This is a genomic window from Pseudahrensia aquimaris (genome assembly GCF_042676045.1).
Lineage (GTDB): Bacteria > Pseudomonadota > Alphaproteobacteria > Rhizobiales > Rhizobiaceae > Pseudahrensia > Pseudahrensia aquimaris.
This window is the reverse complement of record NZ_JBHTJV010000002.1, coordinates 115,344-173,014: the sequence shown is the minus strand read 5'-3', so window position 1 is coordinate 173,014 and position 57,671 is coordinate 115,344. Positions and strand designations below refer to the sequence as shown.

General features: G+C 56.3%; 39 protein-coding genes (1 of these 39 only partly in view). 25 read left to right on the top strand and 14 right to left on the bottom strand.

All coding sequences use genetic code 11. From position 1 onward, the window contains the following. Window positions 1-50 precede the first annotated feature (50 nt). The 3 genes from lptM to ACFQ14_RS00695 all read left to right on the top strand — a co-directional run bounded on the left by lptM (window position 51) and on the right by ACFQ14_RS00695 (window position 4,320). Window positions 51-236, top strand: a complete 186-nt coding sequence (lptM, locus tag ACFQ14_RS00705) for an LPS translocon maturation chaperone LptM (RefSeq protein ID WP_377210775.1) — start codon at window positions 51-53, stop codon at window positions 234-236. Between the two features lie 34 nt (window positions 237-270). Continuing rightward, complete coding sequence (lysA, locus tag ACFQ14_RS00700; protein ID WP_377210774.1) at window positions 271-1,545, top strand: diaminopimelate decarboxylase; 1,275 nt, start codon at window positions 271-273, stop codon at window positions 1,543-1,545. 141 nt (window positions 1,546-1,686) lie between these two features. Next, complete coding sequence (locus ACFQ14_RS00695) at window positions 1,687-4,320, top strand: TIGR02302 family protein (protein ID WP_377210773.1); 2,634 nt, start codon at window positions 1,687-1,689, stop codon at window positions 4,318-4,320. Window positions 4,321-4,391: 71 nt separating this feature from the next. Here ACFQ14_RS00695 and ACFQ14_RS00690 read toward each other — a convergent pair whose 3' ends face one another. The 5 genes from ACFQ14_RS00690 to mtgA all read right to left on the bottom strand — a co-directional run bounded on the left by ACFQ14_RS00690 (window position 4,392) and on the right by mtgA (window position 8,454). Then, window positions 4,392-5,123 (bottom strand): class I SAM-dependent methyltransferase, encoded by a 732-nt coding sequence (locus ACFQ14_RS00690; protein WP_377210772.1) that lies wholly within the window; start codon window positions 5,121-5,123, stop codon window positions 4,392-4,394. Beyond that, the gene (locus tag ACFQ14_RS00685) at window positions 5,120-6,766 is read right to left on the bottom strand and encodes an AMP-binding protein (protein WP_377210771.1); all 1,647 of its coding nucleotides are present in this window, start codon (window positions 6,764-6,766) and stop codon (window positions 5,120-5,122) included. Before ACFQ14_RS00685 ends, ACFQ14_RS00690 begins: the two co-directional genes overlap by 4 nt. Before the next feature lie 68 nt (window positions 6,767-6,834). Next, complete coding sequence (locus ACFQ14_RS00680) at window positions 6,835-7,251, bottom strand: hypothetical protein (RefSeq protein WP_377210770.1); 417 nt, start codon at window positions 7,249-7,251, stop codon at window positions 6,835-6,837. Window positions 7,252-7,376: 125 nt separating this feature from the next. Further along, window positions 7,377-7,562 (bottom strand): 50S ribosomal protein L32, encoded by a 186-nt coding sequence (gene rpmF, locus ACFQ14_RS00675; protein WP_377210769.1) that lies wholly within the window; start codon window positions 7,560-7,562, stop codon window positions 7,377-7,379. Window positions 7,563-7,749: 187 nt separating this feature from the next. Beyond that, window positions 7,750-8,454, bottom strand: coding sequence for a monofunctional biosynthetic peptidoglycan transglycosylase (gene mtgA, locus ACFQ14_RS00670; RefSeq protein ID WP_377211324.1), 705 nt, complete (start codon window positions 8,452-8,454; stop codon window positions 7,750-7,752). Between the two features lie 289 nt (window positions 8,455-8,743). On the opposite strand from mtgA, the gene ACFQ14_RS00665 reads away from it, so the two are divergent. The 3 genes from ACFQ14_RS00665 to ACFQ14_RS00655 all read left to right on the top strand — a co-directional run bounded on the left by ACFQ14_RS00665 (window position 8,744) and on the right by ACFQ14_RS00655 (window position 11,865). Beyond that, entirely contained in the window at window positions 8,744-9,649 is a 906-nt protein-coding gene (locus ACFQ14_RS00665; protein WP_377210768.1) for a polyprenyl synthetase family protein, read from the top strand. A 142-nt stretch (window positions 9,650-9,791) separates the two neighbouring features. Then, on the top strand, window positions 9,792-11,024 hold the full coding sequence (ispG, locus tag ACFQ14_RS00660) for a flavodoxin-dependent (E)-4-hydroxy-3-methylbut-2-enyl-diphosphate synthase (protein ID WP_377211323.1): 1,233 nt from the start codon (window positions 9,792-9,794) through the stop codon (window positions 11,022-11,024). Continuing rightward, window positions 11,011-11,865, top strand: a complete 855-nt coding sequence (locus tag ACFQ14_RS00655; protein WP_377210767.1) for a lytic transglycosylase domain-containing protein — start codon at window positions 11,011-11,013, stop codon at window positions 11,863-11,865. The genes ispG and ACFQ14_RS00655 overlap by 14 nt, the downstream gene beginning before the upstream one ends. On the opposite strand, the gene ACFQ14_RS00650 is transcribed toward ACFQ14_RS00655, so the two are convergent. The 7 genes from ACFQ14_RS00650 to ACFQ14_RS00620 form a co-directional block, all read right to left on the bottom strand. Next, a complete protein-coding gene (locus ACFQ14_RS00650; protein ID WP_377210766.1) occupies window positions 11,862-27,602 on the bottom strand; it encodes a tandem-95 repeat protein in 15,741 nt (5,246 codons plus the stop codon). The two genes, ACFQ14_RS00655 and ACFQ14_RS00650, sit on opposite strands and share 4 nt — an antisense overlap. Beyond that, window positions 27,602-29,314 carry a TolC family protein gene (locus ACFQ14_RS00645; RefSeq protein WP_377210765.1) on the bottom strand — a complete coding sequence of 571 codons (1,713 nt, stop codon included), beginning with the start codon at window positions 29,312-29,314 and terminating at the stop codon, window positions 27,602-27,604. The genes ACFQ14_RS00650 and ACFQ14_RS00645 overlap by 1 nt, the downstream gene beginning before the upstream one ends. Window positions 29,315-29,471: 157 nt before the next feature. Next, window positions 29,472-30,974: an HlyD family type I secretion periplasmic adaptor subunit gene (locus ACFQ14_RS00640; protein WP_377210764.1), complete on the bottom strand. Its 1,503-nt coding sequence runs from the start codon at window positions 30,972-30,974 to the stop codon at window positions 29,472-29,474. Beyond that, window positions 30,975-32,741 (bottom strand): type I secretion system permease/ATPase, encoded by a 1,767-nt coding sequence (locus ACFQ14_RS00635; protein WP_377210763.1) that lies wholly within the window; start codon window positions 32,739-32,741, stop codon window positions 30,975-30,977. A 138-nt stretch (window positions 32,742-32,879) separates the two neighbouring features. Beyond that, window positions 32,880-33,713, bottom strand: a complete 834-nt coding sequence (locus ACFQ14_RS00630; RefSeq protein WP_377210762.1) for an alkaline phosphatase family protein — start codon at window positions 33,711-33,713, stop codon at window positions 32,880-32,882. A 13-nt stretch (window positions 33,714-33,726) separates the two neighbouring features. Continuing rightward, the gene (gene aroQ, locus ACFQ14_RS00625; protein WP_377210761.1) at window positions 33,727-34,167 is read right to left on the bottom strand and encodes a type II 3-dehydroquinate dehydratase; all 441 of its coding nucleotides are present in this window, start codon (window positions 34,165-34,167) and stop codon (window positions 33,727-33,729) included. Window positions 34,168-34,229: 62 nt separating this feature from the next. Continuing rightward, window positions 34,230-34,670 carry a hypothetical protein gene (locus ACFQ14_RS00620; RefSeq protein WP_377210760.1) on the bottom strand — a complete coding sequence of 147 codons (441 nt, stop codon included), beginning with the start codon at window positions 34,668-34,670 and terminating at the stop codon, window positions 34,230-34,232. A 106-nt stretch (window positions 34,671-34,776) separates the two neighbouring features. Between ACFQ14_RS00620 and ACFQ14_RS00615 the strand changes: the two genes are divergently transcribed. From ACFQ14_RS00615 to ACFQ14_RS00540, 16 genes are all read left to right on the top strand, one after another. Further along, window positions 34,777-35,682 carry a transglutaminase-like domain-containing protein gene (locus tag ACFQ14_RS00615; RefSeq protein ID WP_377210759.1) on the top strand — a complete coding sequence of 302 codons (906 nt, stop codon included), beginning with the start codon at window positions 34,777-34,779 and terminating at the stop codon, window positions 35,680-35,682. 75 nt (window positions 35,683-35,757) lie between these two features. Further along, window positions 35,758-37,155 carry a circularly permuted type 2 ATP-grasp protein gene (locus ACFQ14_RS00610; RefSeq protein WP_377211322.1) on the top strand — a complete coding sequence of 466 codons (1,398 nt, stop codon included), beginning with the start codon at window positions 35,758-35,760 and terminating at the stop codon, window positions 37,153-37,155. 21 nt (window positions 37,156-37,176) lie between these two features. After that, window positions 37,177-38,118 (top strand): alpha-E domain-containing protein, encoded by a 942-nt coding sequence (locus ACFQ14_RS00605; RefSeq protein WP_377210758.1) that lies wholly within the window; start codon window positions 37,177-37,179, stop codon window positions 38,116-38,118. A 4-nt stretch (window positions 38,119-38,122) separates the two neighbouring features. Beyond that, window positions 38,123-38,920, top strand: coding sequence for a transglutaminase family protein (locus ACFQ14_RS00600; protein ID WP_377210757.1), 798 nt, complete (start codon window positions 38,123-38,125; stop codon window positions 38,918-38,920). Between the two features lie 52 nt (window positions 38,921-38,972). Beyond that, window positions 38,973-39,704 (top strand): peptidase, encoded by a 732-nt coding sequence (locus tag ACFQ14_RS00595; protein WP_377210756.1) that lies wholly within the window; start codon window positions 38,973-38,975, stop codon window positions 39,702-39,704. Window positions 39,705-39,800: 96 nt separating this feature from the next. Next, window positions 39,801-40,709: a dihydrodipicolinate synthase family protein gene (locus ACFQ14_RS00590; protein WP_377210755.1), complete on the top strand. Its 909-nt coding sequence runs from the start codon at window positions 39,801-39,803 to the stop codon at window positions 40,707-40,709. Next, complete coding sequence (locus ACFQ14_RS00585) at window positions 40,706-42,178, top strand: aldehyde dehydrogenase (RefSeq protein WP_377210754.1); 1,473 nt, start codon at window positions 40,706-40,708, stop codon at window positions 42,176-42,178. Before ACFQ14_RS00590 ends, ACFQ14_RS00585 begins: the two co-directional genes overlap by 4 nt. Continuing rightward, window positions 42,175-43,734, top strand: coding sequence for a trimethylamine methyltransferase family protein (locus ACFQ14_RS00580; RefSeq protein ID WP_377210753.1), 1,560 nt, complete (start codon window positions 42,175-42,177; stop codon window positions 43,732-43,734). Before ACFQ14_RS00585 ends, ACFQ14_RS00580 begins: the two co-directional genes overlap by 4 nt. Before the next feature lie 9 nt (window positions 43,735-43,743). Then, window positions 43,744-45,078 carry an NAD(P)/FAD-dependent oxidoreductase gene (locus tag ACFQ14_RS00575; RefSeq protein ID WP_377210752.1) on the top strand — a complete coding sequence of 445 codons (1,335 nt, stop codon included), beginning with the start codon at window positions 43,744-43,746 and terminating at the stop codon, window positions 45,076-45,078. A 117-nt stretch (window positions 45,079-45,195) separates the two neighbouring features. Continuing rightward, the gene (locus ACFQ14_RS00570) at window positions 45,196-46,776 is read left to right on the top strand and encodes an ABC transporter substrate-binding protein (RefSeq protein ID WP_377210751.1); all 1,581 of its coding nucleotides are present in this window, start codon (window positions 45,196-45,198) and stop codon (window positions 46,774-46,776) included. Window positions 46,777-46,852: 76 nt separating this feature from the next. Next, window positions 46,853-48,418, top strand: coding sequence for an ABC transporter substrate-binding protein (locus ACFQ14_RS00565; protein ID WP_377210750.1), 1,566 nt, complete (start codon window positions 46,853-46,855; stop codon window positions 48,416-48,418). A gap of 24 nt (window positions 48,419-48,442) precedes the next feature. Further along, the gene (locus ACFQ14_RS00560; RefSeq protein ID WP_377210749.1) at window positions 48,443-49,423 is read left to right on the top strand and encodes an ABC transporter permease; all 981 of its coding nucleotides are present in this window, start codon (window positions 48,443-48,445) and stop codon (window positions 49,421-49,423) included. Between the two features lies 1 nt (window position 49,424). Beyond that, on the top strand, window positions 49,425-50,342 hold the full coding sequence (locus tag ACFQ14_RS00555) for an ABC transporter permease (protein ID WP_377210748.1): 918 nt from the start codon (window positions 49,425-49,427) through the stop codon (window positions 50,340-50,342). Beyond that, window positions 50,342-51,328 carry an ABC transporter ATP-binding protein gene (locus tag ACFQ14_RS00550; protein WP_377210747.1) on the top strand — a complete coding sequence of 329 codons (987 nt, stop codon included), beginning with the start codon at window positions 50,342-50,344 and terminating at the stop codon, window positions 51,326-51,328. Before ACFQ14_RS00555 ends, ACFQ14_RS00550 begins: the two co-directional genes overlap by 1 nt. After that, the gene (locus ACFQ14_RS00545; RefSeq protein WP_377210746.1) at window positions 51,328-52,293 is read left to right on the top strand and encodes an ABC transporter ATP-binding protein; all 966 of its coding nucleotides are present in this window, start codon (window positions 51,328-51,330) and stop codon (window positions 52,291-52,293) included. Before ACFQ14_RS00550 ends, ACFQ14_RS00545 begins: the two co-directional genes overlap by 1 nt. 76 nt (window positions 52,294-52,369) lie before the next feature. Next, window positions 52,370-53,167, top strand: coding sequence for a DUF2189 domain-containing protein (locus ACFQ14_RS00540; protein ID WP_377210745.1), 798 nt, complete (start codon window positions 52,370-52,372; stop codon window positions 53,165-53,167). Here ACFQ14_RS00540 and ACFQ14_RS00535 read toward each other — a convergent pair. Together ACFQ14_RS00535 and ACFQ14_RS00530 are read right to left on the bottom strand one after the other, a co-directional pair. Further along, the gene (locus ACFQ14_RS00535) at window positions 53,164-53,910 is read right to left on the bottom strand and encodes a CoA-transferase subunit beta (protein ID WP_377211321.1); all 747 of its coding nucleotides are present in this window, start codon (window positions 53,908-53,910) and stop codon (window positions 53,164-53,166) included. The genes ACFQ14_RS00540 and ACFQ14_RS00535 overlap by 4 nt on opposite strands. Window positions 53,911-53,930: 20 nt before the next feature. Beyond that, window positions 53,931-54,788, bottom strand: coding sequence for a CoA transferase subunit A (locus ACFQ14_RS00530; protein WP_377210744.1), 858 nt, complete (start codon window positions 54,786-54,788; stop codon window positions 53,931-53,933). 201 nt (window positions 54,789-54,989) lie between these two features. Here ACFQ14_RS00530 and ACFQ14_RS00525 point away from each other — a divergent pair, with 201 nt between their 5' ends. The 3 genes in view from ACFQ14_RS00525 to ACFQ14_RS00515 are tightly spaced (at most 15 nt apart) and all read left to right on the top strand, a layout consistent with a single transcriptional unit that may run on beyond the window. Further along, complete coding sequence (locus tag ACFQ14_RS00525; protein WP_377210743.1) at window positions 54,990-56,066, top strand: C4-dicarboxylate TRAP transporter substrate-binding protein; 1,077 nt, start codon at window positions 54,990-54,992, stop codon at window positions 56,064-56,066. A 15-nt stretch (window positions 56,067-56,081) separates the two neighbouring features. Beyond that, the gene (locus ACFQ14_RS00520; RefSeq protein ID WP_377210742.1) at window positions 56,082-56,651 is read left to right on the top strand and encodes a TRAP transporter small permease subunit; all 570 of its coding nucleotides are present in this window, start codon (window positions 56,082-56,084) and stop codon (window positions 56,649-56,651) included. Then, window positions 56,648-57,671 carry the 5' portion of a TRAP transporter large permease gene (locus ACFQ14_RS00515; RefSeq protein WP_377210741.1) on the top strand. It continues 281 nt past the right edge of the window, so only the first 1,024 of its 1,305 coding nucleotides appear in the window; its start codon is at window positions 56,648-56,650; the stop codon falls past the right edge of the window. The genes ACFQ14_RS00520 and ACFQ14_RS00515 overlap by 4 nt, the downstream gene beginning before the upstream one ends.

Sequence of the window (57,671 nt, the reverse complement as noted above, 5' to 3'; positions counted from 1 at the left end):
ACATGATACATAGGCTGCATTCTGATTGTGAACGGCACCGAGCTTAACCCATGACAAGCCGAACCGCCCTTGTTGCAACTCTTGTGGCAGCGCTAATGCTGACCGCATGTGGGCGCCGTGGTGACCCGTTGACGCCGCATGAGTCTGCCGTCAAGCAGGCTAAAGAAAACGAGCAACCAGCACCCGAAAAACCAGAAAATAACCGTCCATTCATCCTCGACGGCCTGCTGCAATAGCCCGAACCACCGCGCTCAACCTCAAGAAAATCCGATGAATCATTTCGACTACCGCGACGGCATTTTGCATGCCGAAAACGTGAGCTTGCCTGACATAGCAGCAGCCGTTGGCACGCCCTTCTACTGCTATTCCACGGCCACGCTAGAGCGCCACTATCAGGTTTTTGCCAAAGCCTTTGACGATGTGCCCTCGCTTGTGTGTTACGCGATGAAAGCAAATTCAAATCAAGCCGTTCTGAAAACTCTAGCCCGCCTCGGCTCAGGCGCTGACGTGGTTTCAGAGGGCGAATTGCGCCGTGCCATTGCTGCCGGAATTCCGCCGAAAAAGATCGTCTTCTCCGGCGTTGGCAAAACCGCCCGTGAAATCGACTACGCACTAGAAGCGGACATTCTGTGCTTCAACGTGGAATCTGAGCCTGAACTGGAAATGCTGTCCGCCCGCGCTATGGCAATGGGCAAGACTGCCCACGTTTCATTTCGCATCAATCCAGACGTTGATGCAAAAACCCACGCAAAAATCTCGACCGGCAAAAAGGAAGACAAATTCGGCATTCCGTGGAAAGACGCCACCCGCGTCTACGCCCGAGCTGCTGAACTCGGGGGTGTTAAGGTAACCGGAATCGACATGCATATCGGTTCGCAGATCATCGAATTGGCACCCTTTGACGACGCCTTTTCTCGCCTCACAGATCTCGTTGCCGCCCTGCGCAGCGAAGGCCACACAATCGACCATGTGGATGTGGGCGGCGGCTTGGGCATTCCCTATCACGAAGACAACAATCCACCACCAAACCCGGACGACTATGCAGCCGTTGTGAAAAAACACGTTCGCGATCTTGACGCGATGGTGATGTTCGAACCGGGGCGCCTGATTGCGGGTAATGCCGGAATTTTCGTCACGGAAGTAATTTATGTGAAAGAAGGCCAGGATCGCTTTTTCGTTATCATCGATGGCGCGATGAACGACCTGATCCGCCCGACGCTCTACGACGCGCATCACGAAGTACGCATGGTATCAGCAACAAAAGGCTCCAACGCGCCTCGCATAACTGCTGATATCGTAGGGCCGGTTTGCGAATCTGGTGATTATCTGGCCAAGGCACGCGAAATCCCCATGCCTCAGGCGGGCGATTTGTTAGCTTTTGGCTCCGCAGGTGCATACGGCGCGGTGCAGGCAGGAACTTACAACACGCGTCTTCTGGTGCCCGAAGTACTGGTCAACGGCGACGAATTCCACGTCATCCGCCCCCGTACGTCATACGAAGAGCTGATCGGCCTCGATTCCATACCCGAATGGCTGGCTGATTAATCTCAAAGACCCCTTCTGCGGCATAGTTTCCTGTCGGCGATCACATTCTCGCCAACGCCTCGCCAACGCCTTTTTTGATGATATGCTAAGGAGTTGAAGCGGCGTGCCCCGCCCTTCCGAAAGAGCTAGGAGGGTTGCGTCTTGCGTGATGATACCGAAACCGTTCGGACCACCGAGAAAAAACTGAAGAGCGCCCGCTCACGTGCAGCTTTTGCGCTCGCGTGGGAACGATTTTGGCCACTGATTCTGCCCTCCCTCGGTATTGTGTCGACCTTCCTCATCATCTCTTGGTTCGGTCTGTGGCCGATGATGCCCGACTGGCTGCGTCTTTCAGTGCTAACCGTTCTCGTTGCGGGTCTCATTCTAACCCTGCCTCGCCTGCGTCATTTCCGCTGGCCCAACGAACAAACGGTGACGAACCGTATCGAGCAGATCTCCCGTTTCCAACACCGCCCCGTAACTGCGCAATCCGATGCACGTGCCGACATGGGCAACACCAACGATCCATTCGCGAAGGCTCTGTGGGAAGAACACCGCAAGCGCATGGCAGCTGGCTTGGACAAAGCCCGCTCCGGCTTGCCCGCTCCCGATGTGGCACGCCGAGACCCTCTCGCCCTGCGCTCGATCTTCGTGCTGGGCTTGTTCGTAGCTTTCTTTGCAGGCCGCGCAGATTTGGGCGGCAACATCACCGCTGCTTTCAAAAGCCATGAGGCAGTCGCCACTAACACCGCCCGCATCGACGCCTGGATCAGACCCCCTGCCTACACCAATCGTCCCCCGGTTTTTCTCAGCCGCTCCAACAATGCCAATCAAGCACCGCTGGCAACGTCGCCCAGAGTGCCTGAGGGTTCGCAACTCGTTTTACGTGCGCTGCAATTGGATAACCCCCGCCTGACTTTGCTGACCGCTGAAGGTGAAGTTGAAATCGCGCCGGTCGTTCCCGAAACCAACGAAGGGATCGAGACCGTTGAAAACACAGACGCCAAACCTGTCGCCACGTCCAACGGCGCAGTGAACTTCAGCCAAAAATTAGTGGAACCTGGAACACTTATTCTCCGCGACGGTTCCTCCGAACAAGCACGATGGGAATTCTCGATTATTCCTGACGAAAGCCCAACAATCACATTCGCAAGCGACCCCGTTCCCTCTGATCGTGGCGCGTTGGAATTCACCTATGAAATGCAAGATGATTACGGCATCGCCTCCGCTTCAGCCGAGGTTGAGAGCCTGGTTGAGCGCAACCTCGATGCACGCCCGTTGATCGAAGCGCCAGAAGTTGTGCTCACCGTGCCGGGCCGCCGCAAAGGCGCCGTGACGGGAAAGACAAGCAAGGACTTCTCCGCCCATCCGTGGGCCGGATCGCAGGTCCGCATCACGCTTGAGGCAACCGACGACGCCGAGCAAACCGCCAAGAGCGCCTCGCGCGATCTCGAATTGCCTGGCCGCATTTTCGTCAAGCCACTCGCCAAAGCGATCGTCTACGAACGCCGTCGCTTGGCGCTCGACGCCAACGCCCAACGCGATGTGGCCGACATGCTGAACGCTATTACAACAACACACCCGGATATTTTTATCCCGAACTTGTCTCACTACACGGCCCTGCGTGTTGCCTACCGCCACATCAAACGGGCCGAGAATGATGATGGCTTGCGCGAAGGCTTGGACCTTTTGTGGGAAATCGCGATTGCCATTGAAGACGGCACTCTCAGCCAAGCACAGCGAAATTTGCGCGACGCGCAAGAGCGGCTGTCGGAAGCGCTGGAACGCGGCGCATCAGACGAGGAGATTTCACGCCTCATGGACGAGTTGCGCCAAGCGATGAACGAATTCATGCAGGAACTGGCCGAACAGGCCCGCAAAAACCCGCAGAACAATCAGGCTTTCCAGCAAAACGAAAACATGCAGACGCTGCGCCAGCAAGATCTTGACCGGATGATGCAACAGATCGAAGACTTGGCGAAATCCGGTTCCCAAGACGCCGCACGAGAATTGCTTCGCCAGCTTCAGCAGATGATGAACAATCTGCAGATGGCCCAACCCGGCCAGCAACAGCAGCAAGACCCGTTTTCCCAGCAAATGAACGAACTGTCAGACATAATGCGCCAGCAGCAAAATCTGATGGATCAGACATTCGACATGCGACGCCGTCAGCAGCAGCAGCAGGGTCAACAAGGCCAGCAACAGCAACAGGGCCAGCAGCAGCAACAAGGTCAACAGGGCCAGCAAGGCGAGCAGCAACAAGGCCAGCAGGGCCAGCAACCAATGACAGCGGAGGAATTCGCTGAAGCCATGCGCCAGTTGCAGGAACAGCAAGGTGAACTGCAACAACGCCTTGAGCAGATGCAGCAAGCGATGCGCGATATGGGCATGGACCCCGGAGAAAGCATGGGCGAAGCCGGTGAAGCCATGGGCGAAGCCGAGGGCAATCTTGGCGAAGGGCAAACGGGTGAAGCAACGGGCAACCAAGGCCGCGCCCTTCAAGCAATGCGCAACGGCGCGCAGCAAATGATGCAGAACATGCAAAACCAAGCTGGTGAACAAGGCCGCAGCGGCGAGCGTGGTATGCACGGTGAACAAACCCGTTCGGACGCAGACCCACTAGGCCGACAAAGCCGCTCCCGCGGCCCTCAACTGGGTGACGACACGAAAGTGCCAGGCGAAATTGACGCCCAGCGCGCCCGCGAAATCCTGGAAGCCATTCGTCGTCGTCTCGGCGAAACCGCACGGCCAAAGCTGGAACTGGATTACCTGGATCGCCTTCTGCCGACACGTTAGACAACAGCTTATCCCACCTGTACCAAGCCCCGACGACAGGCAAAAGTGAACGCTAACGACTGGATGTCTGACTAATCTGCAACCACCAAGCGGTAGCCGCAGTCTTTTTCTTTGCATTCGAGCAGCGCTGCATAGCGCTCACCCCAAGCACCGCTCTTCAAATCTGCCTCCAACCGAGCAAGCCCCTCGCTCACATCACCGATCTTCCAAAAAGAAGACATTGATCGCCGCACGCGCTTGTCGAGATAAGCCGATGGGCGACGCCAATAGCCTGCGAGAAAGCCATCACTGCAATCATGGGGTATTGGCACAGGTGAAATCTCAACTTCACCAAGCCATTCACCATACCGCTGTAACGGCGGCATCTGGTCCTCGTCCAGCGTCACCAGCGAGGGGAAATAATCGTACAGCCAAAAATCACGAAACGCAGGATCGTAAGTCAAAAAGACAATCGGGCCCCGCGTCACCCGCCGCATTTCTTCTACACCACGGCGTTGGTCCACCCAGTGGTGGATCGTCAACACAGCCATCGCACCATCAAACGTCTTATCATCGAACGGAAGATGCTCAGCGCTCGCTTGCACTAACACCGCATCAGACGTCCCACGTTGCGCAATCATTTCGGCAGAGGGCTCCACGGCGGTGATTTGCCGCCCGGCAGGCTCATACGACCCGGCTCCCGCTCCTACATTCAGCACGGTGCGGACATCACCCAGCGCCCGTTCAATCAGCGCAGCAATACGACCATCCGGCTTGCGCAATTCTGCATAGTTCAGCCCGATCGTATCGTAGAGCGTCTTCACGCCTTGAACTGTTCGCGCAGAACAAATTTCTGGATCTTTCCGGTCGAGGTTTTCGGCAGCTCTTGAAACACCACCGTCTTCGGCATTTTAAAGCCAGCCAGATGATTCCGACAGAAAGCCAAAACGTCGTCCTCGCTTATCGAAGAGCCAGGCCGCACTTCCAAAAATGCACAAGGCGTCTCGCCCCATTTCTCGTCTGGCTTAGCCACAACAGCTGCGGCCAGCACATCAGGGTGCTTGTAGAGAACACCTTCAATCTCCACCGACGAGATGTTTTCACCACCGGAAATAATAATGTCTTTCGAGCGGTCCTTGATTTGCACATAGCCATCCGCATGGCGCACCGCGAGATCGCCAGAATGAAAATAGCCACCAGCAAAAGCGGCATCCGTCGCTTCTGGCGCATTGAGATAGCCCTTCATCACCACGTTGCCACGGATCATGATTTCGCCGATTGTCTCGCCATCGGCAGGCACCGGTTCCATCGTTTCCGGGTCCATTACTTGAATGTCTTCTGTCACCGAAAAGCCTACGCCCTGACGCGACTTCTTCGCCGCAACCGCGTCTGCATCAAGATCGTTCCAATCTTCCTGCCAAGCACATTCAACCACATGGCCGTAAGTCTCCGTCAGGCCGTAAACATGCGTCAATCGAAAGCCCATCGCTTCAATGGCATGCAGAACGGATGGTGGCGGTGGCGCGGCGGCGGTGTAGACATTGATCGGCCAATCAAAAGGCCGCCGCTCTTCCGCGCTCGCGTTGATCAACATGGACAGAACAATCGGCGCACCGCCAAAATGCGTAACCTTGTGCTCCTCAATCGCCGCAAACAAATTTTTGGCCGTGATGTTGCGAACCAGCACGCTCATACCGCCATTGGCCGCCAAAGCCCAGGCGTGGCCCCAGCCGTTGCAATGAAACAGTGGCACCACGTACATGTGAACGGGAAACCCGTTCGGGTCTGGCGCGGAAAACGGCCATGACGCAATCGTGCCCATAGCGATCAGATACGCGCCGCGATGATGCACCACCACACCCTTGGGGTCGCTCGTCGTGCCGGACGTATAGTTCAGCGAAATCGCGTCCCACTCATCGCCCGGCAGGCTCCAGTCGAAATCCGCCGAACCGGCACTAAGGAATTCTTCGAACTCCATCTCCCCAAGCCGTTCGCCCGACGCTTCGTCCGTCTCGGTGTCATCAATGTCGATCACCAGCAGATCGTCCCGCCCCAGATCGGCCAGCGCTTTCTTCACCTCCGGCGCGAAGCGGGTGTCCGTTATCAGAACTTTGGCGTTGCCGTGATTCAGGATGTATTTAATGGTCGCCGCATCGAGGCGGATGTTTATGGGGTTTAGAACAGCCCCCAGCATCGGCACACCGAAATGCGCATCAAAGATTGCGGGAATATTCGGTGCGATAATCGCCACAGTGTCGTTCTTGCCGATGCCCTGCGCCGCTAGCGCGGAAGCCAATCGGCTTGCCCGCTCATACACTTCGCCCCATGTGCGCCGGATGCTGCCGTAAGCATAAGCTGGCCGGTGCGGATAGACTGTTTTGGCCCGCGTGAAGAAAGAAAGTGGCGACAGCGGCGTGAAGTTCGCCAGATTGCGATCAAGATGGGTATCATAGGGCGAGCGATCCATTATCGGCACTCCAGAAATTCGATCAGGAGCCTTTCAATAGCCAGTCCCCAGCCGCACTCCAAGAGGTTTTACAATCCGCTGCCATCTCCAAGGCTAACGTCGCGCGTGGCCGAACGGATGGAGACAGAGAACCCGGCCATCACATCCACCAAAGCCATCAGGGTCAAAATGAAGAACGTGGAACTAGCTGCACTCGGCACCAGCAGGAAGAGAACGATGTAAAGGATCAAGACGACCGTGGACAGCAGATGGTCAATGATCGACAGCCGCCCGATTCGGGTGGCCTTTAGGATTTCAAGAAACAAAAAGAACAAGCCGATAACGATCATCAAATCGCTCATCGTCATCGACCAGATCACGCCCGACACCATTTGAATGGAAAAGACCTCGGCGCGCCATCCGGGAATGCCTTCCACACCGACCCCGAACACCAGCACATTGTAGACGATCAGCGGAATGGCCATCAGGGGGAAGGTGGAAATCATGATACGTTCGCTTGATCTGGGGCTGGTTCGGCCCGAACCATGGCAAAGCAATCGCGGCATATCAAACGAAAAGGGCCGGTTCGTGAGAACCGGCCCTTTCGAAATGTATATCGTACAGCTCGCGTTTACACGGAATCTTTCGGCTCCAGAATCTGGCGTCCACGATACATGCCTGTTTTCAGGTCGATGTGATGCGGACGGCGCAGTTCGCCAGAATTTTTGTCTTCGACATAGGTCGGGTTTTTCAGCGCATCGGTCGAACGGCGGTGGCCGCGCTTCATGCGTGTGATTTTACTTTTGGGGACAGCCATTGTCTTGCTCCGTCAAATGCGTCTTGGTTCGTGCCGCCTTCAACCATCACGCAAGAAGCGCAACGCCGATTTTCATCAAACCGGCAGGCAAGCCATCGATCCTGTAAGGATTTCGCTGGTGATATACCCCAAATGCGAAAGAACGCAAGGCTTTTTGACTCGTTTGATGAGCAGTGTGCCGCACCCGTCACCGCAAGCAGCCAATATAAGCGCCAGAAGCCCGTGCGCGACGTTCCACCAGCCTCGCAAGCCGGTTCATGCCCCTGCTTGGCTTTCGCGGATTGCGCAGTTTTGGATTGGGCAATGTGACGGCCAGCAGAGCTGCCTGACGACGCGAAAGCCGTTTGGCGCTGCGGCTGAAATGATGTTGCGCCGCCGCTTCGATGCCGTAGATCCCCGGCCCCCACTCCGCAATGTTGAGGTAGACTTCCATCACCCGTTTCTTGCCCCAAACGAAATCAACCATCATCGCCAACGGCACTTCCAGCACTTTGCGAATGTAGGAACGGCTGGACCACAAATAGAGGTTTTTCACCGTCTGCATGGAAATCGTGCTGGCCCCACGCACCTTTTCGCCCTCCAGCACATCATCAAGAACCAGATTAACCTGCGCCCAATCCACCCCATCGTGGGCGCAAAACTGGCCATCCTCCGACATCATCACCGATTGCCAAAGGACGGGTGAAATGTCTTCGAATGCAACCCAGTCGCGCCGCACGGGCTCACCTGACACCCGCTCCGCCAACATGAGAGTGGACACCGGCCGCACTCCAGTGGGCTTGTAGATGAGCGTCAGAAACACAGGAATGGCGATGAGAATGGCCGCAACAATCGCCAACCGCTTGATCGCCCACCATAGCCACCCACGAACGCCAGACGGGCGGCGCAACAATTTGACCGCACGCTTGTTGTCACCGGGCAAAACCGATACGGGCGGCGGCGCCTTTTTGGCTTTAGCCTTCGGCTTGGGCGATTTCGCGCCCTTGGCGCTTCGCTTTGCTTGGCTCTTTTTCGCAGGAGCTTTCGCCACGCCGCCATCATTCCTTATCTATTTGACAAGTGTCATAGCCAGCACGCTCAAACGGGGCAATGACGCAAGCTACATATCGCGCCGATTGGTTGACGCATCTGTCCCGGCAGGCCATTTCAGGGGCAGCAAAATCGATGGATCGACAGACCCGATGAAATCCACATTCGAGACCGAACTCAAGCGCTGCGCGACAGCTGTGGAAGCCCATCTGCAGAACGTACTGACCGACCAATCACAGGCTGGCGAAACCGTACGCCCGCCCCGCCTTATGGCAGCTATGCGCCACGGTGTGCTGAACGGCGGCAAGCGTGTGCGGCCCTTTCTGGTTTTGCAATCCGCAGCTCTCTTCAACGTGCCCGAAAAGCAAGCAATGGCAACCGCCTGCGCTTTGGAATGCCTGCACTGCTATTCGCTGGTTCACGACGATCTGCCGGCAATGGACGACGATGATCTGCGCCGTGGCGAGCCAACCGTCCACATTGCCTACGATGACGCCACCGCCATTCTTGCGGGGGATGCACTGCTCACTCTAGCCTTCGACATGGTTGCGGGCGACACGCATATCGACGATCATCAAACCGCCCGTGATCTTCTTTCTCTGCTGGCCAAAGCCTCTGGCCTCGGCGGCATGATCGGCGGGCAGATGCTCGATATAGCGGCAGAAAGCGAAACGCCAAACGAAGCCGATATCCGGCAATTACAAGCCATGAAAACCGGCGCGCTCATCCGTTATGCCTGCGAAGCGGGGGCCGTGCTGGGAAAAGCAACAGCGCAAGACCGCCAACGCCTGCGCCGTTATGGTGAAGTGATAGGTTCGGCCTTCCAACTGGCAGATGATTTGCTGGACGTCACAGCAGACACACAAACCATGGGCAAGGCTACCGGCAAAGACGCTGACCGCGGCAAGGGAACGCTGATCGGCATCCACGGGATTGATGCGGTCCGCGCCATGCTGGCGCAACAAGTGGCAGAAGCTCAAAGCCTGCTGGAACCGTTCGGCAGTAAAGGTGAGATACTTCGCGAAACCGCTGGTTTCATCGCAAATCGCAACAATTGATGACAGGTAAGCCACGCCTTGCTAGGCTGTCTAAAAGACTGGACACTTGCCGCCGCGCCCTGCGCCAAAAGGCAAGAATGAAGAGAGCAAACCAAACGTGACCTGCGATCCTTTCACCGACCGTGCCCCCCTCACCGAAACGCTGGGCCGCCAGAAAACCGTCGGCGTGAGCGTTGGCGGCGTCATGGTGGGCGGCGGCGCGCCTATTGTCGTGCAGTCTATGACAAACACCGACACGGCAGACATCGACAAAACTGTCGAACAGGTAGCCGCGCTCCACCGCGCAGGCTCTGAGATCGTCCGCATCACCGTCGACCGCGACGAATCCGCCGCTGCCGTGCCGAAAGTACGGGAGCGGTTGGACCGCCTTGGCGTTGATGTGCCGCTGGTTGGGGATTTCCACTATATCGGCCACAAATTGCTGACCGATCACCCCGCCTGCGCCGAGGCGCTTGCCAAATACCGCATCAATCCAGGAAATGTCGGCTTCAAGGCGAAAAAAGATAAACAGTTCGGCGAGATTATCGACATCGCCAACAGATACAACAAACCGGTACGGATTGGCGTCAATTGGGGGTCGCTTGACCAAGAATTGCTGACCAGGCTGATGGACGAAAACGCTGCCAGCCCCGATCCGGCCTCTGCCGAAGCCGTGATGCGCGAAGCGATCGTCCAATCGGCGCTCCTGTCCGCCGCAGAAGCAGAACGCCTCGGCATGGGACGCGACAAGATCATCCTGTCGGCCAAGGTCTCCGACGTTCAACAATTGATTGCTGTCTACGCCGATCTCGCCTCGCGTTGCGATTACGCGCTGCATTTGGGCCTCACCGAAGCTGGCATGGGCACAAAGGGTATCGTCTCATCGTCCGCCGCACTCGGCATTCTACTCCAGCAAGGCATTGGCGACACAATCCGCATTTCACTGACGCCGGAACCCGGCGGCGATCGAACCCGCGAAGTGCAGGTGGCGCAGGAATTGCTGCAAGTCATGGGCTTCCGCGCGTTCATTCCCGTCGTCGCCGCCTGCCCCGGCTGTGGCCGCACAACATCAACCACGTTTCAAGAACTCGCAGCAAAAATTCAGGGGCAGCTTCGTGAAGCCATGCCGGAATGGCGGGAGAAATATCCCGGTGTTGCAGATTTGAAGGTCGCCGTCATGGGCTGCATCGTCAACGGCCCCGGCGAGAGCAAGCACGCCGATATCGGCATATCCCTTCCCGGCACCGGCGAAACGCCGGCAGCCCCCGTCTTCATCGACGGCAAGAAAGCGGTAACACTGCGCGGCGAAGGCATTGCAGAAGAGTTTGAAGCCTTGGTTCATAACTATGTCGAGACCCGCTTTGGCGGCGGCGCAAAAAGCGATGCTGCGGAATAGCATTGCCGTTGCTCTGGGCCTTCTGTGCCTAGTTTCGACAGCCCAAGCGAGCGAAGACACAAAGGCCAAATGGACAGCCGATCGTGTCTGCAAAACCATCGAAAATGCGGCGGCCGCTCACGACGTGCCGAAAGACTTCTTCGCTCGTTTGATCTGGACGGAGAGCCGTTTTGACGTCAACGCGCTAAGCCCCGTCGGTGCGCAGGGCATCGCTCAATTTATGCCCGGCACGGCGCAAGAGCGTGGCCTCGCAAATCCTTACGACCCCGAACAAGCCCTGCCTGCATCAGCGGCACTTCTGCGTGACCATAAAAACCGTTTCGGTAATTGGGTCATGGCCGCCGCCGCCTACAATGCAGGGCCAGACCGTGTGCGCCGCTGGATTGAGGGCAACTCGTTCATGCCGTTTGAGACGCAAAATTATATCGTTTCGATCTTCGGCCTGCGGATAGACCGCTTTAAGGACAGCAAGGCAAAAGCAACCATTCCCAAGCTCGCCAAAGGGCGCTCATTTAACGAAGCTTGCCGTGGCCTTCCAATCCGCCGAACCCGCGCCAAGCTCGGCCTGCTTACCGCAGCGTATCAACCGTGGGGTGTGCAAGTGGCTGGAAACTTTTCGCAAAGCCGCGCCATCAATTCGTGGCTGCGGGTGCGCGCAAAACTGGGTTTGGTGTTGGATGCTTCTGAACCAAACATACATCGAATACGCACACCGCGGGGCATGCGTTCGCGCTATGCGGTGCGCCTTGGCGCATCCAACCGCACGAAGGCAAATGCATTGTGCAAAAAGATAAGAGGTGCAGGCGGTTCCTGCATCGTGCTTAAAAACAAGCGCCGCTAGCTCATCAATTCTTCAAGCGGCGTTTGTTCACTGACTTGCGGCCCGACGATCTCATCATCGTCCTGCAAATCGACCCGCGCGAACCAGACATCCTCAGCCAAAGCCTTTGTGCCATCGGCCATGATCGCGCTGGATTGGAACAGATTGCGCCCCTCTTCATCTTGAGCGTTTTCCTTCAGATCAAGCTCAATCTCGGACACACCCATTTCGTCCAGCGTGAACAATTCACCATCCTGAACCTTGGCGTCTCCGTCATCGACCCAAAGGTTCAGGCCATCGCGTTCATCGCCCGAAATCACACTGTCGCCATTCGCGTCCCAGACGGCCAACTGCTCGAACCCGTGTTCGAACTCTCCGCCTTGGTCGCCAAACAGGCGCGTGCCGTTCATGTCCTGCGCCGCGCGGCCATCGGCATTGTCGACAAGCAAGCCATCACCCGTACCGTCTAGCCATTCAATGGTTTCCGACAGCCCGTCGCCATCCATATCAAACTGAACGATCTCGCCAATCTGCGAAACGCCGCTCTTATCCTGCGCTGTCGTCTCGCCCGTCACATTGATTTCACCATCGCCAGAGAGATCAATCACGATGGGCGAAACCGCAGTGATTGCTGAGGTTATATCGATCAGACCGTCGTTGAATTGAAGGAATTCGATTTCAGTCAGCGTGTCGGTGCCCTGCGTTCCGACATTATCAATCACAGTCACAGAGCCATCGGGATTTTGGTGCACAGTGTAGTTGGCACGCAGACCATCATAGCCGGCAATGTCACTACCCAGACCGCCGATCAGCGTGTCATCACCATCCTCACCCCAAAGGGTGTCATTACCGTCTCCGCCATCGATGATGTCGTTTCCGCCAGCAGTAAAAATCAGGTCTGAACCGCTGCCACCGTTGATTGTATCAACAGCCGCATTGGCGCTGTTGTTGTCGAAAATATCGTTGCCGCCCCCAAGATCGGCAGTCATGCCAGAATCTGCACCAAAAATTCTGTCGTTGAAGTTGGAGCCGGTCACAGCTTCGATGCTGCTATAGCTGTCACCAGCAGAATCGCCTGTCTGGCCGCCCGGTCCGGTGTTCGCGTAGACGTTTCCGCCTGCGCCATCATCAATGCCGAAGGCATCGGTAGCATCAAACAACGCATCAACGCCCCCCGTTGCTCCGGCAAACGAGACCGTGTCGAACCCGTCTCCACCGTCGATCACATCAGCTCCACCACCGCCAATCAGCGTGTCGTTGTCATCGCCACCCGACAGAGTGTCGTTACCAAATTCACCGTTGAGAAGATCATCACCGCTGCCACCGATAAGGGTATCGTCGCCCCGCCCGGTGTAGATCGTGTCATTCCCCGAACCACCATCTACAACGTCGCTGGCCGTACCATTCACATTATTATCGAAGACATCGTTGCCCGCACCCAGCGAGGCATTCGTGCCGCCAATCGTGCCATAGATGCCATCATCAAAATCCGAGCCGATCACATTTTCGATAGACGTATAGCTATCGCCTGCCGCGTCACCCGTTTTACCGCCTGCGGTGGAATTGGCCTGCGCGCCTTCCAGCCCGCCCGCGTCGCTGGCCTCAAGCAAAACCCGCACGCCTGCTGTCGCTTGCGAGAAGTCCAACGTGTCGTAGCCGGAACCACCGTCAATCGCATCAGCGCCCGCACCGCCGGTGATCACATCGTCGCCAACACCGCCAAAAATCGCGTCATCGCCATCGCCGCCGTCAATCACATCAGCGCCGCCATTTTTTTGTGTTTGCACGCGCACGGATACAAGCTCCGACCCGTTGCTGCCGCCGGAAATATTGGCACTGTCGTCGCTCAACCACGAGACAATCACATCGCCGTCGGCATCCACAATCGCGGTCAGCGGTGGAACGTCAAGGTTGTCATTCCCCTCGACAGCCGCAGTGCCGATCTGGAATTGGGAACCATCTTTGGCACCTGTGGCAGTCAAGAAGCGTCCATTGACCACCATCAGCGGATCATTGTCCTGATCTCCTTCGCGATACCAGGCCACAAAATAGCGACCATCCGGCAGCGCAACCGTGACTGCCGGGGACAATGAGGAAACACTAGCGTTGTTCACTTCGAACGCAGTTCCGGCAGTCTGTGTAATGGGATCAACCAATACCGCATCAATATCGGAACCGTCGAATTCGTCTTCTAACCAAGTCACCAGAATTTTGCCGTCCGCGCCGCGCACCATCTGCACAGGTGGCAAGTCATAACTGTCATCACCCTCGACAATCGACGTGCCGAGCGAAAGCTCAGAGCCAATGGGGTTGCCAAATTCGTTGATGAAACGACCCTTCATCTCCATCGCGGCATCGCCATTGCCCTTTGCCTTAGAGAAGTAAGCGATGAACGCACCACCATTCTCAAGCGCAATGACAACCGGCGCGCTCTGCTCGTCCGCCGTTGTGGAATTGACGACAATTTCTTGGCCAGCAATGTTGTTCAGCGGATCAAACAGCGAGGCAACAACCGCCGATTTGTCACCATCCACGTTCAGACCGTCATGGGTAACCCATGAAACGAGCACCTTACCGTCATCCAACAGAGTTGCCGTCAGCGGATAGGAATCAAGACCATTGTCGCCATAAACACCGGAAACACCGATGCGAATCTCCGAAGCGGTGAACGTGCCGTCAGGGTTGATCATTCGCCCATAGACATACGCGTCTGAGCCGCCGGAATCGCCTTTATCATACCAGGTTGCGAAAGCACGTCCGTCATCCAGCGCCACGACGGCTGCACCAGACTGCTCGCCCTGAGTGGTTTCATTGATAATGAACTCGCTGACCTTGGTGCCATCCGGCTCGTGAATCATACCGATAACGGCGTTCTTATCGCCGTCGCGATCGTCTCCCTGATTGGAATTATAGACCGTAAGGATCGAGCCATCCTTCAGAAGCGTCAGCGAATAGGGCGGCATATCGCGGTTGTTGTCACCTTCAACATTGGCAAGGATTTCATCGATTTCCGATGTAACCGGCGTGCCATCCCCTTCAAAGACGCGCAGCTTCAGACCACCACCATTGCCGTTCACACCATCGTTGGTCCAAAGCGCGGCGTAATTGCCATCAGCAAGAGCAAGGGTAACCGGCGAACCTTGGTCATTGAGGCTGGTCGTGTTCAGCACGGTCTGAGTGGTTGATACTGTGTCACTGATCGGTCCGGGCCGGTCACCGAAGATAATGTCATTGCCCGCGCCGCCGTCGATTGTATCGGCGCCGTCCTGGCCGTTGATCACATCATCGCCGCCGCCGCCATTGATCGTGTCGTCTGCGCCTTGCCCGTAGATGTATTCGCCTTCATCGGTGCCGTTCAGCGGGTCAGCAGCCGGAGTGCCAACGATTTGCGCAGCACTCACCGGCTGGCCCCACGCAGAGTCCGCCTGCGGATTGATGGTCAGCGTGCGCGTCGTGCTTAGACCACCCGAATCGGTGGAACGAATGGTGACGGAATAGTTTGCGTCAGCCGCGTCGATTGTCGCACCAGTAGCCACAATCAATTGATCGCCCGAAATGTCAAAGTTGCCGGAGGGGTCCGAAATGATCGTATAGGTATGGGTGTCAGAGAAATTCGCATCGACTGTAGCGAGATCAGCCACAACACTGCCCACCAACGCGTTTTCATTCACGCCCAACACTCCGATTGGCAAGTTGCCACTGCCAAAATGGTTGAGATTGTTGCCAGACACTACATCAACAATGTCATTCGTACCGCCAGCGCCAAAACGCCAATCAGCCACAAGTCCTGTCGTGCTTGCGGGCAAGTCAACATTCACATTAGCGGCAATCTCAGTCTGCAGCAGTGCTTGATTAAAAATCCGTGCATCATGCAGCGAACCCTTGAACACCTGAGTGGCCTCAAAGCCACCACCGGGTAAATCCTGATCGACACCAAAGGCCAATTGACCGCCCGTATAGATTGTCTCACCGGACGACACACCAGTACCATCGCCCACCTTGATGCCGTCCACATACATTGCCCACAGTCCGCCCGAATTATCCCAGACGAAGGAAACGGTATGTGCAGAGCCATCGATTAGCGGTGAGGCATCCCAATTAACGGTTCGGAAACTGTCATTGATCGCAAAGCGCAAACGCGGGACTCCGGCGTCATCGGTAATCCGCAGATCAAAACCGTCGTTTGCTGATCCGGTGACATAATTCATCAACGGAATACTGGTTAGGCCAGAAGTGTCTGAGACCGCAAAACGTATCTCGGCGGTCAGTTCATTATTCCCACCAAGGATCGCATTCGCATCGTCCGGCAGGTACCAATTGAAGCTACCGCTTTCATTGATCAGCGTCGCGCTCTCGCCCTCGGCAATGATCGCAGTCGGCGCCAGATTGTTCGCTACATCCAGAATGTCGATATCAAGGGTGCGCGATGTGGTCAGTCCGCCCCGATCTTCAGCTTCAATGTTCAACGTATACGTTTGCGTCACGTCTTCATCGAACGTCGCACCAGAAGCCACCCGCACCTCGTTGCCCACGATCTCGAATAGGCCACCACCGCCGCCTGTCAAAGTGTAGGTGAAAGTGTCATCCGTATCAGGGTCGTTCGTCTCAAGCGTTGCAACCACGGTTCCAGCTGTTGAATCTTCGGCCAAGCCGATGTTCTTCTCCGGCAACCCGGCCACAAAGCTACCGCCAGTTGCAGTTTCCAATGTGAGGTTGTTGGTTCCCACCGATGACGAAATTGTCGTCGAATTGCCATCAAAGCGCCAGTTGGAAATCAACCCAGGCGTTAGCGAAGACACGATTGTGTTGGCTCCAGCAGAGATTTCACCCGCTGTGCGCACTTCATTAAACAGGCGGATATCATACAGCGTGCCGGAAAATGCTTGGTTGGCTTGGAAACCGCCGCCAAGCGAGGCTTGCTCGTTGCCGAAGACTAACTCGCCACCACCGCTCAAAACCGCACCGGTTTGATGGCCCGTTCCACTTGCTACCGACACGCCATCGGCAAAAATCTCCCAACCGCCATTGCTGTTCGTCCAAGTGAACGAAACCGTATGTTGCCCACCATCCAGCAGCGAGGTCGCATCCCAGTTTGTGAAAATCTGCTGGTTGTTGATCTCGAAATAGATAACCGCAGAATTGGGTGTAGCAACGGGGTCAGGATCCATCGCCGGATCGGGGTAGACGATTGCCAACTGGAATTCGTCGCCCGCTTCGCCCGTGTGATAACTAAACAACGGCACATCATTTTTGCCCGTTACGTCAGAAACTGAAAACTGCGTTTCAGCTGTGAATTGCGTGAGGCCACCCATCAAAGCGCCGCCATCGTCTGCGATAAAGTAAGCCGCGTTGCCACCATCGGTATTGATGGCAACCCCTTCGTTGCCAACAATGATGACTCCCGTTGGGGCCTCGTTTTCATCACCGATGCGCACGGTGAATGTCTCAGTGCGTGTCAGAAGATCGGAATCGGTCACCGTGATCTCGACCGGATATTCGCCCACGGTTTCGTGGTCAAACACGGCCCCCGAAGCAACCTGCAATTGCCAAAACGAACCGGTATCGACAACCTCGAAAAAGCCCGAGGGATCGTTGGTAATCGCATAGCTGAACGTATCACCTGTATCCACATCAGTGGTCCGCAGCGTGCCGACAACATCGCCCGCAGTCGCAGTCTCCGGGATCACCAGACCCTCTTTTGGTGTTGATGCCGTAAAGCTCCCACCGGTTGTCTGCTGCAACGTCAGAGCATTGCCCGTGACGTCGTTGCGCACAAAGCCAGTTTCGAGTGCGTCGCCAAAAACCCAATTCTCGCGCAAACCCGGCGTTGTGGGTGCAATGTAGATGCCCGTTGTTGCGGCAATTTCCGTAGGCGTGCGGATCGTGTCCCAGACACGGATGTCCTCAAACGAACCCTTGAAGACCTGACTCGAGTCAAAACCACCATTGGCAGCATCTTGCTCCAGCCCGAAGACCAGTTCGCCACCGCCCACAATCGTGTGGCCCGGATTAAGCCCTGTGCCGGAACCTGCAAGCGCCCCGTCAAAATAGAGTGCCCATGCCCCGCCTACACTGTCCCAAGTAAGGGCGGCAGAGTGAGTGGAACCGTCCAGCAGCGGACTGGCATCTATATTGGTAACCGCATCGCCCGTACCAACTTCAATACTAATGTGCGGATTGCTGTTCGCATTGCGGATGAAAAGGGATATTTCATCGCTCGGCGCACCTGCAAAATAGCTCAACAGCGGCAATACGAACACGCCCGAAACATCCTCAATCGTGAAGCGCGTCTCGAATGTGAACTGCGTCAGACCGCCAAAGGCCGCGCCGCCATTATCGGCAAGGAAATAAGAACCGTTGTTACCATCGTTGTTGATCTCGGTGTAATTGAAGCCACGCAGATCAAGGTCGCTCGGCGCATCGGGTTGGGCTGTTATGGTCGCGGAGAAGGTGGCTGCATTGGACAAGGCTCCATCATTGTCACGCACCGTATATTGGATCGGCGTGACCGGCCCGTCATAATCCGGCTCGGGGCGGAACAGGATCGCGCTGGTTCCGCTGAAATACCACTCGCCTTCGCCAGCAATGACGAGACTTGTACCGGGCGCAGCGGTTCCGACAATTTGAACGGTCGAGAAATCAAGCGTCCCATCAACATCAAAGTCGTTGAACGCAACATTTCTGCCCGCGCCCGTTGAGTCTTCCAGCACCACCACGCTGTCATTGATCGCAACAGGCGCGTCATTGATAGGATTGATCGTCACACCGACGGCTGCAAAGTTGCTGACATTGCCCGCGAGATCTTGCACAGAATACGCGATCGCGTTCACGGCGCCGTCGAAGTTTAGCTCAGGCGTAAACGTGATTGCACCTGTGGTAGAATTCACACTCCATACGCCTTCACCCACCACCGTCAACGAGTCTCCGGGATTGGTCGTTCCGACTATTTGGACCGTAGCGGGATCAAGCGCACCTTCCGGATCATTGTCATTGCTCAAAACGTCAATCACAACGAATAAATCTTCGTCTACGAAGGCCGTGTCCACATTGGCAGTCGGAGAATCATCAACCGGTGTGATGTTGAAGGTAATCGTTGCTGGATCAGAAAGTGCACCATCATTGTCGCGCACCACATACTGAACCGGCGGCACCGCACCGTCATAATTCAAATCAGGTGTGAAAGTGATGGAACCAGCAAGCGTGTCGACAGTCCAGATGCCCACTCCACTTTGAACCAGCGAAGCGCCAGGTGCGGCAGTGCCGACCAATTGCAGCGTTGAGAAATCAACGCTGCCATCCACATCAGCGGTATAGCTCGCCATCGCAAACGTGGCCGGCGAATCCTCATTGGCCGTGTAGTTTATGTCGAAGGTCACCGGCGCATCGTTTACCGGGGTGACATTTGTGGTGATGCCCACAAGCGCCGCGCTTATGGGCGACGTGCCACCAGGGGACGAAGTATCCAGCAATTCGCGCGTTGCGCCATTTGTGAACGCACCTGCATAACTGTTATCCAAGGCGCGAATGGAAACAGCAATCGGTCCGCCGTTGAAGTTCAAGGCTGGCAAGAACCGCACAAGCGCCGTATCTGCCAGCACCAGACCGTTCACACCAACAGTGCCAATATCAAACCAGTTAGCGGCTCCGTCAGTCGAATATTGCCAGACGCCCTGCGATGGCGGCGCATCGTTGGATGTCACGACAATACCCGCGAGCGAAGCACCTGTATCAACATCACTGAACGAACCACCGAAGAGGGACGCTACCGTTTCGCCCGCCGGTGCAGCCGTGTCTTCTGCGATGGCCGATATAAAGGCGTTGGTCGTGGTTGGGCTGTCATTGACCGGGTTAATCACCACATCCAATTGCCCGACGTTTGAGATTTCGCCATCGTCGTCGCGGATCGTATAGGTCTGGCTCGTAACCGTGCCTTCATAGTCGGGTTCCGGCGTAAAACGGATAATGCCCAACACGGTGTCAACGCTCCACGTTCCTTCGCCAGCAACAATCAGCGGATCACCCGCATTGACTGTCCCACCCAGTTGCACTGAAGCAAGATCGACCGTGCCATCAACATCAGTCGCAGCTAAACCGACCAAAAAATCAACATCACCGTCTTCGGCAGTGCTAGAGGAAGCATCCTGCACCACCGGTGCATCATTCACTTCCGTCACCGTCAGCGAAATGGAAGCGACGTTCGAAACCGCGCCTTCAACGTCCTGCACAGTGTATTGTATCGGCGTTACAACACCGCTGAAATTCGATTCCGGCAGGAAGGTGATGCGGCCGTTGCCGGCGGTTACGCCCCAAATGCCTTCGCCAGCCACTGTCAGCGATTTGCCCGGGAAAGGCGCGCCGACAATCTGCACAGAGTCCGGATCAATCGCGCTGTCGACATCCGTGTCATCACCCAGCACATTGATGGAAACCAGCGTATCCTCATCGAGCACACCGCCATCATCAACTGCCACTGGCGCATCATTGACGGCCACAATCGTATGACTAATCGTAGCCGGTAACGACGCCTCGCCACGGTCGTCGCGCACGATATAGTCAATACTGGTGACTGGGCCGTTATAGTCTGCTTCCGGCGTGAATGTGATTTCACCAGCAACCAGATCGACGGTCCAAACACCTTCGCCAGCAACAGTAAGCGGCTCGCCCGCATTAGCTGTGCCGACAATTTGTACGGTGGCAGGATCGACAGATCCATCGGAATCCACTGCCGCTGCCACAACGTCATAGGTGATCGAATTGTCTTCGTCCCGGCTCGTCACATAATCCTGAGCAACCGGCGCATCATTAGTGTCACTCACAGTCACACTGACGAACGAAGCATTGGACACAAGCCCTTCAACATCTCTCACCGTGTATTGAATGGACGTGGCAACACCGTTGAAATTCAGCTCGGGCGTGAATGTAATTGTGCCAGCGACTGTGTCCACGCTCCAGACGCCCTCGCCCATCACCGTTAGAGGGGCACCATTGGACGGCGTTCCGGCAATGCGGATCGTGGCGGGATCAAGCGCGCTGTCCACATCACCATCATTGGCAAGCACTGAAATCGTAATAGTTGTATCTTCTGGAGTAGAGACAGCATCGGCAGCACTCACTGGCGCATCGTTGACAGGCGTGACAGTGAGAACGATCGACTCGGGCGAAGAGGCCAACCCATCATTATCACTGATCGTGTACTGAACCGGCGTTACACCACCATTGAAGTTTGCCAACGGCGTGAACGTGATCGAGCCCGCACCTTGATCTATGCTCCATGTTCCCTCTCCCGCCACGGTCAGCGGTTCGCCAGGATTGGATGTGCCCACAAACTGTATCGTTGTGGCGAGAACCGTTCCATCGACATCTGTTGCAGCAGATACCACGTCGAAGGAAAGTGTCGTGTCTTCAGCAAGACTGCGCACAAACGAAGCGCCAACCGGTGCATCATTCACTTCCGCAATCGTCACCGAGACCGTTGCAGGATTGGAAACAGCGCCAGCGTTGTCGCGCACGGTGTATTGGATCGGCGCAACAGGCCCGGCATAGTTGGCGGCAGGTGTGAAAGTGATCGACCCATCGGGCAAAATTGCCCATGTTCCAACACCCGTTTCCGTAAAGGGATCGCCCGGGTTAGCCGTGCCAACTATCTGGACTGTAGCCGGATCAACCGTGCCATCTATGTCCACATCGTCTGCCAAAACCACAATGGTGACGTTGCCATCTTCAAGTACGGTGCCAGAATTCGCAGTCGCAGTCGGGGCATCATTAACTGGTGTTATGGTAGCCGTCAGCGTTGCCACGTTGGAGATCGCGCCGAGATCGTCACGAACCGTATATTGGATGGGCGCGACCGCTCCGTCATAGTCTGCTTGCGGCGTGAAAGTGATCGTGCCCGCAACTCCATCAATGCTCCAGACGCCTTCGCCCGCAACGGGCAATGAAACACCCGCCGCTGGTGTTCCGACAATCTGGATTGATCCTAGATCAATCGTGCCATCAAGATCGTCTGTAGCGGCTGCAATGTCGAAGACAGTCGAAGTGTCTTCATCGCCCGTCAGCGCGATATCGCCCGCTGTTGGCGCATCGTTTCCAGCACCTATCGTGACCGAGACCGTCGCGCTGTTGCTCAATGCACCATCGCCATCACGGACCGTGTATTGAATAGGTGTAACGACACCGGCGTAATTCGCCTCAGGCGTAAAAGTAATGCGGCCATTGCTTGTATCGACCGTCCAGACGCCTTCGCCGGATACCACCAAAGGGTCGCCCGCAGCACTTGTTCCCGTGATGCGCACACTGGCCGGATCGAGCGTGCCTTCAACATCGCTGTCGTTCGCCAAAACATCGATGACCACCGAGGAGTCCTCAGCAACACTGGCGACGTCATTAGCAGCCACCGGCGTATCGTTTACCGCATTCAGCGAAACATTGACCTGAGCGCCAGTCGAAACCAGGCCCTCAATATCCGCCACCACATACTCAATCGGCGCAACGGGTCCGTTATAATTGGCTTCCGGCGTAAAACTGATCGTGCCATTCACCCCATCAACCGACCAGACGCCTTCGCCAGCCACTGTGAGTGGATCACCTGCGACGGCGGTACCAACGATCTGGATAGACGCCGGATCAAGCGCAGAATCGATGTCACTGTCATTGTCCAGAACCTGAACAACAACCACGGTATCTTCATCACCCGATTGCACATCGGCAACCGCTTCAGGCGCGTCGTTGATCGCGGCAACGACGACGAATTGCTCGCCGGAAACCGTGCCACCATTGCCGTCAGAGACCGTATAGCTAATCTGATCCACGCCGGAATAATCGGCGTCTGGGGTATATGTAAGCGTGTTGTCGCCGTTGATCGTAACCGTGCCATTGGGCGACGAAGCCGCAGTAACCGTGAGGGCGTCGCCTTCGATATCGTTGGCAAAAGCCAGAACGTCGATATTGGCAAGCGTAGTGTCTTCGCCCGTGTTTTGCAGAGTCGGCGCGCTTGTGGTGGGAGCGTCGTTGACCGACACAACAACGATGTCAACGCTGGCTGTAGTGGTTCCACCATTGCCATCATCCAGCGAGTAGGAGATCGTATCGGCGCCGAAATAGTTTGTATCCGGGGTGTAGACCAGATCGCCGTTGCCATCGACGATCACCTGACCGTTTAGCGCAATCGCACCATTCACAATGATGGCATCACCATCCACATCGCTGGCCGCTAAGAGAACATCAATGGGCAGGCTCACGGTATCTTCGTCAGTCGTGGCAACCGCTATCGTTCCAGCATCGGGTGCATCGTTTACGGCAAGTAAAGCGCCGCTCAATTGCGCAGGGTTGGACAGCGTGCCCAAATTGTCTCGCACCGTGTAAGACACTGGTGAGATCGCACCGTTGAAATGCGCTTCCGGCGTAAAAGTAATTGCGCCAGTGGCGGCATCGATACTCCAAACGCCTTCGCCCGCTACCGCGAAAGAATCGCCCGGATTGATCGTTCCAACAATCTGAACGCTGGCAGGATTGAGCGTTCCATCGAGGTCAATGTCATTGGCAAGCACATCGAAAACCAGCGCAACATCTTCCGTGCCACTCTCGCTATCGTCAGCAGCGATCGGTGCATCGTTGTCCGCCACAATGACCACCGAAACGGTTGCCGGATTGGATACTGCGCCGTCTTCATCTTGGACGGTATAGGTTATGTCCGAGACAAGCCCCGTATAATTCGCTTCCGGAGTGAAGACGATCTGGCCTGTCGCGCCATCGACCATCCACTCGCCTTCGCCCGCCACCACGAGAGTATCACCTGGATTGGCCGTTCCTGTGATTTGAATGCTGCCAGGCACCAAAATGCCGTCGCTGTCAGAATCGTTGATCAAGACATTGATAGCAACGGAGCCGTCTTCCACCACTGTATTGGCATCATCAACAGCAGAAGGCGCGTCGTTGACCTCTTGGATAGTGACCGACACTTGCGCAGGCAATGAAACAGCACCTTCATCGTCACTCACGGTGTATTCTATGGGCGTAACGATACCCACGAAATTGGGAGCCGGCGTGAAGGTAATCGAACCACCCGCATTGATGCTCCAAACGCCCTCGCCCGGCACAGAAAGGCTGTCACCAGCCGCCGCCGTGCCAACAATTTGAACCGTCGAGGCAATCAGGACGCCATCAACATCACTGTCATTGTCCAGCACGTTAATGGTAACCGAACCATCCTCAAAAACGGTATCAGTGTTGGAAACCGCAACTGGCACATCATTGATCGAAACGATGGTGACAGAAACCAGCGTGCTGTTGGTCGCAGCGCCACCATCGTCCAAAACGGTGTAGCGAATGTTGGAAACAGAGCCGGCATAATTGGCCTCCGGCGTGAAAATGATGGAACCCGTTGTTGTGTTGATGTCCCAGACACCCTGCCCGGTAACCACCAGTGAATCTCCCGGATTGGCGGTGCCCTCGATCTGGATGGTGGAAGCAACCAACGTTCCGTCAATGTCGATATCGTTATCCAGAACTTGAATGGAAACAGAGCCATCCTCGTTCACTGTAGCATCGTCACCGATGCCTGTTGGCGTATCATTTTCGGGCGTGATGGTGACGGTCACAGCCGTTGGTGCCGAACTCAAGCCTTCGATGTCGGAGATTACGTAGTTGATCGGTGTAACAGTGCCATCATAGTTGGCGTCTGGTGTGAAGATGAGCGAACCAGCGCCTGTATCAACCGTCCATATGCCTTCGCCCGCAACAGTGAGGCTGTCACCCGCCGCTGCCGTGCCAACGATCTGTAAGCTTGCAGGGTTGAGCGGGCTGTCGATGTCCACGTCATTGAGAAGAACATTGATGGCAACCGCACGGTCTTCACCCACCACAGCGGTATCAGCAGTACCAACAGGCGCATCATTTTCAGGTATGATGGTGACGGTAACACTGGCAAGATTTGAAGCCGCACCTGCACTGTCACGCACGATGTAGGAAATTGGGTCAACCAAACCCGCAAAATCGGGCTCAGGCACAAAGACGATGGAGCCTGAACTGATCGACCAGACACCTTGCCCGGCAACCGTCAGCACATCGCCAGCCGCAGCTGTGCCAACAATCTGAAGGCTTGAACCTAGCAGCGAATTATCGATATCAGAATCGTTGCCTAACACGGCAATCGTCACGGAACCGTCCTCGCCCACAAGCGCAGTATCGTCCGCGGCCAATGGTGCGTCGTTCACACCAATCAGAGATACGGTGACGGCAATTGGATCTGTCAGCGCACCATCATCATCGGCAATCGTGTAAGCAATTGGGGTCACGACACCGGCAAAGTCAGGCTCCGGTGTAAACATGATTGTGCCGTCGACCAAAGACAAATCCCAAACGCCTTCGCCAACCACAACAAGACTATCACCTGCCACCGCTGTTCCAACGATTTGCAGCGTTGCCGGATCAAGAGAGCCATCAATATCGCTATCGTTATCCAGCACGGAAATGACAACACTGCCGTCTTCCAGCACGCTGGCAGCGTCATCAACGCCAACAGGACGATCGTTGATTTCGTCCACGGTTACGGAAACGCTCACCGGCTCGCCTGCCAAACCATCGACGTCGGCAACAGTGTAGAAAATTGGATCGGGCGTTCCGGCAAACGCCACTACCGGTGTGAAACGAATGGTACCGGTGACGAGATCCACCGACCATTCGCCCTGTCCAGCAACGATCAGAGTATCACCTGCCGCAGCCGTTCCGACAATTTGTAACGTCGCTGGGTCCAGTGCGTTGTCAATGTCGCTGTCGTTAGCCAGCACATCGATAACCACCGAACTGTCTTCGTCCACCCGCGCAACATCGGCGGTTTGAACCGGCTGATCGTTGACAGGTGTGACTTCGACCGCGGCAACAGAAACAACTGAGCCACCATTTCCATCTGCAACCGTAAACGTAATCGTTGCGGTGCCGAAATAATCAGCTGGCGGTGTAAAAAGAAGAGTGTTGTCACTCCCATTGATTGTCACGACGCCAATGTCGGATGACGCCTGAGTCACAGAAAGCGGATCACCGTCTTCATCACTGGCAAGGGTCAGAACGTTAAAAACAATAGCACTGTCTTCCGCAACCGTGCGCTGCGGCTGCGCTTGCAGCACGGGCGCATCGTTGACAGGCACAACCTCAATCGAAAGATTGCCTTGGGCAGTATTTCCTCGGCTATCGGCGATTTCGTAGCTGATGGTGTCAAAGCCGTTGAACAGATTGTCGGGCGTATAGTCCAGCGTGCCGTCAGAATTGACCGCAACTTGACCGTTTTGCGCACTTGCCGAAAGCACCGCTAGTGGATCGCCGTCCGGATCAAACGCCGCCACTAACACATTGATGTCGGATACCGCTGTCTCCTCCAGCGTAACCACCTGCGATGGCGTTCCTGCAAATGGCGCAGAGTTGGATTGCCCCGTCGATCCACTGCCGCCTGTCGATGTGTCTTCCGTTGGCTTTGGACTGTCCAACGCAACAGGCGTGGCAGGGGGCACTTCCAGTATATCGGAGTCACGTGAAGGCGTCGGGCCAATCGGCAGCGTGGTGCCTTCAATCTCTTCTTCTTCTTCGTCCTCAACCTCTGAAAGAGGGTCACTAGGCGCGATCAAATTACCCAGCAGATCATCGTCGCCGCCTGAACCGCTTAGCGCACCCTCACCCTGCGCATTGGCAAGCATGGACGATGCGCGACCAAGCTGAAAGTTTGGCTGCGCAGCGCTGGCACCGGAAAGCGGCTGATCAGCCAGTCTATCGAGCGAAAAGGCGCGGCTGGCCAGCGTCGTCGCAGCAGCCACAGTGAACAGCACCGAGGCCGCAGCCGCATCATCCGTGACAGATTGCGCAGGCGCGATGGGCGCCAGCACCGGTCCTTGGTCAACGGCACGCGCATCGCGCACCATCCACTCAAACGACGTCATCATCATCTGACGGTCAGCCGTATGGATAATAACGGACACCCGATACGCCTGACCTGTGATCACATCCTCGGCAATCGTACCTTCAATGCGCATACGCGCAGTATCGTAGTTCAATCCTGGCGGGAGACCTGTGATCTGGATTGTCGCCATGTCACCGATCAGATGGTCGGTAAGGAACGAACCAATGTCAAAATTCACCTCGGAACCCAGATCATCCATCTGATTGGGAACAAGCTGCGATCCAATCTCCGCGACCGGTTGCCGATCTTCGATGCGCACCTTCATCACTTCAGTATTCCAGTGACCGTCATGAAGAATGAAGGTCACCTCATCGATGCCACCGCCATCGTCTGGCGGAAAATAGGCGATCTTGCCACCCGGCAGCACCGAAACTTCACCCTTCGCGGCCCAAGCCTTGGATACGGCCAACTCATCAGCAACGGGGTTTGTATAGAGATCATGAACATTGATGATCGTTGCATCATCACGCTCAGCCGTAATGGACGACACAGAACTGTTTCCGTCGTCATCGGCTTCCGGTTCGGGCATAGCCAACCCCTCGGTGGGGGAAGACAGATCAAGGACAAACGACCCTGTTTCACGCTGGAAAGTGGTGGTCTCACCATCTTCGTCCTGCATCACCATAATGTCGGCAAAACTGATCGCTCGACAATCGTCGAGGATTTCATAGGCCATGTCCGTCCACAAAAGGGCGGAATAGTTAGGCGTCATTTTCCAGCCGTATTCAGCCGAATGACCGGGCACAGAATAGGCGTACCCTCCTTCAAATTCCTCGCGAGCGAGTGAAGGTATCTTGCCCGACGAGTAACCCATCAGTGCAAACCCCCGCCAACGGCAGCCAGATGCTGCACACTATGACGTGCACTTGAAAATGCGAGTTCGTAAGCTGCGAGTTCTTTCTCATGAATTGCCTGTTGCAACGCGATACTCGCCCGCGTCAGACGAACCTGCTCGTTCAACACATCCGTTACCGAACGGAACCCGGCTTCAAATTCACGACGCGCTCCCTCAAGGCTCTTCTCGATTGCTGCAACCTGCCGCTGCGCAATGGCAACCCGGCGCTTGGCAGAACGGTATGTGCTCCACTGACGCTCAACCTGGCGGCGCAACTGACGGCCCTGTTCGAGCGCACGATAGTTCGCTTCAGCCGCCTCGTGCCGCGCAGCATCAATGGTGGGTACGGTAGAAAGATCCAGCAACGGCATCCGCAGGCGCACGCCGATCGTATAATCATCGTCTCTATCCGGTTGCACGGAATCGTAGAGATATTTGTCATAACGCCCGAAAGCGCTGATCTGCGGGCCGAACTGGCCACGCACAACCTTGGCATTGCTCTCGCTGGCCAACGCCGTATGACGCGCAGCGTTAAGATCAGGATTGTAAGCCAACGCCGATTCAACAGCCTCTTCGACCGTTTTCGGCAGTAGCTTTTCGATGTTCTGGAGCCGAAGATGTTTCGCCGCTTCCCTCGCCGTAACGCTGCGATAATCGGCTTCCAATTCTTCACGGGAACGGCGGGCAATATCCAACTCGGCCTTTGCGCTCTCCAGATTGGCCTGCGCGATAGCAATATCCGTGCGGCTGGCATCACCGCCTTCAAACAAGCGCCGCGAAATATCAGTGATGCGCTTTGAGGCGTTCACGTTCTTGCGCAGAGCCTGTTCAACCTTCCGATTGAGACGCAGATTGATGTGGGCCGCCACAGCTTCAAGCGCTGCACGATGCTCTTCAGCCAGATAAGAGAAGTCCGCAGCACGGCGCACATGCTTGGCCTGACGGTAAGTGTTGAGATTCACACCGCTGGTGAACAGCGGCACAGCCGCTTCCAGCGACAGTTGAATCTGATCTTGATCGAACGACCCCTGCGTCACCGAATTGGTGCGCGCCTTGCTCGCTTCAGCCGTAAAATTGATTGTCGGCAAGAACCCAGCAAGCGCAGCAAATTCACGCGCCTTCTCGGCGTTGGCCCGCTCAAGCCGCTGGCGCGTAGCATAACTACCACGCAGAGCTGCCGAGATGCTGTCGGATACGGTCGCCGTGCCGCGCAGTTCCGTGTTGAAATTGGCGCTGTGCATCATGGAGGAACGCAGTGGTTCGCGCTTTGGCAATTGGAAAACAACATCACGCGATTCCAAAGCGTCATGGCTGTCACGAAACAGGATTGTGTCGACCAAATTGTCCTTCAGATAATGCACGCCTTCACGGAAGCCTTTGCCCAATTCGCGCAAGGGGAACCAGCTTTCCTTCTCGTGGATTTCAAAGCCAGTCGCAGGCTCAACGTCACCAATGACTTCCGTTGGCAACACAAAGCCGGATGTCGTCCGCAATTGCTCTTGCGGCTGCACAACAGCCGTCGAAGACCCGCGCAGAAGTGCGGAGCCGTTGTTCTCGCCAAAAGCGGGAAGGGAAAGTGCAATGCCACCCATCGCAAGCGACAGCGCAGCCGTGCCCGCCAGCACAGTCTTGCGACTGCACTTTCTTTTTTCCCCCGGTATCGCCCCCGATATCGGTTTGCGATGAACCATAACAACTCACTCACTCAACGCGATCCGACACATCGGATCTCTTTGCTTTCAACCCCGGCTAGGCGCATCCTTTGTGGGATGCACCCTTTCTCCGGTGTCACTCTTGCCAAATTTCACTCGCGATCCGGTTGGCAAATTCACTCAATTTTTATCCATCTCAACGTTCCCTGAACGCCCGACGGAATGAATCCATCAGCGGCTTGGTCAGATAGGTAAGGAAGGTTTGAGAACCTGTGTGGATGTAGACTTCGCCCTGCATGCCAGCTTGCAACTTGGCGCGGTTGGCAGCGTTCTTCTCGCTGTCATCAAAGCGCAGACGGGCTACAAAATACTGTTCGCCAGTCTTTTCGTCCTGCTCAGCATCCGCAGACCGATACACAACGCGGCCTGTCAGTGTGTCGTCCAGACGGCGGTCAAAGGCTGTGACCGCAATATCCGCCTCTTGGCCGATGCGAACAAAATCAATATCAGAAGGTTGAACCCGCGCTTCCACCAGCAATGGGGCACCTTCCGGCACAATTTCACCGATCACGTCGCCACTGCCAAAGACACCGCCTTCGGTGGTAACTTTCAAGCTCGTCAAATTGCCGGAGACCGGCGAGCGAACGACCATATCGCGCAACGTAGCGCGCGCGGCTTTACGTTGATCTTCGATCTCGGCAAGCTCGGCAACGATACGAGCATATTCTTTTGACGCAGCATCAGATTTCGCAGCCTTTGTGCGCTCGATCTGAACATCAATCTCTGCCTTCTGTGTGCTGAAGGCAGCGGCATCGAGTTCCATAGCTGCAATATTGCCTTGCAGTTCGGCGATCGATCTTTGACGGTCCCGCAATCGATTGCGGGGTACGTAGCCGGATGATGCGAGCGGCGCGAGACGGCGCACCTCTTCGCGGGTCAATTGAAGAAGCCGCTTTTGCGACTCGATACGCGCACGGTGTCCTGCTTTTTGCTGCACCAACGTCTCCGCCTTGCGCTCCAACGCTGCGATTTCTTTATCGAGCAAATCGCGGCCGGAGTTATAGGCATCTCGCTGGCTGTCCATCAGCGCATCGCGCGGCGGTTCCACACCAGCGGTCGTGAGCTGGTCAAACTTGCCACCAATGAAGGCCGCAATCGCATCGTGAGAGAATGTGTTGGCAACCGATGGCGCTTCTTGGGTGCCCCTCAAAGCCAACGGCTCGATATTGGTCAAAACGTCGGAACCGCTGCGCCCATCAAGCGGATTATTGCCAAGGCGTAGACCACCCAGATCAGGGTTGGCGACAGGATCAAACCCTGTCCCGCCCAACCGCTCGGCCTGCAAGCGCGTTTTCAATGCATTCAGCGAAGCATACCGTGCTTCCAACCGTGAAAGATCAGCTGCTGCTTTCGTTTCATCCAACTCAAGCACAGCCTGTCCTGCTGTGAGATACATGCCTTCACGCACCAAAATGCGTGAAACGCGACCGCCAGTCGAATGTTGAATGAGCTTGTTGCGCCCCTCCGATACAAGCGTGCCGGGCGTGATCACAGCAGATTCAAGATGCGCAAACGAACCCCAGAAAAAGAACACGATCATCGTAAAACCGATCGACCACAGACCAGCGCGCACGATGGGCCGGCTGTCCACCTTCGCGTTCACATTCCATTCGATTTCGCGGGTTTTGCTCTGTGTCATCTAGCCACTCTCCACCCGAACATGCCCCGACGACCGGGGGCGGGCTGCGTTGAGAGATTCAAAAGAGACTTCCGGCTTGGTGTACGGCGATGGGACGGTTTTTGTTGCAGGCGCATCGCGATCATCCTCTCGCCGCGCACGCCACTGCCCTTGGTTTTCCTTAAACGAAACAACCTGGCCCTCATTGAGCGTCAGAACGTAATCAGCCACCTTCAAGATCGAGCGCCGCTGCGACACCACGATGGAGGAAATGCCCTCCGTCTGCGCCTGAGCCAACGAACGAAGCAACGAATCCTCGGCCTTCTGGTCGAGGTGGGCGTTGGGTTCATCGAGAATCAACAGTCTGGGGCTTGCAAAAAACGCCCGCGCCATTGCGAGCTGCTGCTGTTGGCCGCCAGACAATTCATGGAAGCCGGGGCCGACTTCGGTCGCATAAGCCTCAGGCAGTTTCACGATCTGGGCGTGGATATTGGCCTTACGCGCAGCGGTTATTATTTCATCTTCTTCAGGCTCGGCCACATAGCGTGAAATATTCTCGGCAATCGAGCCGGGGAAGAGGCTGGCGTCCTGCGGCACGTAACCGATTGATTCGCCTTTGCGCTCATCGGGCCACAGCGCCAACTCAAACCCGTCCAAACGCACGGAGCCGGATGTCGGGTGCAGCGCACCAGCCATTAGTTTTGCAAGCGTTGTTTTGCCAGCGCCCGTCGGACCAATGATGGCCAGCACATGACCGGATTGCAGTTTAAAGCTGACGTTTTTCAGGATCGGCAAAGTCCGCGAGCCGGACTGCACTTCGTATGTGACGTTCTCAAACTCGACATCACCTGTAGTCAACTGAGGCACCACCGCCGACTTTTGCTCAGTCTGGCTCGCGATAAATTCATGCAATGTCTTATAAGACGCCCGCGCATGGGTGATACGGTCCCAAGCGCCGATCACTTGCTCCACCGGCACAAAAGCACGACTGGAAATCAGTGAGGCTGCGAAGATCACGCCACCTGACAAATCCCCAGCCAGAACCAGATGAGCGCCCCAAGCCATGATGATGATCTGCAAGCCCTGACGCACGGTGCGCGACAGCCCGAAAAAGAACGCCTGCACCTTTGAGGATTGATCGGCAAAGCTCATAGCCGAATCCATCTTGCCGCCCCATCGCTGCAGGAACGCCGGGAACAGGCCCATCGCGCGAATGTCTTCTGCCCGCGTCACCAGCGCCTGCGAGAAGCCCACAGCGTCCGAATTGCTACGCGTTGCTTCTTCCGTATCAGACAGGCTGAGCGAACGATTGGCCCATGCCAAACCGGCCAGCATCAATATACCGATGAGCGTGATGACACCCAATTGAATGTGCAGCATGAACAGCAGTGCGAGAAAGACCGGCGTAAAAGGCAGATCGAACAGGCCAATCATGGCGCGGCTCGATAGGAAGGTCCGCAGCGAGTAGAAATCACGCATAATCTGGGATTTACGGCCCGTGGATTCGCTCGCATGGATCAACCCACTAAACAGCTTTCCCGCAGTGTCGGTGACAAACTTTGCTGACATGCGTTGTGCCACCATCGAACGCACAGCCTCGGTCACGCCCAACAGCATCAACGCCGCCAACGCAATCAAGGTGATATAGAGCAGGGTTTCGGTGCTGCGCGATACCAAGACACGATCGTAAATCGCGATCATGTGCAGCGGCATAGCCAGCAGCAACACGTTGGCGGCAACAGAGAACACAAACAGCCATTTGAAGTTACCCAAAAGGCCGCTGCTCAAGGATGTTCCGGAGGACTTTTTCACAAAAACTCGGACTCACGCGACAAATACATGCGCCCAAGCTAAGGAAATATGGATAACAAAAGGTAAGCGTTTGCTTTTTGGTAAGATTAATCAAACCTTAAGCAGGCTCACGCTCTATTTGAAAAAATTGCTTGATTTCATAGTGTTAGGAATTTTGGCACCAAGGCGCGAAAGTATGCTTGGCGCAAGCTGCAATTGGTCCAGCGGGTCTTGCGAACGAATCAACTCGCCTTTCCCGAAATAGTAGAGCGCAAAATCGGTTTGATCTTCGCCCACGCCACCATGATGCCCCCGATCACTCTGCCCATGATCGGCGGTCACGATCACTTCGTAACCCATATCCAGCCATTTCGGCAAAAACACCGAAAGTTGAGCGTCCATGATCGCGCAGGCATTGTCCATGTGCACATTATCGTGGCCAAATCTGTGCCCCATCGAATCCAGCGTGCACGTGTGAAGCAAGCCGTAGTCGATGGAATGGCGCGCGCACAGCATTGTGAGCGTTCCGAAAAGATCGGTGTCGCTCGGCGTCATTTGGTTGTCGTGCCCGTAGCCGCTCATCGAATGGAACCGCCCGTGATGGATTGGCCCTTCCGGCTCGTCATATTCCAGATCAAACACCGGATCGAACGGATAGCGGTTGAAAAATTCCGACCAATAGGAATGCGCAACAGCGCCGCTCTTTCCACCTACATCTGCAACACAGGAGAAGATATCCGGCTGCTCCAACCGAAACCGCACATCGTTGAGCAAAATACCGTGCTCCTGCGGCGGCACGCCTGTGTGGATGGAGGCATAGCAAGGACCGGACATTGAAGGCAGGCTGGCGCGCATCGATGTCACCTGCGCATCGCCGTTCTTCACCCAGCCCTCAAGATTGCCGAAATAGCGTCGCCAGTTTCGGTACGGCACGCCGTCGAGAATAATCAGCAGCAGTTTCGATTGCATCGCTTATCGCCCCTCAAGCCAACAGACGGTTGGCCAACTCGTCCAGCGCCATTGTGTAACCCTTGATCCCCTGCCCGACGATCACATGGTCGGCGCGGTGAGAAACATAGGAATGATGGCGGAACTCCTCCCGCGCATGAATGTCAGAAATGTGCACTTCGACAACCTTGCCCTCAAAAGCGTTGAGCGCATCGAGGATGGCAATCGATGTGTGGCTATAAGCACCGGGATTGATAACGATACCGTCAAAAACATCCCGCGCCTGCTGGATCCACGTCACCAACTCACCTTCATAATTCGATTGGCGAGCCTCTACAGTCAAACCCAACTGCTTGCCTGCCTCAATGCACATCGCTTCCACATCAGCCAGCGTATCGCGGCCATAAATTTCCGGCTGGCGCAGGCCAAGCATGTTGAGGTTCGGCCCGTTGAGCAGAAGGATGGATGATGGCATGGCATAAGGCTCTCTGTCGGTTTGGCCACGCACCAGCGTGTTAGCCCACGTTCAACGAAACATCATTCGCAAGATGTTTGCGGAACGATGCCAGCAGTTGTGACTGAAGGAAACAGCTCTGCGAGTTTGTCTTTGAACGAAACATTTATTAGTCGCATTTCTTCGCCCACTTTTCCGTAATGCAATGAAATGAAAAGCGGAGCACTGTCTTTCACCGACGCTGCAATCAGGTGCATTTCATAAAAGCCGTCGACCCTCGACATTAGAAACACCGAGGCGTCCAGATATTCCGGGCCGTCTAGGTAGCCCAAGGCACTGCTGATCGTCGCCGGTGCGAGGGAAGTGTTCCAGCTGAAATTAGTGCGAACCACGTCGGTTGGCTTTGTCGCCCCTTTTGAAAGTATCGCGGCGCGAAGGGCGCAGCTTTGCTCGTTCGCAGATGCCGCCAAGGCAGGTGTAGCCGCCAAAACCAAAAATCCCATCAGGACCAAAACATAGCGCATGGAGAACCTCATTCCTACAATTTGGCAAAAACCCTCGCAGAAATCAGTCCTTAAAACCAGCCTGAAGCTGCTGCTGTCACAATAGGGTTTGGCGCCAATATGTCACTTGCGCGAGCCCCTCCAGCCCGTTAAGCCGCGCAATGCTCTTCAACCGGTGAACCCGAAGCCAGTGTCCCTTCAGCCGCGCAATCACACACAAAGCCAAACGGTCGAGATCGAGGTCACGCTTGATTACGTTTTGCCGTCGCCCTGCATGATCTTGATGCAGATCGAAGCGACAAACGACGCTGTGCAAACAGTGTTGGATGCTAAGCTACACATTGAGGGAAGCCCGAAAACATCTGTGATGGCCGCGCATGATGGCATTGGTCTGCGCCGCTGGATCGAAGCATCAAGAGTTTTGGACTGCACTTATCAAGCAAAGGTCGCGGTTGCGCGAAAGGAACCCGACATTGGATCGCTCAAGGCCAACAGCCTCAACGAGATTTCAGGCAACACGACCGCCTATCTATTCCCATCACGGTATTGCCCGCTCGACCCGTTTTTCAGCTTCGTTGAAACCACCTTCGGCAGCGTTCCTTCAGGTGCAATGGTGAACGACATGGCCGGATGGATTGCACAAAATCTAACCTATGACGCCAACGCCACCACACCGACCACAACCGCGCAGGAAACCTTCACGAGCCGCCGCGGCGTTTGCCGAGACTTTTCTCACGTGCTCATCGCTTTTTGCCGCGCAGCTTCAATCCCGGCACGAATAGCAAGCGTTTACGGGCCGGATGTTAACCCACAAGACTTCCACGCCATCGTCGAAGTGTTCCTTGAAGGTCACTGGCATATGGTGGACCCGACAGGCATGGCGCGATCAAACAACACCGTGCGTTTGGGCATCGGCCGCGACGCGACCGACATCGCCTTTCTCACCGGATTTGGCGCCATGCAATTGCGCCATCAAAGCGTTAGCGTTCGCCAGTCCGCCCCAATCCGTGCACCTGAACCAACAAGCTGTTGAACCCGCAGACAAAACAGATAAAGTAGCGCGATGGGGAACCCGGACAATTCATTGGCAAAAGCCTTTTTCGATGAGATGCGTCTCGATCAAGAGCGGGTGCGTGCGCCCTATCAAGACTACAAGTCATGGTTTGACCAGCAAGACCCAACGCGACTGAACAAGAAGTCGAAAGAAGCCGAAGCATTCTTTCGCCGCACCGGCATCACCTTCAATGTCTATGGCAACGCATCCGCGCAAGAACGGTTGATCCCGTTCGATCTCGTGCCGCGCATTATTACTGGCCGCGAATGGAGCCGCCTGTCACGCGGGCTTGAGCAGCGCATACGTGCCATCAACGCCTTCCTGCACGACATCTATCATCGGCAGGAAATTATCCGAGCGGGTCGTGTCCCGATCGAAATCATCGCCAACAACGAAGCATTTCTTCCACAAATGATCGGCGTCAATCCGCCCGGCGGCGTCTACACCCACATCGTTGGCACCGATATCGTTCGAACCGGCGAAGACGAATTTTTCGTGCTGGAAGATAATGCCCGAACGCCCTCCGGCGTTTCCTATATGCTGGAAAACCGCGAAACGATGCTGCAGATGTTCCCCGAACTCTTCACGTCAAATCGCGTTCGGCCCGTCAGCAATTATCCCAAGAATTTGCGTCGCTCGCTCGCTGCCTGTGCGCCGGATGGGTGCAGCGGGAAACCCTGCGTGGCCGTGCTCACCCCTGGCATCCACAATTCCGCCTATTTTGAACACTCATTCCTTGCCGACCAGATGGGCGCAGAATTGGTCGAGGGACATGATCTGAAAGTCGTTGATGGCAAAATCGCTATGCGCACGACCCAGGGCTATCAGGTCATCGACGTGCTCTATCGCCGGGTTGACGACGACTACCTCGACCCGCTGAATTTCAACCCCGATTCCATGCTCGGCGTACCGGGCATTATGGACGTCTATCGCGCCGGCAACATCACCATCGCCAACGCACCCGGCACCGGCATTGCAGACGACAAAGCACTCTATTCTTACATGCCGGAAATAATCGAATTTTACACTGGCGAAACCGCGCTGCTGAAGAACGTTGAGACATGGCGCTGTTCGGATCCAAGCTCGTTGCAGTATGTTTTAGACAATCTTGCAGACTTGGTGGTGAAGGAAGTTCACGGTTCCGGCGGCTACGGAATGTTGGTTGGCCCCGCCGCCTCCAAAAAAGAACTCTATGCTTTCGAGGCCAAACTAAAGGCCAATCCTGCCAACTATATAGCCCAGCCAACGCTGTCGCTTTCCACTGTACCTATCTTCACCAAGAAGGAACTCGCACCCCGCCACGTGGACCTGCGTCCCTTCGTTCTGGTGTCGCCCAACGGCATGGAAATCACGCCCGGCGGACTGACACGTGTAGCGCTGAAATCCGGTTCGCTGGTCGTCAATTCCAGCCAGGGCGGCGGCACGAAAGACACTTGGGTGTTGGACGACTGATGGCGCACGGAGGACAATACAGTGCTGGGTAAAACCGCTGGCGGCATATACTGGATGTTCCGTTCACTGGAGCGCAGCGAGAACACCGCGCGTCTTTTGGAAGCCGGGTTCCGCATCGCGCTCACCCGCTCCAGCGACAGCGTGAGCGAATGGAAATCCGTCGTCACCACAGCCGGTGTGCGCCGCGCCTTTGATGCGAAACATGATGCATACACGGCTGCCAATGTAACGGACTTCCTGCTGCGCGATGCCAGTAACCCATCAAGCGTGATAACGGCGATTGAAAACGCCCGCACCAATGCCCGCATGGTGCGCATCGCCATCACCACCGAGTTGTGGGAAGCCGTCAACGAAACCTGGATGACGCTAAAAGACGGGCTGAAGCGCCCCGTTCGCGAGACCGACCTTCCCGCTATTTTGGGCACCATACGCCGCCAGAACGCGCTCGTTCGTGGCGCGCTTCATGGCACGATGCTGCGCAACGATATCTACGATTTTGCACAAGTCGGCACGGCGCTGGAACGCTTTGACAACACAGCACGGATTCTCGATGTGAAATATTACACCCTGCTACCATCAGCCAGTTTCGTCGGCTCATCGCTCGACAATGTGCAATGGGACATGATCCTGCGTGCCGTATCCGCCCACCGCGCGTTCCACTGGATCAACGAACAGGAGATGACCCCCGGATCGGTGGCGCAATTCCTCATTCTTGACCGACGCTTCCCCCGCTCGCTCGCCTTCTGCGCCACAAACCTGAAGAGCAACCTTGATTATCTGGAAAAAGACTACGGTTCCCGCCTACCGTGTCACGATATGGCTGACAGTCTGAGCGAACAGTTGCGAGACAAGGAAATTGGCTCAATCATCAACACCGGACTTCACGAGAGCATTGGCAATTTCATCCGCGAGAACAACGCCATCGGGGCGCAGATCGAGCGTGACTACAGGTTCGTTGGTTAGATCCATGCAACTCATCATCAGCCACACTACAACATATACGTACGAATCGCCCATCACCTCTGCGCTCCAGCAGGTGCGTTTGACGCCGAGAGATACCCCGCAACAAAAGGTCCTTGATTGGGCAATCACGGTTGAAAACGGCGCAGCGCAACTCGAATTTTCCGATCACCACGACAACTTCACCAAGCTTGTCAGTGCCGAACAGGGCGCCAGCGAAATTCGCATCACAGCATCTGGCACCGTGGAAACAAACGACACCGCTGGCGTGCTGGGCAAGGTCTACGGCACGGCACCTTTATGGCTCTACAAACACACGACCCCACGTACAGACCCTGGCAAAAATATCCGCCGTCTCGCCAAAAGCGTTGATACGAGCGGCGAGACGCTTTCGAGCCTGCACGCCTTGTCCGCCGAAATCCTCTCTCTCGTTCCTTATGAGACAGGCAAAACCTTCTCAGGCACCACCGCAGAATTCGCACTCGCAAACGGCCACGGCGTTTGTCAGGATCACGCGCAAATTTTCGTCGCCGCCTGCCGCTATGCAGGTCTACCAGCGCGTTATGTCAGCGGCTATCTGATGATGAACGACCGCGTTGACCAAGACGCCAGTCACGCATGGGCCGAGGCGTGGCTCGATGATCTTGGCTGGGTTGGCTTCGATGTTTCCAATGGCATCGCGCCGGATGAGCGTTATGTCCGACTGGCCTGTGGTTTGGATTCCAAAGACGCAGGCCCGATTTCGGGCATAAGACGCGGTGCAGGAAGTGAATCCATGATTGTATCCCTGCAAGTCCAGCAGTAGAAAGCATCTCGCATCGCACTACGCGGTGGGAATCACCTTTCAGGATTTTCAAATGACCTACTGCGTCGGCCTTCGCCTCAAAAGCGGTCTTGTCTTCATGTCTGACACACGCACTAATGCTGGCGTCGACAATTTCTCAAAAACCAAAAAGATGTTCACCTGGGAAGTTCCCGGCGAGCGCGTGATCACCATCATGACGGCAGGCAATCTGGCCACCACCCAGTCGCTCATCAGTCTTATCGAAGAACGCTCCAAAATCGCCAGCGACCGCAGCGCCACGATCCTTCACGAACACTCCATGTTCCAAGTCGCCCGCCTCGTCGGCGATACGCTCAAAGAAGTCATCCGCGAGAGCAACAGCAATGACGGTATGAAGGGCGCATCAAAGTTCAAAGCGACGGTGATCCTTGGCGGTCAGATAAAGGGCAGCGACCCGACGCTTTTCCTCATCTACCCAGAAGGCAATTTCGTCGAAGTGACGACGGAAAACCCTTTCTTCCAGATCGGCGAATTGAAATATGGCCGCCCCATTTTGGTGCGCGCCTTCGACGAGAGCCTCGATTTCGACGAAGCCGTCAAACTCCTGCTGATCTCCTTCGATTCCACCCTGAAGGCCAATCTGTCGGTCGGCATGCCGTTTGATCTTCAAACCTACGAAAAGGACACGTTCAAAGTCCGAAGCGAGGTGCGTATCGAAGAAGATGATGCCGCTTACGCAGAGATTTCAAATTCGTGGGGCGAAGCGCTGCGCAGCGCGTTCAAAGAGTTGCCAAGCTATAAATAGGGCGCAGACACACCACCCATGTCGCAAACACTTCTTTGTCGTTTTGCTGCCAGCCCCTAGGCTGATGGTCAAAACAGAACAAAGACAAAGTCGCCCATGCAATTTGAAGGCATCTACACGCCAGTTGTAACGCCCCACAACGACGATCATTCCATCAACGAAGACGCCTTTGCAGCCGTTATCGAACACCTGATCGCATCGGGCGTTCATGGTCTCATCATCGCAGGCACAACGGGCGAGTATTACGCGCAGTCGATGGAAGAGCGCTTTCACATGATGGCGCTGGCCAAGAAAATCATCGGCACACGCCTGCCCTTGATCATAGGCACCGGCGCGATCCGCACGGAGGATTCTATTCTCTATGCCCGCGAGGCCAAGCGCATCGGCGCGGACGCTCTCTTAGTCGCGACCCCGCCTTACGCATATCCAACAGGCCGTGAGATCGCGCTGCATGCGCTTGCCATTGACCGCGAAGCAAATCTGCCTGTTATGCTTTACAACTACCCCGGCAGGATGAGCGTCAATATGGACGAAGAGACGCTGGACCGTCTGGGCCGCTCACCAAATTTTTGCGCCATCAAAGAATCCTCCGGCGACCCCAACCGCCTGCATATGCTGGCCCGCGATTATCCGCACATTGCTCTATCGTGTGGGATGGACGATCAGGCGCTGGAATTTTTCGCTTGGGGTGCCCGATCGTGGGTCTGCGCCGGTTCGAATTTCGCGCCCGCAGCACACATCGCACTCTACAAAGCCTGCGCCATTGAAGGCGATTTCACCAAGGGTCGCCGCATCATGACCGCCATGCTGCCGCTGATGAGCGTTCTGGAACAAGGCGGCAAATTCGTTCAATGCATCAAGCATGGCGTCACCCTGCGCGGCATAGATTGCGGCCCACCCCGCCGCCCGCTTCAGCCGCTCAACAAGGAGGACAAGCGACAGCTTGCCGAAGTCATCAGAACGCTTGACGCCGCCATCCAACAAATCGAAGGGGACACCGCATGAGCGACCTTCTTACCCGTGACGACTATGCAGCCATCGCGAAAGATATGGACTTCCCCCGCACCGCCTTCATCGACGGCAAGTATCGCAAAGGCAGCGGCACACCTTTTAAGACGATCAACCCTGCAACGGGAGAAACACTCACCGAAATCACCTCATGCGATGCGGCAGATGTGGATTTCGCGGTCAGCAAAGCACGCGAGGCTTTCGAGCAGGGCCATTGGTCAAAAATGCATCCCGGTGAACGCAAGGAAATCCTGATCCGCCTTTGCAAACTCATCACCCGAAATGCCCGCGAACTGGCAGTTATGGAAAGTCTCGATTCTGGCAAACCCATTCGTGATTGCGTTCAGATAGATCTTCCAGAGACCATCCACACAATCAAATGGCACGCTGAGGCTGTCGATAAAATCTACGATCAAGTCGCCCCCACAGGCGAAGACGCTATGGCCATGATTTTGCGCGAATCCATTGGTGTCGTCGCTGCGATCTTGCCTTGGAATTTCCCGCTGCTGATGCTCGCCTGGAAAATTGGGCCTGCGCTCGCAACTGGCAATTCGGTGATCGTCAAACCCGCAGAGCAGACATCACTGACGGCCCTGCGTGTAGCCGAGCTAGCAGCGGAAGCAGGCATCCCCCGCGGCGTATTGCAAGTGTTGCCCGGCGATGGTCCAGCCGTTGGCGAGCCTCTCGGACTGCATATGGATGTGGACATGGTCAGCTTCACCGGCTCCACAGAAACAGGCCGCCGCTTCTTGCGATATGCAGCAGATTCAAACCTCAAGAAAGTTGTTCTAGAATGCGGCGGCAAAAATCCGGCCATCGTTCTGGACGACGCAGAAAATCTTGATCTTGTCGCCCAACACGTCGTCAACGCAGCTTTCTGGAACATGGGCGAAAATTGCTCAGCCAATTCCCGCCTCATTGTTCAAGCCTCCGTCAAAGACGCGCTCATGGAGCGCGTCACCGCCCGTCTGCGCGACTGGAAAACAGGCGATCCGCTTGACCCGCAAAATCATCTGGGAGCGTTAATCGACGCCGAACACGTTAAGAAGGTCTCTTCTTATCTGAAAAACAAACCCAAAGGCCCCTTCGTCGAGCCGACCATATTCGAAGTCGACCGCAACGACCCACTCGCCCACGAAGAAATCTTTGGCCCCATCCTTTCCGTCATCACGGTCGCAACCCTGGACGAAGCCATTGAGGTCGCCAACGACACCGATTATGGCCTCGCCGCCAGCGTCTTTACGGCCAACACCCGCAAAGCCATGACAACGGCTCGCGCCATTCGCGCAGGCACCGTCACTGTAAACTGCTACGGAGAGGGCGATATCTCGACGCCCTTTGGAGGCTATAAGCAATCTGGCTTTGGCGGACGAGACAACGGCATCCATGCCCACGACCAATACACGGAATTGAAAACCATATGGGTTGATCTCTCCGACCCTGCCAGCGGAGACAATGTCGGATGAGCATCGCGCAAGAACCCGTCCGCCTCCGCCGCGGCGGACGTTCCTCGCGCCGCGAATTGCGCTCTGCTCACGACACAACCATGCTGCCCGCGTTGAAGCGCAATCTTCCGCTGGTAGAACCGTTGAACGACGAGCAGATTGCCAAGATTGATAACGCGTCGATGGATATTCTCGAAGAGGTCGGCGTTGTTTTCCGCGACCCGGTTGCGATCGAGGATTGGCGCAAAGCGGGTGCAAAAATAGGCGAGGACGACCGCGTTCATCTTGATCGTCAAATGGTGCGCGAATTAATCCGCACCATCCCGGAAAACTTCACCTATCACGCACGAAATCCAGCCAACAATCTGCCCTTCGGCAAAGACCACGCAATCTTCGTTCCCATGACAGGTGCGCCCTATATGCGCGATCTGGAGGACAAGCGACGTGGCCCGACGTTGAAAGACTTGGGAGATTTTCACAAGCTCGCGCACATGCTGCCGGCTATGCATTCCACCGCCCATCACATTGTTGAACCGATGGATCACGTGGTCGCCCACCGACATCTGCGCATCACCTATTCATCCATGAAACACTCCGACAAGACATTCATGGGCATGACCACCAGTCCGAAAAACGCAGAAGACGTGATGGACATGTGCGCCATTTTATTTGGCGAAGAATTTATGGAAACCCATGCCGTCACTACTGGCAATTGCAATGGCAATTCACCCCTAGTGTGGGACGAAACCATGCTGGGAGCGATGCGCGCGTTTTGCAAGCGCAATCAGCCGGTCTTGTGTTCGCCCTTCGTGTTAGGCGGCGCGAACACACCCGCATCAACCGCCGCCGCCGTCGCTCAACTGAACGCCGAAGCACTGTCTGCCCTCGCCTACACGCAGGTCATCCGCAAAGGCTGCCCTGCAATCTACGGTCACTATCTTTCCACCGTATCGATGAAGTCCGGCGCACCGATGGCAGGCACGCCGGAAATCAGCTTGATGAACTTCATGATAGGTCAAATGGCACGCCACTATCGCGTGCCGTGGCGCACGTCGAATACCTTGGGCGGCGCGAAGACGTTTGACGCGCAAGCCGGCTACGAATCGGCCTCCACCATGATGGCGGTGCTGATGTCCGGTGCGAATTACATGTGGCACTCCGCCGGTTGGAACGAAGCGGGAATGCACTGCTCAATGGCGAAATTTGTGGTCGATGCTGAACAATGCGCGATGGGCTACCGCATGGTCGAAGGGGTTCAATGGGATGATTTCGACGAGGCGCTGGCTGCCGTTCGCGACATCGGCCCCGGCGGTCATTATCTTGGTCATCCCCACACACAGGAGAATTTCCAAAAGGCGTTTTTCATGCCCGACATGTTCGACAACAATTCCATCGAACAATGGATTGCAGACGGCTCCAAAGATATAACCGAACGCGCTTTGCTCCACGCAAAGAGCCTCCTCAACGCTTACGAAGAACCCACACTTGAAGCTGCTACAAATGAAGCGCTGCTGGATTACATCACGCGGCGCGAGCGGGAAATTCCGGCGGTTGATGCGCTGAACGACGAGTTCTAGCTGCCGCCAATGAAAGTCACCCGCCAACCCTTCGACCCCGGCCCCGCCGCATGGCTTGAAATTTTGCCAGCCGCGTCCGCGCCAACGCCGCTTGAAGGAAAGCAAACTGCCGATGTGGTGGTGATCGGCGCAGGCTTTGCCGGCCTCACCGCCGCCCGCCGTCTCAATCAATTGGAACCGAAGGCCAAAATCATTGTGCTGGAAGCCCGCAGGGTTGCGGAAGGGCCAGCAGGCCGCAATTCCGGCTTTATGATTGACCTTCCCCACAATCTCGCCTCCAAAGACTATGCGGGCGTAAGCGACACGGACGCTGCGCAAACTGCTATGAACCGCGAAGCCATCGCCTACGCCGCCCAAGCCGCCGAAGAACTGGCTATGAGCGATGAAGCCTTCACCATAAGCGGCAAAATCAACGCTGCCGCCACGGAAAAGGGCGATAAACATAACCGCGACTACGCCATCCATTTGAGCAAACTCACCGAAGCCCACGAAATGCTGGATGCCGCTCAAATGCGAGCCATCAGCGGCTCGTCCTACTATCGTTCCGGCCTGTTCACCCCCGGCACAGCCATGCTTCAACCCGCCCTGTACGTGCGCCATCTAGCGCGTGGGTTGGTGGAAAGCGGCGTTATGCTATGCGAAAATTCGCCTGTTATAGAAATGCGTAAATCAAACCAGAATTGGCAGATCATAACACCCAAAGGATCACTCATCGCGCCCCGCGTTGTGCTTGCCACGAACGGCCATGCGGAAAGTTTCGGCCATTTCCAACGCCGCCTGATGCACATTTATCTCTACGCATCCATGACGGAAGCCTTGTCACCAGAATCCATCGCCAAACTGGGTGGCTCCGAGCGTTGGGGCTTTACGCCAGCAGACCCACTTGGAACCACAGTGCGCAAAATCTCTGGCACCGGCGGCACCCGTATCGTCGTGCGCAACCGTTTCACATGGTCGCCCAAGCGCACCGTTTCCCCCGATAAACTCAACGCCATCGCCCCCGCCCATGACCGGTCTTTCACCGAACGTTTCCCAAACCTCAAAGATGTCAAAATGGAATATCGTTGGGGCGGCCTTTTGTGCCTAAGCTGGAACACCGTTCCTGCTTTTGGTGAAATCGACGACGGCTTGTTTTCCGCTTGCTGCCAGAACGGCCTCGGCACAGCGATGGGGACGCTTTCGGGCAAACTGATTGCAGAAATGATGATGGGCAAATCGTCTAACAGCCTACGCGCCATGCTTGCCTATCCAAAGCCTAAGCGCTTGCCGCCAGAACCCTTCGCATCGTTGGGCGCAGAGGCCACGCTGCGGTGGGGTGAGTTCAGGGCTGGACGCGAAATGTAACGCCAATGCCAATTTGTCGCACTCTGCACTGTACCTGTCACAGTGACCCATCTGGACTGCCCGACCATTTGCTGCCAGCTTATATGCGGAAAAAACAAGCAGTTCGGGAGACTTGCCATGAAAATAACCAAAATCCTCTTCGCCGGTGCCATCGCACTCAGCGCAACCACCGCCTATGCCGAAACACTCCGCTGGGCCCGCGCAGGCGATGCACTGACGCTCGACCCTCACGCCCAGAACGAAGGCCCCACGTCGGCCCTGGCCCACCAGATCATGGAGCCGCTCGTGATGCGTGACATGACGGGCAAGATCGTACCCGCACTCGCCACCGAATGGGGGCCCAGCGCCGAAAACCCGAATATCTGGACGTTCAAACTGCGCGAAGGGGTGAAATTCCACGACGGTGCCGACTTCGATGCTGAGGACGTTGTCTTCTCGCTCAACCGGGCGATGACGAAGGATTCCGACTACAAGGAATTGCTGGCATCCGTGAAAGAAGTTCGTGCTGCTGACAAATATACGGTCGAAATCGAGACCAACGGTCCCAACCCAATCATGCCAAACAACCTTACCAATATGTTCATCATGGACAAAACGTGGGCCGAAACGAACAACGCCGTCAAAGTTCAGGATTACGAGGGCGGCGAGGAAACATTCGCAGCCAAAAATGCAAACGGCACCGGCGCTTACATGCTGGTTTCCCGCGAACCGGACACCAAGACCGTGCTGAAAGCCTTCGACGGCTATTGGGGCAAAGGCGAGTTTCCGCTGGAAGTGACCGAAATCGTCTATACGCCGATCCAGAACCAGGCGACCCGCGTGGCAGCCATCCTGTCCGGCGAAGTTGACTTCATCCAGGACGTGCCAGTGCAAGACCTTGAGCGCGTGAATGCAGCCGACGGCTTGCAGGTGAAAACTGCTCCGCAAAACCGCGTCATCTTCTTCGGCATGAACGTCGGCGATGCCGACATCACCGCTGACGATGTGGAAGGCAAAAATCCGCTCGCCGACAAGCGCGTGCGCCAAGCCATGAACATGGCGATCAACCGCGAGGCGATCAAAAAGATCGTTATGCGCGACCAGTCGATTCCCGCTGGCATGATCGCGCCGCCTTTCGTCAATGGCTGGACGGCAGAGCTTGATGCTGTGCCCGCAACCGATATCGAAAAAGGCAAAGCACTGATGGCCGAGGCTGGCTATCCTGACGGCTTCTCTATCCGCCTCGATTGCCCCAACGACCGCTACATCAACGATGAAGCGATCTGTCAGGCAGCAGTCGGCATGCTTGCGCAGATCGGCATAAAGGTGCAGCTCGACGCCAAGCCGAAGGCCCAACACTTCCCGCTGCTCAGCAATCTTGAAACAGATTTCTACATGCTCGGCTGGGGCGTTCCTACCTACGATTCAGAATACGTGTTCAACTTCCTCACCCACACGAAGGGCGAGAAATACGGTTCTTGGAATGCAACCCGATATTCCAACCCGGAACTGGACGCGAAGATCGTGTCGCTCGCTTCCAACACGAATCTGGAAGAGCGCAACGCGACAATCGCCGACATTTGGAACACGGTGCAGGATGAGACGCTCTACATCCCGATCCATCACCAAGTGCTGAATTGGGGCATGTCGTCCAAAGTCGACACTATCGTCGCGCCCGACGACGTGGCACATTTCAAATATTTCAAAATGTCGAAATAGTCTGACGCCAATCAAAGCCGCCGGTTCTTCTTCGAGCCGGCGGTTTTCCCGTTTTTAAGAGCCCGAAGGAAATCCCATGATCAAGTCACTCGCCGCTGCCTTGCTGGGCGCAACCATCATGGTCACATCTGCCCACGCCGCCACCTTCAAATGGGCTTCAACCACCGACCCACAAACGATGGACCCGCACGCGACGAACTCCGCGCCTGTCCTCGGCTTTTTGAACAACGTCTATGAAGGCCTCGTGCGCCGCTCCAAGACGATGGCAATCGAAGGAGCGCTGGCTGAAAGCTGGGAGCCACTTGGTGACACCGGCTGGCGCTTTAACCTCCGCAAGGGCGTGACATTCCACGACGGCTCGGCTTTCACCGCAGAAGACGTGCTTTTCTCCTACCAGCGCGCATCGGGCGAAACCGCCGACACCCGCTCGTGGTTCGCGCCGGTCTCCGAAGTGAAGGTGGTGGACGATTTCACCATCGACTTCCTCACCAAGGCGCCAAACCCGATCTTCCCCGATTCCATCGCCAACTTCATGATCATGGACAAAGGCTGGAGCGAAGCGAACAACGCCACTGTGCCCGCCAAAGACACCGAGACCCACGCCACGCTAAACACCAACGGCACGGGCGCGTTCAAACTGGTTGAACGCCAACCGGGCCTGAAAACCGTTCTGGAACCGTTTGAAAACTGGTGGGGCACGCCGGAGCACAATCTCACCCGCGCCGAATTCACCCCCATCCAGAATTCAGCCACCTCCGTCGCCGCCCTGTTGGCTGGCAATGTGGACATGATCAACCCTGTGCCCATCCAAGACGCAGCGCGGCTGAAACAATCTGAGGGCATCAAAGTGATCGAAGGCATTGAAGCGCGCGTCATCATGCTCGGCTTCCCCCATGCAGCCGATACGCTGAAATACGGCGCCGATGCGGGCAAGCCCAATCCGTTCAAAGACGTACGCGTGCGCCAAGCCGTCGCCCATGCGGTCAATGTCGACGCAATTATTCAGACAATCATGCGCGGCGCAGCTCAACCCGCCTCGCAATTGGTCAGCCCCGCCATGCGCGGCTATTCCGAAGACCTCGGCACCCGCCCGGCGGTCGATCTGGAAAAGGCAAAATCACTGCTCACGGAGGCAGGCTATCCCAACGGCTTTTCCTTCGGCTTAAAATGCCCCAACGACCGCTATCTGAACGATGAGGCCGTCTGCCAAGCCGTGGTCAGCATGTTGGCGCAGGTCGGCATCAAGTCAGAACTCGACGCCATGCCCGTTCGCACCTACTGGCCGGAACTTCGGGCCGACAATTTCGACATGTATCTGCTCGGCTGGTCCCCCGGCACGTTCGACGCGGAACATCCGATCCGCTTTCTGGCCCACACGCCCGACAGCGAAAAGAAACTCGGCAGCTGGAATTTTGGCGATTATTCAAACGCTGAAATTGATGCCATGCTGCCGCAGATCCAGTCGGAAATTGACGATGCAAAACGCCAAGCCATGCTGAATGCCAGTGCGAAAATCATGCAGGACGAAGTCGCCTACGTGCCGCTTTACGTACAGCCGCTGATCTGGGGCACCCGCGATACCGTTTCGCTTACCCAGCGTCCGGACAATTTCCTCATCCTGCGTTGGGTGACGAAAAACTAGGCGGCGGGACCGGGGGCGCGAAATATGCTGGCATTCATCATCAGGCGGGTCTTCCAGTCCTTCGTTGTGCTGCTCGTCGTCGGGCTGGTGGCGTTCTCCATGTTCCGGTTTGTCGGCGACCCGATCGACAACATGCTCGGCCAAGAGCGAACAGATGCCGACATTGAACGTCTGCGGGGCGAACTGGGCCTCGACCAGCCTTTCATCGTGCAATACGGAAAATTTCTGCAAAACGCCGCGCAGGGAAATTTTGGCATTTCCTATCGCCAAGGCCGCCCGGTCGCTGCAATCCTCAAAGAGCGCGCGCCCGCAACGCTGGAACTCGCATTTGTCTCCGGCATATTGGCAATCTTCTTTGGCGTAGTGCTCGGCGTTTTCACTGCCATCAAACGAGACGGAATAGCCGCCAACGTGATCATGGCAACATCGCTCATAGGCGTGTCGCTGCCAACATTTCTGATAGGTATCTTGCTGATCTATCTCTTCGCAGTAGAACTTGGCTGGCTGCCCAGTTTCGGACGCGGAGACACGGTGCAGATCGGCGGTTGGACGACAGGCTTTCTCACGTCTTCAGGCCTTAAGGCCATCATCCTGCCCGCCATCACGCTCGGCCTCTATCAAATGACGCTGATCATGCGGCTGGTCCGATCTGAAATGCTGGATGTGCTGCGCGCCGACTATATCCGTTTCGCCCGCGCCCGCGGGCTGCGCGACCGCACACTGCATTTTCGCCACGCGTTGAAAAACACGCTCGTTCCGGTCATCACCGTCACCGGCCTGCAACTGGGCGCAATCATCGCCTTTGCCATCATCACGGAGACCGTGTTCCAATGGCCGGGCGTTGGCTTGTTGTTCATCAACGCCATCCAATTCGTCGATATTCCAGTCATGGCCGCATATCTCATGCTCATCTCGGTCATGTTCGTGGCGATAAACCTGATCGTCGATATTCTCTATTTCAGCATCGACCCACGGCTGCGCGTCGACCGCTCGGCGGGGCACTGATATGACAGATACTCTCTCCCGCCTCTGGCAAAGCGATTTCGCTTGGTCATTCCGCCATTCGCCCGTGGCTATCATATCGCTCGGCGTTGTCCTGCTGCTCGTGTTGGCCGCAATCTTCGCGCCTCTCATCGCGCCCTACAATCCTTTCGACCCCGGCTCGCTGAACCTGATGAACGGCTTCTCAAGACCGATGGAGCCAAACGCTTTCACCGGAGATGTTTTCTGGCTCGGCACGGACGATCAGGGCCGTGATGTTTTCTCCACCATCCTCTACGGCATGCGCATCTCACTGTTCGTTGGGTTTGCCGCAGTATCGTTTGCACTCATTCTCGGCGTCACACTTGGTCTTCTTGCGGGCTATGTGGGCGGTTGGACAGAAACGATTATAATGCGGGTCGCAGACGTGCAACTTACCTTCCCCGCCATTCTCGTCGCCATGCTGATCTTCGGCATCGCCAAGGGCATCACGCCGGTGGACATGCGCGATGAAATGGCAATCTGGGTGCTCATCATTGCCATCGGCCTGTCGGACTGGGTGCAGTTCGCGCGCGTTGTGCGCGGCGCAACGCTGGTGGAGAAGAACAAGGAATACGTGCAGGCCGCCCGCCTTATCGGCCGCAAGCCCGGCGCCATCATGCTGCGCCACATCCTGCCAAACGTTCTTTCCCCCGTGCTCGTCATCGCCACAATTTCGCTGGCGCTTGCCATCATCGCGGAAGCCACACTCTCCTTCCTTGGCGTTGGCGCACCACCGACACAGCCGTCGCTGGGCACGCTCATCCGTATCGGCCAAGGCTATCTGTTTTCAGGTGAATGGTGGATCATCCTGTTCCCATCAATCACGCTTCTGGCGCTTGCGCTTTCCGTCAACCTGCTGGGCGATTGGCTGCGCGACGCGCTCAATCCAAAGTTGCGCTGATGTCTGACACATTGAGCAATTACCCGGTCCTGTCCGTGCGCGACCTGTCGGTCTCCATCCCGACGCGCAACGGCGTGCTGAAGCCGGTGGACGAAGTCTCCTTCGACATCGCAGCTGGTGAAATCCTTGGCGTGGTTGGCGAATCTGGCGCGGGCAAGTCCATGACCGGCAACGCCGTCATTGGTCTGCTCACCGCACCCACCCACATTTCCGGCGGTGAAATCTGGCTTCAAAACGAACGCATCGACCACTTAAAAGGCGAAGCCATGCGCCGCCTGCGCGGCAAGCATATCGGCATGGTGTTTCAAGACCCCCTCACCTCGCTCAACCCGTTGCTCACCATCGGTGACCAATTGCGCGAGACGATATTGGAACATCTCGACGCATCGGAATCCGAAGCCAATCAACGCGCCATCGAGGGCCTGCGCGAAGTTGGCATTCCCGCCGCGGAAGAACGCATCGACGCCTATCCACACCAATTCTCCGGCGGCATGCGCCAACGCGTTGTCATTGCACTCGCCCTTTGCGCTGAACCCTCACTCATCATCGCAGACGAGCCGACGACCGCCCTTGATGTCTCCGTCCAAGCCCAGATCATCGCGCTGCTGCGCAGGCTATGCCGTGAACGCGGGACCGCCATCATGCTCATCACTCACGACATGGGCGTGATTGCCGAGACAGCAGACCGTGTCGCTGTCATGTATGCTGGCCGCATGGCGGAACTCGGTTCCGCCCGTGAAGTTCTGTCAGCACCAACGCACCCCTACACAATCGGCTTGATGGGTTCGACGCCACTCGCCTCCGCAGGCCGCGACCGTTTGGTACAGATCGAAGGTTCGATGCCACGCCTCGACGCGCTGCCCACCGGCTGCGCCTTCAACCCACGCTGCACACGCGCGCAAGACAAATGCCGCACCGACCCACGACCGCGTCTGGATGCCCATGAAGGCCGCGCCGCCTGTTGGTTTGCCGGAGAGGAAAAGTGATGCCCAGCCTCGTTTCCGTCAAAGACCTGATCCGCATTTTCGACGTCTCCAAACCATGGCTCAACCGCCTTATTGAGCGCCGCGAAAAGGCAATGCTGACGGCGGTGGCTGACGTAAGTTTCGAGATCGAGGAAAAGACGGTTTACGCCCTCGTTGGCGAATCCGGTTCCGGCAAATCGACCATCGGCAAAATCATCGTCGGCCTTCTGCCGCCGTCTTCCGGTTCGGTGGAAATCGAAGGCGTGGACCTCTACCGCGAGCAAGACGCCAAAGCGGTGGACCATATCCGCTCTGATATTCAGATGATCTTTCAAGACCCCTATGCAAGCCTCAATCCCCGCTGGCGGGTGCGCGATATCATCGCCGAACCCGTCGCCGCGCAGGGTGGAAAGGTGGATGGTTTGGCGGAGAAGCTGCTGGAACAAGTGGGCCTGTCCGCAACAGACGCTGGTAAATTTCCTCACGAGTTTTCAGGCGGCCAGCGTCAGCGCATCTGCATCGCCCGCGCGCTCGCTTCCGAACCGCGCCTGATCGTCTGCGACGAGCCAACCTCGGCATTGGATGTGTCAGTGCAGGCTCAGGTGCTAAACCTGATGAGCGATCTGAAGGACGAATTCGGCCTGACTTTCCTTTTCATCAGCCACGACCTCACGGTCGTGCGCCACATGGCCGATGTTGTTGGCGTGCTCTATCTCGGTGGACTGGTGGAAGAGGCCGCTCGCGACGAACTCTTCGACGATCCCAAACACCCCTATACCCGCATGTTGCTTGCTGCTGCACCGAAACTGGATGGCTTTGGCCGGGAGGCAGACCTTCCCGAAGGCGAAATCCCCGATCCGATCAACCCGCCATCGGGTTGCGTCTTCCATCCGCGCTGCCCCATTGCCATTGATCGCTGCAAGAGCGAACGCCCCGCTTTACGGCCTGTCGGCAAGGCTCGTGTCGCGTGCCATCTGGCTGAATAAGCGGCGAAACTCCCTTGATCTGGGTCAAAGACCTATGTTCCCTTCCATGCTCAACTGCTTCATGGAGGATACCGCCATGTCTGCATCCAATGCGCCGACACCCATTCAGCCGATTGATACATTCACCATTCAAACGATAACGGGCGATGATGTAAAAACAGCTCTGAGCAACGGCTTGGCTGACTTCAAAATCACGCCACTGATCAGCATGTTTTTCGGGCTTATGATTGCCCTGTTCGGCATCGGCTTTTCGGCAGGGCTTCTGCTATTTGATCAAATCTGGTTGATTGTCGCCGCAGGTGTAGGCTTCCCATTGATCGCGCCTTTTCTGGCCGCAGGCTTCTACGAAATGTCCCGCCGTTATGAGAGCGGCGAGCCGTTCATCTGGAGCGATATTGTTGGTGTGATCTTCCGCCAACAGCGCCGCGAATTCGGTTGGATGGCCTTTGTGATGCTGTTCGTGTTTTGGGTCTGGGTCTATCAAGTTCGCTTGCTGCTCGCGCTGTTCCTGCAATGGACCTCGTTTTCCTCGCTCGACGGTTTTTTGGTCACCATCTCAACCACAACCAACGGCTTGCTGTTCATCGGCGTTGGCACAATCATCGGCGCCGTTCTTGCAACAGTACTGTTTTCGATCACTGTCATCTCCATGCCATTGCTGCTGGATCAGGAAATTGACTTTGTCTCTGCCATGATTCTGAGCGTGAAGTCGGTGATGGCGAATCCACTTGTCATGCTGGGTTGGGGCATCGTCATTGCAGTCATAACATTCATCGCCATGCTCCCCGGCTTCCTAGGGTTAATAATCGCCGTGCCCATATTGGGCCACGCGACGTGGCACCTCTATCGCAAGGTTCTGATTAAGAGTGTCTAGCTCTTGCCGTGCGCCTTCGCGGTGCGCTCGTTGATTTCACGCAGCGTTGAAATTTCCACCGCTGTTGGCGGAGGCGTTTCTTCCACCGCCTCGTCAAACGAAACCTGCCAGCCGCACGTCTCCTGCACTTGCTCGCGCGTAACGCCGGGATGCATTGAGCGAACGATGAATTCCTTCGTGATCGGATCGGGCGTCCAAACAGCCAGATCGGTAATCAGCAAGGTCGGCCCTCGAGTGGTGATGCCCAACCGCTGCCGATGGTCTCCGCCCTCGCCATGGCCAAAACTCGTAAAGAAATCGACAGCTTCCACCATCCCACGCAGGCTCTGTTTCATCGTGATATAGATTTGCCCTGATGACGAAGCGATTTCCGGCGCTCCCCCTCCGCCTGGCAATCGCGTTTTTGGATTGTGATAATCCCCAATTACCGTGGTGTTGATGTTGCCAAATTTGTCCAATTGCGCAGCGCCCAAAAATCCAACCGTGATGCGCCCGCCTTGCAGCCAATAGCGAAACATTTCCGGCACCGCGACGGTGGTGAGTGCCGTTTCGCACAATTCTCCGTCGCCAATGGAAAGCGGCAAAACCGATGGCGCAGTGCCAATCGTGCCGCTTTCATAGATCAGCGTAATGTCTGGTGCGTGAGTCAGCCGCGCAACGTTACAAGCAGCCGACGGTGCGCCGATGCCGACGAAGCAAACGTCCTCATTACTGAGCGCCCGTGAGGCAGCAATTGTCATCATTTCGGTTGGGGTGACATTGCTCACGACGAAACCCTCAACTTTGCAACACGCGTGGCGAAGTCCTCCGGCGAAGCCTCCAACACGTTCAATCGCATCCAATCAAGAAACCGCTTACGGTCAGAAGCAATGTCACCCCATTCCAAGTAAGCGGTGTTATCACGGTCGTAGTAGCCACGGGCATAAGACGGATGCGCACCGCCCGGCACATGCGCCACGGCAGCTATCGTCCAATGCGGCAGGATCGTAACGTTTGGATGCACGTCATCGAAATCCTCAACGATTTCCTCCACCGTCACAACCGCTCGCTTGGCCGCCAAAACCGCTTCTTTTTGAACGCCCAAAATACCCTCTATAAGAACATTGCCCTTTCGGTCGCCCCGCTGCGCATGGATAAAAGTCACATCCGGCCGAACGGCGGGAACGGCTGCCAATACCTCGCCGGTGAATGGACACGTCACGGACTTGATGTTCGGGTTCACCTCTTTCAGCCCCGCACCCAAATAGCCACGGAAAACAGCCATCGGCAGGTTTGCCGCACCCGCCTCGTAGGCGTTTGCCATCGCGGCATGGGAATGTTCTTCAATTTCCAGCGCCTGAGGCCAACCGTTCTGGATCGCGTCAGTGATGCGTCGCAGCAGCCCCACGCCGGGATTGCCCGCGTAGGAAAAAATCATTTTCCGCACCACCCCCATGCCGACCATCTGGTCGTAAACCAGATCAGGAGTCATCCGGATTAGGGTGAGGTCTTTGACGCCCTGACGAATTACCTCATGCGCCGCTGCGTGCGGAATGAGATGGGTAAAGCCTTCAAAAGCCGCAACATCGCCATCGGAGATATTGCCAGCCACCGCTTCGCTCAAAGGTATAATCTTTGACATGTTATGCGTTGTTTCCCCAATAGCACACTGCGCACACTTCCAATGACAATAGCGCTGGCAAGCCATAGTGCAACGCGAAAGCAGGCGAAGAAACACCGCATTCAGCTTTGCAATCACACGTAAACTACCCTTACACTTGCGGCAGACACTGGTGCGGATAGCCGTGCCGGAAAGAGTGAATTTTTAATCTGGGAGGATACAATGAAAAAGACACTTGCAAGCCTAACACTGAGCGCCGTACTTGCCTTGAGCGCAGCGCCTGTCGCGTCCATAAATGCATGGGCCGACGATGTGAAAGCCACAGCCGTTGCTGGCCATCCGCCCGTGTTTCGCTGGGTGAAAATGATCCCGGAAGTCTTCGTTCCAACAGTCCAAAAGGAACTTGAAGGTTCCGGCCATACTTTCACCGTCGATCTGCAAGCCGGCGGTGCCATTGCAAAGGTCGGCGAGGAGTTGGAAACGGTTGGCGAGGGGCTCGCCGAAATTGGGACGGTGCAAGCTTTGTTCGACCCCGCCAAATTGGCGGTGCAGAACGTCACCTACTACACACCCTTCGTCTCGTCCGATGTGAAACAGATTTCCAACATGATGGACCGTTTGCACAAAGAAGATGCACGTCTTCAGCAGGCTTATACGGACAACAACATCGTCTATCTTGGTGCGCCGATTGGCATTGACGATTACCTGCTGATGACCAAATTCCCGATCAATTCGCTCGCTGACTTGGACGGCAAGAAAATCGCGGCGCCGGGTGCGGCCATCAACTGGCTCTCTGGCACAGGCGCTGTCGGCGTTTCCGGCAATTTGACGACCTATTACAACGAACTGAAAACCGGCGTGTATGACGGCGTCATCGTCTTCGCTTCCGCCGCCGTTCCCGGCAAGCTCTACGAGGTTGCGCCAAACGTCACCCGCATGGGCCTCGGCGCACAATTCGCGGGCGTGCTCGGCGCCAACAAAGACTGGTATGACGCCCAACCGGAAGCCGTCCGCATGGCGCTTCACAAAGGCGCGGACGCCGCGAAAGACTGGTACAATGACGACCTTACCAACTTCGCCGCCAAGGCACTGGAAATCATGGCCGCCAACGGCGCAACAGTTGTTGAAGCGCCCGAAGACATGCGCAAGGCATGGGCGGCTGGCATGGACAACGCCGCCAAGGCATGGGCCGCTGATCTCGATGGTAAAGGCGTGAAAGGCACCGAAGTGCTGTCGCTCTACATGGAAGAAATGCGTAAGGCTGGTGCCACGCCGCTGCGCAATTGGGACAAGGAATAGCGGCACACACCTTCCGTGGTTCACCCCGAAGCACCGCCCGCACCCAGCCCAGCCGAACAGGGTAGTGGCTGGGATGCGGTATTCGCTTGGCTCGACCGCATCACGCAGATCTTCAACGTCGCCGGAACAGCGCTTATCGTGGCGCTCATGGTGTTGATCGGCGCTGATGTGTTCGGGCGACAAGCCTTTAACGCGCCCATATCGGGCGTGCCGGAAATGGTGTCACTCTCCATCGTCGCTATAGTCTTCCTGCAAGTGCCGCAGGCTCTGCGATCGGGCCGGTTCACCCGTTCCGATGCGCTGCTGAAACTCGCTTGGCGCAAAACACCCCGCTTCGCCAAGACTCTCGAAATTGTTTTCGATGCTGTCGCCGTAGGCATTCTCGGCGCTCTGGTTTACGCCGCGTGGCCCCTTTTCGTGAAGGACTGGCAGCGCAACACATTCGTTGGCGCGATGGGCGATTTCACCGCGCCAGTCTGGCCAGTGAAATTGATTTTAGTGGTCGGAACCGTGCTGCTGATCGCCCAGTTTCTCGCCCGCATCGTAAAGCTCACCACAGGCCGTGTTAACGGAGCCAGCGAATGACCCCGTTCGACATAGGCATCGTCTCGCTGGCCGCCATGGTCGCGCTTGTCATTGCCGGTCTCTACGTTCCCATTGCGCTGATGGCATGCTCCTTCGTTGGCGTATGGGCCATCAAGGGCTCGCCACTTCTCGCATCCAAGTTGCTCAGCCTCGCCGCCACAAACACCATCTCGTCCTATTATTTCGGCGTGGTCCCATTGTTTGTTCTGATGGGGTTTCTGGTAGCCGAATCCGGCATAGGACGTGACGCATATGACGTTGCCAACGCCGCATTCAGAAAGCTGAAAGGCGGCCTCGGCGTCGGCACGGTCGGCGCGAACGCAATCTTCGCAGCCATCACAGGCATCTCTATCGCATCAGCCGCGATCTTCACAAAAATCGCTGTACCGGAAATGGTTCGTCACGGCTACACTAAGCGCTTCGCGGCGGGCATCGTTGCCGGATCATCCGTCCTCGGCATGCTGATCCCACCATCGCTGCTGCTCATTCTCTATGGCGTGCTGACCGAGCAATCGATTGGCGATCTTTTCCTCGCGGGCATTTTGCCCGGCATTGTCATGGCAATCCTCTTCGCCCTGGGCGTTGTCGCCATGGCAACCTTCGCACCCGGCTTTACGGGAAGCCCGCGTGAGGGCGACATTCCAGCCCTCCCCGCCAGAGCACTCCTGTTCAAGGCTGTGCCCATTGCGTTGCTCATCTTGCTGGTACTGGGTGGCATATATGGCGGCCTGTTCACGCCCGTCGAGGCTGGAGCCATCGGTGCCATCGGCGCACTGGTGCTTGGCCTCGCCAAAGGCACGCTGGGCTGGCGTTCATTGTGGAACGTGCTCGTGGAAACAGGCTTGGTCACAGCCTCCGTCTGCTTCCTCATCATCGCCGCACAAATGTATTCACGCATGCTGGCTTTCTCGGGCGTTCCAGCAGGTTTTGGCAATCTGGTTGCAACAGCAGATATCGGCCTGTGGAGCGTGCTGCTGCTTTACTGCGCGGTAATCATCGTGATGGGCATGATACTCGACT

What these genes read in the sequence shown, in the direction of transcription:
- ACFQ14_RS00650 (WP_377210766.1), bottom strand. Translation starts at nt 27,602, where the DNA reads ATGGGTTACTCGTCGGGCAAGATACCTTCACTCGCTCGCGAGGAATTT.
- ACFQ14_RS00680 (WP_377210770.1), bottom strand. Translation starts at nt 7,251, where the DNA reads ATGATTTCCACCTTCCCCCTGATGGCCATTCCGCTGATCGTCTACAAT.
- ACFQ14_RS00620 (WP_377210760.1), bottom strand. Translation starts at nt 34,670, where the DNA reads ATGCGCTATGTTTTGGTCCTGATGGGATTTTTGGTTTTGGCGGCTACA.
- ACFQ14_RS00545 (WP_377210746.1), top strand. Translation starts at nt 51,328, where the DNA reads ATGCCCAGCCTCGTTTCCGTCAAAGACCTGATCCGCATTTTCGACGTC.
- ACFQ14_RS00535 (WP_377211321.1), bottom strand. Translation starts at nt 53,910, where the DNA reads ATGATGACAATTGCTGCCTCACGGGCGCTCAGTAATGAGGACGTTTGC.
- lptM (WP_377210775.1), top strand. Translation starts at nt 51, where the DNA reads ATGACAAGCCGAACCGCCCTTGTTGCAACTCTTGTGGCAGCGCTAATG.
- ACFQ14_RS00610 (WP_377211322.1), top strand. Translation starts at nt 35,758, where the DNA reads ATGCGTCTCGATCAAGAGCGGGTGCGTGCGCCCTATCAAGACTACAAG.
- ACFQ14_RS00565 (WP_377210750.1), top strand. Translation starts at nt 46,853, where the DNA reads ATGATCAAGTCACTCGCCGCTGCCTTGCTGGGCGCAACCATCATGGTC.
- ACFQ14_RS00630 (WP_377210762.1), bottom strand. Translation starts at nt 33,713, where the DNA reads ATGCAATCGAAACTGCTGCTGATTATTCTCGACGGCGTGCCGTACCGA.
- ACFQ14_RS00575 (WP_377210752.1), top strand. Translation starts at nt 43,744, where the DNA reads ATGAAAGTCACCCGCCAACCCTTCGACCCCGGCCCCGCCGCATGGCTT.
- ACFQ14_RS00590 (WP_377210755.1), top strand. Translation starts at nt 39,801, where the DNA reads ATGCAATTTGAAGGCATCTACACGCCAGTTGTAACGCCCCACAACGAC.
- ACFQ14_RS00640 (WP_377210764.1), bottom strand. Translation starts at nt 30,974, where the DNA reads ATGACACAGAGCAAAACCCGCGAAATCGAATGGAATGTGAACGCGAAG.
- lysA (WP_377210774.1), top strand. Translation starts at nt 271, where the DNA reads ATGAATCATTTCGACTACCGCGACGGCATTTTGCATGCCGAAAACGTG.
- ACFQ14_RS00655 (WP_377210767.1), top strand. Translation starts at nt 11,011, where the DNA reads ATGCTGCGGAATAGCATTGCCGTTGCTCTGGGCCTTCTGTGCCTAGTT.
- rpmF (WP_377210769.1), bottom strand. Translation starts at nt 7,562, where the DNA reads ATGGCTGTCCCCAAAAGTAAAATCACACGCATGAAGCGCGGCCACCGC.
- ACFQ14_RS00570 (WP_377210751.1), top strand. Translation starts at nt 45,196, where the DNA reads ATGAAAATAACCAAAATCCTCTTCGCCGGTGCCATCGCACTCAGCGCA.
- ACFQ14_RS00540 (WP_377210745.1), top strand. Translation starts at nt 52,370, where the DNA reads ATGTCTGCATCCAATGCGCCGACACCCATTCAGCCGATTGATACATTC.
- ACFQ14_RS00585 (WP_377210754.1), top strand. Translation starts at nt 40,706, where the DNA reads ATGAGCGACCTTCTTACCCGTGACGACTATGCAGCCATCGCGAAAGAT.
- ACFQ14_RS00560 (WP_377210749.1), top strand. Translation starts at nt 48,443, where the DNA reads ATGCTGGCATTCATCATCAGGCGGGTCTTCCAGTCCTTCGTTGTGCTG.
- ACFQ14_RS00600 (WP_377210757.1), top strand. Translation starts at nt 38,123, where the DNA reads ATGCAACTCATCATCAGCCACACTACAACATATACGTACGAATCGCCC.
- ACFQ14_RS00685 (WP_377210771.1), bottom strand. Translation starts at nt 6,766, where the DNA reads ATGGATCGCTCGCCCTATGATACCCATCTTGATCGCAATCTGGCGAAC.
- aroQ (WP_377210761.1), bottom strand. Translation starts at nt 34,167, where the DNA reads ATGCCATCATCCATCCTTCTGCTCAACGGGCCGAACCTCAACATGCTT.
- ACFQ14_RS00595 (WP_377210756.1), top strand. Translation starts at nt 38,973, where the DNA reads ATGACCTACTGCGTCGGCCTTCGCCTCAAAAGCGGTCTTGTCTTCATG.
- ACFQ14_RS00645 (WP_377210765.1), bottom strand. Translation starts at nt 29,314, where the DNA reads ATGGTTCATCGCAAACCGATATCGGGGGCGATACCGGGGGAAAAAAGA.
- ACFQ14_RS00665 (WP_377210768.1), top strand. Translation starts at nt 8,744, where the DNA reads ATGAAATCCACATTCGAGACCGAACTCAAGCGCTGCGCGACAGCTGTG.
- ACFQ14_RS00550 (WP_377210747.1), top strand. Translation starts at nt 50,342, where the DNA reads ATGTCTGACACATTGAGCAATTACCCGGTCCTGTCCGTGCGCGACCTG.
- ACFQ14_RS00530 (WP_377210744.1), bottom strand. Translation starts at nt 54,788, where the DNA reads ATGTCAAAGATTATACCTTTGAGCGAAGCGGTGGCTGGCAATATCTCC.
- ACFQ14_RS00525 (WP_377210743.1), top strand. Translation starts at nt 54,990, where the DNA reads ATGAAAAAGACACTTGCAAGCCTAACACTGAGCGCCGTACTTGCCTTG.
- ACFQ14_RS00580 (WP_377210753.1), top strand. Translation starts at nt 42,175, where the DNA reads ATGAGCATCGCGCAAGAACCCGTCCGCCTCCGCCGCGGCGGACGTTCC.
- ACFQ14_RS00555 (WP_377210748.1), top strand. Translation starts at nt 49,425, where the DNA reads ATGACAGATACTCTCTCCCGCCTCTGGCAAAGCGATTTCGCTTGGTCA.